This is a genomic window from Arthrobacter sp. 05L421 (assembly GCF_056397785.1).
On record NZ_JBFTOC010000002.1, the window covers coordinates 57672 to 114841 of the forward strand.

A 57170-nucleotide genomic window follows, 5' to 3' on the forward strand; every position below is an offset into this window, starting at 1 on the left:
GCACAGCCGGTCCTGGCCATCAGCTTTGGATTCCTGCTCTCGGTGCTGGCCACTCTGGGAATTGTGGTCACCGGACGTCGCATCATGGACTGGGTGCCACCCGCGGTGCCGCGCTGGGCCGCGGCGGGCGTTGCCGTCCCCCTGTCCGCCCAGCTGTTCTGCGCCCCGGCGATCGTGCTGTTGCAACCCCAGTTTGGGGCGTACACACTGCCCGCAAACGTGGCCGCTGCAGGGCTCGTGGCGCCAGTGACACTGCTTGGCACCGCCGCTGCGGCGCTCCTGCCCGCCGTCCCTGCCGCAGCGGGGCTCCTGGTGTCCGCTGCTGCCTTCTTCGCCGGCGCTGTGGCGGGGATCGCCCGCTTTTTCGCGGCGCTCCCGGGCGCCGCTTTGCCATGGCCGGAAGGGGCTTTCGGCGCAGCCACCATGGGCGCCTTTTCCGCGACCGTGCTGGCAGCGGCGTGGCTGACCCTGCACCCGGCCGCGGTTGTCCAGGCCGTCCTGGCGGCGCACGCGCGGGTGGTTGTCGTCCTCGAAGGATTGTCACGAGCGGCGGCACGGTCGGCGGCCCGGGGGGCCGTCAGGCGCGGCTTGGAGCACCGGTCCGGGCGTGGGACCCTTAGAGTCCGCAAACCAACTTCCGGGAGGAATCACGAGTGGCTGCTGCCCAGACCCAACGGCCCAGGACCTCGGCGTCGAACACCGCCACCTGGCGCGACGTGACACCGGCTGCCGTAGTTTTGGTCGGCGGCCCGGAAGACTATTTGGGTTCGCGTGCCATGGATCGTATCCGCGGGCAGGTCCGCGAGGCGGCGCCCGACGTCGAAATTACCCGGCTCAATGCCGGCAGCTACGCGGCCGGGTCGCTGGCCATGAATGTCAGCCCTTCACTGTTCGGCGAACAGAAGCTCATCGAGGTCGAGGGGCTCGAGGCGATGAACGATGCCTTCCTCGCCGATGCCCTGAAGTATGTCGCGCAGCCGGAACCGGACGCCGTCCTGGTGCTCCGCCACGGCGGGGGAGTCCGGGGCAAGAAGCTGCTGGACGCCATCAAGGCCGCGGGCTGGCCCGTTGTCGACTGCCAGCCGCTCAAGAAGGACGCCGAGAAGATCGCCTTCGTCACGTCCGAGTTCAAGATGGCCTCCCGTCGTATCGACCCCGACGCCGTGCACTCCCTCGTCAATGCGGTCGGTGCGCAGCTCGCGGAACTCGCCGCCGCCTGCAGCCAGCTGATCGCTGACGCCACCACCGGCGTGGATGCCGCCATGGTCGACAAGTACTACGGTGGCCGGGTCGAGGCATCGGCCTTCAAGGTCGCCGACGCCGCGATGGCCGGCAACGGCCCGTTGGCCCTCTCCACACTCCGCCACGCCCTGGCCACCGGCGCGGATCCGGTACCGATCGTGGCGGCCCTGGCGTCCAAGCTGCGCTCCCTCGCCAAAGTGGCCGGCGCGCAGGGGTCGTCCTCGCAGATCGCCAAGCAGTTGGGAATGCAGCCCTGGCTCGTCGAACAAGCCCAGCGGGAAGTGCGACGCTGGACGCCCGAGGGGCTGGTCCGCTCCATCCAGGTCACCGCCGAGGCCGACGCCCAGGTCAAGGGGCTCTCCCGGGATCCCGTCTATGCCGTGGAGCATGCGGTCACGGTGATTGCCACCTCGGTCCGCAGGTCCTGACGCAAGGGGTTCGGGTCCGCCCGCCCGGCGTGTCGGGCCAGGTTCGTCCGCTGCCAGTTGGCGTAAAGATATTTGGATGTGACTCGCGGCTTAACTGGATGTGGCCGGCACCCATGGGGTGCCGGCCACAATCATCAGTTCAAGTGAACTGGAAACCTTAGAGTGCGTTGACCTTCTTGGAGATCGCGGACTTGCGGTTTGCAGCGTTGTTCTTGTGAAGAACACCCTTGCTGACAGCCTTGTCCAGCTTGCGGCCGGCTGCAACCAGTGCTGCAGCGGCAGCATCCTTGTCGGTGGACTCAACGGCGGTGTTGACGGCGCGGATGGCCGTCTTCAGCTCGGACTTGACTGCGTTGTTGCGCAGGCGAGCCTTCTCGTTGGTCAGGATGCGCTTCTTCTGGGACTTGATATTAGCCACGTGTGAACTCTCTTTTTCAATGCGGAAAATGGTCTAGAGGGCTTTCAGATTGGCCATTGACTGAGCGGCGTGGGGATACCTATGGCGACCAACCATCTGTGGCCGTCGACCTGCACGGACACACAGCTGTAAATAATAGCAGAGATGAAGGTGCAGGCACGAGTACGGCCGGCAATCCGCCGCCGCACCGGGCGCGTGGCGGGTCAGCTCCAGCCGCGGCGCTCCCGCAGGGCCGTTGCGATGAGGTTGAAGCGCCCTACGTCCAGGATCGCACCCTCGCGCCGGATGTCCTTCGCGTTGATCTGCAGAACCCGGTCCAGCTTGGCTTCGCTGGGCCGCCACTGGCGGTCCCACGGGCCCGTGCCGATGTCCACGTAGTCATCCGACCGGCGGGAGTCGCCGTCGTGGTCCTTGCTCGTGAGCATCAGGCCCAGCAGATACCGGCCGCTGGTGCCCACCAGCAGCACCGGACGGTCCTTGCCCTGGGAGTAGTCCTCTTCATAGGGCACCCAGGTCCAGACGATTTCGCCGGGTTCGGGCAGGCCGTTGGGTGCGGGGGCGTAGCGGACGGCCGCCCGGCCCTCGAAGTCGCCGGGATACGTCCCGGTCAGCCCGGCAGCCGGTGCACCGCCCGTGGCGCGGGGCCGTGCCTGGCCCGGCCGCCGCTTCCCCGCAGGCTTCCCGGCAGGTTTTGCCGCCGGTCTGCGGGTGGTCCCCGGTGTGGAGCCGCCGAGTTTGTCCAGGTAGCGGAGTGCGTCGCGGACCGCGTTGCCGATCGATCGTAAGTTCCAAGCCATGGGGAAACCATACCGGGAACCCCAGTGGGGGAGAGGGGAGCCGGCAGGGCCGCGCGGAGTAACCGCGGGACTGACAAGGGCCCGCAACGCAATGCAGGGATGCACTGCCACCGGCCCGGACGTGGGAGACTATAGGAACGACAAATGCGCCACGTCGCAGGATGGGAAACCAGCCATCCGCGCCGACCCGTGGACAAGCCAACCTTAATGCCAACAGTAAGGACCCTGCGTGTCTCCCATGGCCCGCACCGCCCCGGTGCCCGCCGCAACAGATCCGGCCATCATCCGGAACTTCTGCATCATTGCGCACATTGACCACGGCAAATCCACACTGGCCGACCGGATGCTTCAATTCACCGGCGTCGTCCAGTCCCGTGACATGAAGGCCCAGTACCTGGACCGCATGGACATTGAGCGCGAACGCGGCATCACCATTAAATCCCAGGCCGTCCGCATGCCCTGGGAACTCGACGGCACCAGCTACGCGCTGAACATGATCGACACCCCCGGGCACGTCGACTTCACGTATGAGGTCTCCCGCTCGCTCGCCGCCTGCGAAGGCGCGATCCTGCTGGTCGACGCGGCGCAGGGCATCGAGGCCCAGACCCTCGCTAACCTCTACCTGGCGATGGAAAACAACCTCACCATCATCCCGGTCCTGAATAAGATCGACCTCCCGGCAGCCCAGCCGGAGAAGTACGCGGCGGAGCTTGCCAACCTGATCGGCGGCGACCCCGACGACGTGCTCCGCGTCTCCGGCAAGACGGGCATGGGCGTCGAGGTCCTGCTGGACAAGATCGTCCGCGACCTGCCGGCCCCCGTGGGCGACCCCAACGCCCCGGCCCGGGCCATGATCTTCGACTCGGTCTACGACACCTACCGGGGTGTGGTCACCTACGTCCGCGTGGTCGACGGCATGCTGCACCCGCGCGAACGCATCCAGATGATGTCCACCCGCGCCACGCATGAGCTCCTCGAGATCGGTGTCAGCTCCCCGGAGCCCACCCCCTCCAAGGGTCTCGGCGTCGGCGAAGTCGGCTACCTCATCACCGGAGTGAAGGACGTCCGCCTGTCCAAGGTGGGCGATACCGTCACCAACCTTGCCAAACCGGCCACCGAATCCCTGCCCGGCTATGCAGACGCCAAGCCGATGGTGTTCTCCGGCCTGTACCCGCTGGACGGCACCGACTATCCGGTGCTCCGCGATGCGCTCGAGAAGCTGATGCTCAACGATGCCGCGCTGGTGTATGAGCCTGAGACGTCCGCCGCACTGGGATTCGGCTTCCGGGTGGGCTTCTTGGGCCTGCTGCACCTGGAAATCACCCGGGAGCGGCTGGAGCGCGAGTACAACCTGGACCTGATTTCCACAGCCCCCAACGTGGAATACGAGGTGACGCTGGAGGACAAGAAAATTGTCCACGTCACGAACCCCAGCGAGTACCCCACCGGCAAAATCGCTGAAGTCCGCGAGCCGATGGTCTCCGCCACCATCCTTGCGCCGAACGAGTTTGTCGGCGCCATCATGGAGCTGTGCCAGAGCCGGCGCGGCGTCATGGGCGGCATGGATTACCTCTCCGAGGACCGGGTGGAAATCCGCTACCGCCTGCCGCTGGCCGAAATCGTCTTCGACTTCTTCGACATCCTCAAGTCCAAGACCCGAGGCTACGGCTCGCTGGACTGGAAGGCCGACGGCGAACAAGTGGCCGACCTCGTCAAGGTGGACATCATGCTCCAGGGCGAGCAGGTTGACGCCTTCTCCGCCATCACGCACCGCGATAAGGCCTACGCCTACGGCGTCATGATGACCGGCAAGCTGCGCGAACTCATTCCGCGCCAGCAGTTCGAGGTGCCCATCCAGGCCGCCATCGGCTCCAGGATCATTGCCCGCGAAAGCATCCGCGCCATCCGCAAAGACGTCCTTGCCAAGTGTTACGGCGGTGACATCACCCGAAAGCGCAAACTGCTCGAAAAGCAGAAGGAAGGCAAGAAGCGCATGAAGATGGTGGGCCGCGTCGAAGTGCCGCAGGAAGCTTTTATCGCCGCGCTCACGACGGACGAGTCCAAGGACAAGGCCAAGAAGTAGCGGTGCTGGTAATGACTGTTGCTGCAGTATCGGCAGGCCTGGCCCGTGCCTAGCGTTCTTCCTCTCGGTGACCCGGCGCCGCCGGACGGGCTCCTGCCCGCCCAGGCGCGCGAGGGCGCCGATCAGCGTGCCTTCGGGCTGTACGTGCACATCCCGTTTTGTGCGGTCCGGTGCGGGTACTGCGACTTCAACACCTACACCGCCACGGAGTTGGGCGGCGGGGCCTCCCAAGACGCCTACGCCGCCACAGCGATCGCGGAGGTGGATTTCGCCGCCGAGGCCCTGAAGCTCAGCGGCCTGCCCGCGCGCCCGCTCGGCACGGTCTTTTTTGGCGGCGGCACGCCCACGCTGCTGCCGGCCGAGGACCTGGCGCGCATCCTCACGGCCGCGATCGGCGCCTGGGGCCTGCAGCCCGGGGCCGAGGTGACCACCGAGGCAAACCCGGATTCCGTCACCCCCGAATCACTCCAGCTGCTCGCCGACGCCGGGTTCACCCGGGTGTCCTTCGGCATGCAGTCGGCCGTTCCGCATGTCCTGAAGGTCCTGGACCGCACCCACACGCCCAGCAGGGTGCCCGAAGTGGTGCAGTGGGCGCGGGACGCGGGGCTCGCGGTCAGCCTCGACCTTATTTACGGGACGCCGGGGGAGTCGCTGGGTGACTGGCGCTGCTCGCTCGAGACGGCACTGTCCTACGCGCCCGACCACATCAGCGCCTACGCCTTGATTGTTGAGGATGGCACCAAGCTCGCGGCGCAGATCCGCCGCGGCGAAGTGCCCGGAATCGACGACGACGACCACGCCGCCAAGTACGAACTCGCCGACGAGCTGATTTCCGCGGCCGGGCTCACCTGGTACGAGGTCAGCAACTGGTCCCGCACCCCCGAGCAGGCCTGCCGGCACAACCTCGCCTACTGGCGGGGGGACGACTGGTGGGGCATCGGACCAGGCGCGCACTCGCACGTGGGCGGCGTCCGGTGGTGGAACGTCAAGCACCCCACCGCCTACGCCAACCGCCTCGGCGCCGGGGTCTCACCCGCCGCCGGACGCGAAACGCTGGACACCGAAACCCGCAACGTGGAACGCGTCATGCTCGAGGCCCGGCTGAACTCCGGACTCGACATCCCGAGCCTGGGCGGCCTGGGGGACACCGGCCGGCACGCCGTCGCGGGCCTGATTGCCGACGGCCTAGTGGATCCCGCGGCCGCTTTCAAGGGCCGGCTCATCCTCACGCTCAAGGGCCGGTTGTTGGCCGACGCAGTGGTCCGCAGGCTCCTGCCGGACTGAGCGGGCCGACTAGGACCCTCCGGGGCCGCCGCACGCAGCACCCGCACATGAAACCCGCACACGAATAGAGCCGGCCGCTTGCCCTGACGGGCAGCGGCCGGCTCTCTTGCTTGCGTCCGGGCTGGGCTATTTGATCCAGCGCAGGTTGAATTCGTAGCGGTGCGGCTGGCCGCGGTTGACGTGGATGCCTGCCGCCACCGAGAAGCACGTCACGGCGATCCAGATCACTGTGGCGAGCACGGCGAAGAGATTGCCCACCACGGGAATGAAGACGAGCAGATTGGCGAGCACCGCGGCGAGGGTCGGCGGCAGCGTGAAATTGAGGGCTTCCTTGGATTCCTGCGCAGTGAACGGGCCGCGGTCCTTGAAAATCAGATAGATCAGCAGCGACGGCACGCAGCCCAGGATGCCGCCGAAGTGCGCCAGCGTGGCCCACTGCCGGTCCTCGCTGGCCGTCAGCGGAAGCGCATTTGCCGGAACGCCATGGTACGGGGGCTGACCATGGCCGGCCTGGTTGCCCGTCTGTTCGCGTGCGTTATCTGCCACGGTGAAGCCCTTCGGATTGCGGTGATGCGTTGCTGCCAGGTTGTGCCTGGAATAGCCGGAACCGTGCTGGGAGCGCGGTCACCGTTCCAAGAATACTTGCTTGGGCGCGGAAATGGAGATCAGGGAGCGTCCGCCGCGGCAAACTAGGGCACGGTGAGGAAGTCAATGACCTCTTCCACGCGGCCCAGCAGGGACGGCTCGAGGTCCGCGTAGCTGCGGACCGCCCCCAATAGTTTCTGCCAGCCGACGCCGACGTCCTCCTTCGTGGAGTGGGGCCACCCGAAAGCCATCAGGATGCCTGTCTTCCAGTCGACTCCGCGGGGGATCACGGGCCACTTCTCAATACCCAGGACCGCAGGCCGGATGGCTTGCCATACATCCACATAAGGGTGGCCCACAATCAGGACGTTGCCGGCGGCGCCCGGTGAGGCCATGACGGCGTCAGCGATCCGTGACTCCTTGGAGTTTGGCACCAGGTGGTCAACGAGAACGCCGAGGCGGCGGCCGGGGCCCGGACCGAACTCCGCCACGGCGCCCGCGAGGTCGTCAATGCCGTGCAGGGGTTCGACGACGATGCCCTCCACGCGGAGGTCATCGCCCCATACCTTTTCCACCAGCTCGGCGTCGTGCTTTCCTTCCACCCAGATGCGGCTGGCCTTGGCCACCTGTGCGCGGTGCCCCGCCACCCGGACCGAGCCCGACGCCGTGCGGCCGGCACCGGAGGCCGGGGCCGCCTTCTTCGGGGCCGGCGGCATCAGTTGGATCGGCTGGCCCTCCAGCAGGAAGCCAAAGCCGAGGCGGAAGGACCGGGACTTGCCCCGCCGGTCCTCGAGCGCCACCACATGCATGCCGCCGGACTTCTCCACGCGGGTCACGGCTCCCACCCAGCCGGACTGGACCTCCTCGAGGACCATCCCGCGTTCCACCGGGACTTCCGGCAACTGGGTCTTGGCGGGGGCGGACAGGTCCTGGGGTCCCCAGTTCTGGTACGACATCTCTACACGCTTACTTTGCACTCGGAATGTACGGCGGTTGGTGGAACTCTCCGGGTCCGGAACCGGACCGCGACGGCGCGGCAACGGCAGCGGCTGCCACGGTCCCGGCACCGGCGTGACGGGAATCGCAACCCCGCGGGCCACGCCTGGAGCGAATCCAATGCTAACAACGCGGCGACTCATATTAGACTGGTTAGCACTTAGGCATGTCGAGTGCTAACCCTTGTCCGGAGACGGCCGTCTCTGTATTACCTCTGGGTACTACTTCTGGACGCGAACCGGACAACGCGGGCGGCACCGGCTGCGGGACCGTCGATTGGAGGTGGAGCGTGAGCGAACCGCGCAAACTCGAAGTGCTGCGCGCCATCGTGGAGGACTACGTCCATTCGCGTGAGCCCGTTGGTTCCAAAGCGCTGGTTGAGCGGCATCATCTTGGTGTGTCCAGCGCCACGATCCGAAATGACATGGCGGCGCTGGAGGACGAGGGCCTGATCACGGCGCCGCACACCAGCGCCGGCCGGATCCCCACCGACAAGGGCTACCGGCTCTTCGTCGACCAGATCTCAGCGGTGAAGCAGTTGTCCCAGGCCGAGCGCCGGGCAATCCAGGCGTTGCTGGAAGGATCCGAGGACCTCGACGACATCCTCGACCGGACCGTGAGGCTCCTCTCCCACCTGACCAACCAGGTCGCCGTCGTGCAGTATCCGCTGCTCAGCCGGGCCCGGGTGCGGCACATCGAGTTTGTGCTGCTGGCTCCCCGGAAGGTGCTGATTGTCCTCATCGCGGACACCGGCAAAGTGGAGCAGCGCGTCATCGATGTCGGGCAGGACATTCCCGACGACGCCCTGGCGGAGCTGCGCACCCGCTTCCTGGCGAGCCTCTCCGGGACCCCGCTGAGCCTGCTGCCCCAGCTGCTGCCCGCCGTCGTCGCCAGTGGCCCGCCCGCGCGCCGTGGTCCGGCGCAGGCGCTGGCCCGCGGCCTGGAGGCCCTGGCCACCACCAGCCGCGAGGAGCGCATGGTCATGGCCGGCACGGCCAATCTGGCACGATCCAATGTGGACTTCCCGCTCAGCATCGGCCCCGTGCTGGAGGCGCTCGAGGAACAGGTGGTCATGCTCCGCCTGCTCAGCGAAATGGCCGAAGACCCGCGCGGTGTGACCGTCAGCATTGGCCGGGAAAACCCCTACGACGGTCTCGCCGAGGCCTCGGTGGTGGCCACCGCCTACGGGCCGGACGCCACGGCCAAGGTCGGCGTCCTCGGACCCACCCGGATGGACTATCCCACCACCATGGCCGCCGTCCGCGCGGTGGCCCGTTACCTTTCGAGGATCCTGGGGCCCTGACGGGCCCGGGACCAACGCGACTTCTTGCCCCACCGGCAGTACAAAAAGGAAGAGATACAAACTTTGACCAGCCACTATGACGTTCTTGGAGTCTCCCGCGACGCAACGGGGGAGGAGATCAAGAAGGCGTACCGGAAACTGGCCCGGACCCTGCACCCGGACGTGAACCCGGGAGAAGACGCCTCGGACCGGTTCAAGGCCGTCACCCACGCCTATGAAGTCCTCTCCGATCCGCAGAAGCGCCGGGTGTATGACACCACCGGCAACGAGAACGGCACCGACAACGGCTTCGGCGGCGGCAGCTACTCGGGCCAGGGCTTCGCCTTCCAAGACATCTTCGAGACCTTCTTCGGGGCGGGCGGTGGCCAGGGCGGCCCGGCCTCCCGGGTCCGCCGCGGCCAGGACGCGCTGATCAGCGTGCGTATCGACCTCCGCGAGGCGGTTTTCGGCGTCAACAAGAAACTCGAGGTCGACACGGCTGTCGTCTGCCCGACGTGCGATGGCTCCTGCTGCCGCGAGGGCACCCACCCGGTGCGCTGCGACATCTGTGGCGGCAGCGGCCAGGTCCAGCGCGCTGTGCGCTCCATCCTGGGCCAGGTCATGACCTCGGCCCCCTGTGGATCCTGTGAGGGCTTCGGTACCGTCATCAAGGACCCCTGCAACGAATGCAACGGCCAGGGCCGGATCCGCAGCCGCCGCTCGCTGACCGTCAAGGTACCGGCGGGCGTTGGTACGGGCACCCGCATCCAGTTGTCCGGCCAGGGCGAGGCGGGCCCCGCCGGCGGTCCGGCCGGGGACCTGTATGTGGAGATCCGGGTCAACAATGACGCCACGTACGTCCGCGACGGCGACGACCTGCACGCGAGCCTCAACATCCCCATGACGGCCGCCGCACTCGGCACCGAAATTAGCCTCGATACCTTCGACGGGCAGCAGGAGATTGACGTCCGGGCCGGCACCCAGTCGGGCGAGATCATCACCCTGCGCGGCCTTGGTGTCACCCACCTCCGCGGCCACGGGCGCGGTGACCTGAAAGTGCACCTTCAGGTCGAAACGCCCGGCAAGCTCGACGCCGCCCAGGAAGACTTGCTCCGCCAGCTTGCCAAGCTGCGCGGCGAACACTTCACGGCCGGAAAGCTCGCGGCCAGCGGCGGCGTCTTCGCCAAACTCCGGGACCGGCTCGGTAACCTGTAGCGGTGAGTAACCCGGTCTTCTTCACCGCCCCCGGCACGCTGGATCAGCAGGTCCCCGGCTCCGCCTTCGTCCTGGAGGGCCCCGAGGCCCGCCACGCCGTCACCGTCAAGCGGATCGCCGTCGGCGAGGCCGTGGACATCGCCGACGGCGCGGGCAAACGGCTGACCGGCAAGGTGATGGCCGCGCTGCCCGGTGAGCTGACCGTCGAGTGCCTCGGCCTTGCCGATGAGCCGCGGCCCGGGACCAGACTGGTCCTGGTCCAAGCCCTCGCCAAGGGCGACCGCGACGAACTCGCGGCCGAAACGGCCACCGAACTGGGCATCGACGCCGTCATTCCCTGGCAGGCGGAGCGGTCTATTGTGCGGTGGAAGGCTGAACGGGCCGCGAAGGCGCACGCCAAATGGCAGTCAGTGGTGACGGCAGCTGCCAAGCAGGCGCGCCGCGCCTGGATCCCGGAGGTCCGGGCGGCAGTCGACGGCGCCGGGCTGCAGGCGGCTGTGGCGGCCGCGGACCTCGCGGTCATCCTGCACGAAGATGCCGTCCGCCCGCTGCGGCACGTCCTGGAATCATGGCTGGAAACCGCACCGCCCGGCGACGCCGGGTCCCGTGAAGTCCTGCTGATCGTGGGCCCTGAAGGCGGCATCAGCCCGCGGGAGGTGACCAGGTTGTGCGACGCAGGGGCGGTCACGGCATTGTTGGGTCACCATGTGCTGCGCTCGTCCACCGCCGGGCCGGCCGCCACCGTGCTGGCCAGCGACGTCCTCGGCCGGTGGTGACCGGCCGCCGGCGTGGCGGCTTCCTGACGTGAAGGCTATGTGAAGCCTCAGACCATTCGATGCGCCAAATTATTGGCCTCGCAGGACGATGCGTCAGTCTATTTAGACGATGCGTCAGACTACTTACCGGACTATTTAACCGTGAAGCCGCGGGTGTCTTGGAACACTTCCTTGGCGCTGTCGGACGCGTCCACCTGGGACACACGGACTTCGTAGTTGCCCGGGGCAAGGTTCACGGACAAGGTGAACAACCCGGACTGGGTGGAGTCGGCCGAGGCCGTGGCGTTGCCGTTGAGGTAGGCCGTCTTGGCGTTGTCGCCGTCGCCGTCTACCTTGAGGATCGCCCAGCGGAGCTTCCCGCCCTGGACGGTGCTCCGGCCGCTGATCTTGACCGAACCGTCGGCCACTGACGTGCCTTCCTGCGGATCGATGATCCACACAGGTGCCACCATCCCGGCGCTGCGGGAGGTCGGCTCGCCCAGCCGGACGTGATTGAAGGCCACGTAGTCGGTGTGACCGTCAACCAGCACAACCACCTGGGCCTGCTGTCCGGCATCGATGAGGCCTGCGCTGGCCGCGGCAGCCGTCGCCGTGTACACGAGCTGCTGGATGGCCCGCTCGGCCATGGCGGCATCCACGTTGCTGTTGAAGGCATCCGCGGAGACATCCACCGTGATGACATTCTTGCCGGAAATCGACGTCGCCAGCTTCTTCGGGTTCTGCCAAGGCGTGAAGAAATCCGGGTCCAGCGGCGTCTGGGACATCATCACTCGAAGGGCGCGGGTGACGGGGTTGTCCTGATCCGGGACGTCACGGAACTCGCGGTAGAGAAACGCGTTGTCATTGCTCCGGCCGATCCAATACACCGGAGCCTTGTTCGACGTCTGGGCAGTTTCGAGCGGAGCGCTGGTGGTGGGGACGCCCGACGCCGGGACGGGTATGAGCTCCGACGGGCTGCTGGAGTTCGTGATGCCGCTTTGCGGTGTTGCCACGCAGCCGGACAGGAGGAGGACGGCGGGCAGCGCCAGCGCCAGCGCGGCGCGGCGGACGCGCCCCACCGTTGACTGCTGAACTTCACGCTTCCTGATGCCGCTGTCCCTTCTTGTGCCCCGCGCTCCGCGGCGATGATCTGTTTATAGCCGTCCTGGACCGCCGGTGGCCGAGCATCCTCCACCTGCCGGAGAGCGGCCCGGCGATCCTGGGACAGCGGGATTCCAGCATGGCACACGGGCGCGGCGCGACAGCCGGGTTTCGGCCCCGGCGCGGGAACTGCAACGGGAACGATATGAGGCCGATACAAAGTTGATACCTAATTCCCGCGAGTCATAGGTTCCTAACGCCAGGGCGGAAGGCCGGCACAGCTCTATCCTGCGATGAGCTCCCGGACTGGCCCCTCATGCAGGGCCAAGTAGACGTCGTCTCGGATTTTATTCGCCTCCTGATCTGTCATGGTCCGGGTCAGGGGACGCAGCGCCAGACGTATCAGTGCATTGGCCTGACCATCGCAGATGCGAAGTCGTTCCTGCACTGTTGCGGGGAGGTCTCCATGCGGGGTTAGGGCCAGGAGTTCGACGCTTTCCAGGTCCGCCGCCTTTTCGCCCAATGCTGTTCGCACCCGGTCGCCGAGCACTTCAGTGTCCATGTCCGCGGGCACCACAATGGAGATGTCCCTGCGGATGGAGGGCATTTGAGAGACCGGTTTCCAGCGGGACAGGTCCAACATCTGCTTCTCGATTCGCTCGTCTGTGGACCTCAGCAGCCGGATGTCGGGGATGCCCTTGCGGAGCATCAGGGCCCGGTCCAAGCCCATCCCAAGAGCAAGCCCGGACCACCTCGTGGGATCCAGGCCAGCGTCGGAGAAGAGATGAGGCGCCATGAGACCGCATTCTGCTAGTTCGAGCCACTCTCCGTCCATGAGGACATCGACCTGCAGGCCTTCTCTGGTGTAGGGATGCACGGCTGGAACTGCTCGCCATCGTGCCTCCGGAAGCACCGCCTGCACCAGGGATCCGATCATCTCCTGCAGGTTGTCGGCATCGAGTTGTCCGCGCGAGCTGACGCGCCACAGGTCGACCTGGTGGGGAGTTCCCACGTGGGTGCGGTCGATGCTGTCGCGTCGATAGACCAGACCGGGGACGGCCCAAAGCTCGTCCACCGAGGCGTTGTCGTCCAGTGCCCGCAGCTGCGAGGGGATGGAAGCCGACGTGTGGCTGCGGAGCATGACCGTGGGGCTGAGGTAGCGGGAGTATTTTTGATCCCGCGTCACGTCTGACGCGCTGAACCCCAGGCGATCGTAGTTGTCGGCCACACTCACCAGGGGGCTGTGGCGGACGATTCGTTGTGGCACTCCCCATTCACGGCAGAGAGCGTCGATGATGCCCTGCAGCAGCGTCTGCATGGCATGGGGCCGGCCGTCCGGATCTGAAAGATCACGGATGGTCAAAGCGTCGAGGAGTTCGGTCGGGCGGAGATAAGTGAGCATGGCAGGTCCTTGTGTTCGGATTCGAGTGGTGGGGTTCCCCCCGACTCAATCCGGCGCCAGGACCTAGGCGCGCGCCACAGAGCCCTCGCGACCGGAGACCGGTCGGGGGCAGATAAATCGACGCGTGGACAGCATGGGACGACTATACCTCCAGCGCGCACCCAGGGCGCGGTGCCTGGGTTCTGGCGGTCTGGCCTAGTTGGCTCGGAGCGTCAGTGTGTCTGGTCCGCTCGTCCAGTGGAGCACTCCGTCGGCAGATGTCATCTCGATAGGGCGCTGCAGGAACCCCACGACCCACTGCTCCTGGGCTCCGACGTCGCCGGCACATCCCATGGCGCCGACGGCAATATCCCCGACGTCGAGCGTATTTCCACTGATCGTCGCGGGACCGCCCACCGGGTTGCAGGGAGTCTTGACCGCCAGTTGGAGCGACCCAGTCACAGTGGTTAGCTGCACGGTCACTGCGCCGGAGGCCAGCCATGGAAGATTTTTGCCATTGGCCGTGCCGGAGATGCTGGCGTATGGGGAACAGGAGGCTGACGGCAGGAACGGCGCGCACGCTTCTACGGGGGTCCGGGACACTGTCTGTGAATTTGGGGGAGCGGCGGGCGGAGTGGAGCCGGCCGTTCCGGGACCGCCAGTGGTCCCGGCTGCGCAGGACGTCATGAGAATTCCGCAAAGCACGACGGAAGACAGGCATTGCCAGAACTGACTGCGCTTCATCGTGCTCCCCCCGACAGCCGACATTTGTCGGAGCCTATCGGTGGGAGCGCGCCTTGTCACGAAGCGGAAATCATTGTCCTCTTCACGGGGCGCCGTCGCTCCGGGGCCGTCGGAGGTTTCGAAGTAGTCCGGTGTAGGAGTCGTGTGCGAGGTCCAGCCCGAGGGCATCGTCAGGGCTGAGCCAGCGTATTTCAGAATGCTCAGCCGTGGCCGCGTTCGCAGGGTCGCCTGACCAGGCGTCCAGGACCCACCCTGAGAGCGCCAACCCGTCAGGTGTGCCCTCGTTGGCCTGCACCGTAAACGAGGGAGCGCTGCCGGGCGGAACTACTGTCACTGCGATTTCTTCGAGGAGTTCACGGGCCAGCGCCTCGCCGGCTGATTCTCCGTCCTCGATGTGGCCGCCGGGAAAGTCCCACATTCCCGGATACCACTTCGCGGACTGGACCCGCCGGCACATCAACACGCCTCGTGGCCCGACGAGTACGCCGACGGCAATGCGGTGGGTCATTGCATCAGTCGAACACGGCCGCATTCAGCGCACAAATCACCCATCAGAAGCGAATGAATGTACCGCGGCGAAATCATCCTTGGTGAACTCGCGCAGCAAGAGACGCTCAGTCTGCAATTCCATGGCTCCATCATGCCGTAGCCGGCGCATCGGCCCCGGGGCCGCCCAGTTGCTTCCCGGTAATGGTGTTGAATTCACAAGAACTAGCGCGGGGGTCAAAACCTGAGAATGTTCAATTCTCCGGCCGGTTCGAAACCCAGCCGTGCGTAAAAGTTCCGTGATTCGGCGGAGGGGGAAAGCACCATCCGTACGGCTTCGATGCTTTGCGAGAACTGGATGGATGCGTCGACGAGCCGGCCGCCGATTCCGGCGTTCCGGAATTGCGGAAGCACATAGGCGTTTCCCAGATAGACCCACCGGGACGATTCCGTTCCGGGTTTGGGCATCCGCTCGAAAATCATCAGGTTGAGCATCCCGACCAGTTCGCCGCCGTCCTCGGCCACAAAGAACTTTCGAGGACTGGCTTCCATCCATTCTCTGAACATGGCGTCGAAGGCTGGATCGTCCTTGAGTGCAGGTTCTTGTTCAGCCGCCCACGTGGCTCTCAGCCTCGCAAGTCCGGGCACATCACCTGGGCAGCCTTCGCGAACGATGAGCATGGAATTACCCTACGTCGGCGGTGCCGCATCCCATCGCGGGGTCCGCGGGGCACGTGGGGGATCAAGAGTCGATTAGGTTGAACATATGTTGATCACCAAGCTGCACGACGCGGAGCCTGACATCGACACAAGACAGGTCAGCCTCATGATCGCGGATCAGTTCCCGGCATGGGCGGGTCTGCCACTGGAGCCCGTGCCATCCAGCGGGACGGACAACGTCATGCTGACGCTCGGTGACGAGCTCGTCGTTCGACTTCCCCGGATCGCCGCCGCAGTTCCCTCGATCTCCAAGGAGTGGAAGTACCCGCGCATACTGGGTCCCCAACTGCCGGTGCCAGTGCCGATTCCGATTGCACAGGGCGCACCGGGCCGGGGCTATGCATGGCCGTGGACGGTGTCGGGCTGGCTGGAGGGGGAGAATCCTTCCCCGGGCCATGCGTACGGAACCGAACTCGCCCTCGATCTCGCCAACTTCATCCGGGCCCTGCATGCGGCCGACATCGGGAACGAAGCAGCCGCCGGGCCGCTGCAGTCCTACCGCGGCGGACAGCTGGCGTCCAGGGACGCGCCGACCCGTTCCGCAATCGCCAGTTGCGCGGGCCTGCTGGACGTCCCGCTCCTGGCAGCGGTGCGGGATACGGCGCGGCACGTGGCAGACGGAGACGGGGAACAGGTCTGGATTCACACGGACCTGCAACCCGGGAACCTTTTGATTGCCGACGGGCGGCTCGCCGCTGTCCTCGACTGGGGAGGCCTTGCCATTGGCGATCCGGCCGTCGACCTCATCGTCGCCTGGAACCTGCTCGAGGGCGAGGGGCGCACCGCATTTCGCGAGGCTGTTGGCGTTGACCAGGCGACGTGGGAACGCGGACGTGCCTGGGCTCTGTCGATAGGTGTGATTGCCTATCCCTACTATGTCCACACCAACCCAGCGCTGGCCCGGGTTTCGAGGTATCAAATCGAGCAGGTGGTTGCCGACATCTCGCGGACGGCGTAAGGCCGGCCACTACTGGAGGGCCGCGGTCAGGCGCGCCAGGTTGTCGAATACTTTTTGGGCTATGGGCCGCCGGTTCCAGTCCTCGAGCTGCAACTCACGGCTTTCCAGGCGGTACCCGTCTTCGATCCCGCGAATTGCGTCCACAAAAGCGCGCCCGTGCACCAGTACCGAGACCTCCATGTTGAGGCTGAAAGAACGGACATCCATGTTGCTGGACCCAATCACCGCAACCTCCTCATCGATAGTGAAGTGCTTCGAGTGCAGCACCTTGGGCGACCGGTAAAGGTAGATCCTGACGCCGGCGCGGAGCAGCGCCTCGTAGTAGGAACGCTGCGCGTGGTACACCATGCTCTGGTCTCCGACCTCGGAAACAAAGAGCTCGACGCTTAGCCCCCGCGCGGCTGCCGTGACAATGGCCATCAGGATGGATTCGTCCGGGACAAAGTATGGGCTGGTGATGCTGACCCGCCGCTCTGCTTTGTGGATGAGCGTCGCGTAGAGCTTCAAATTGTTGTCGTTGTCGAAGCTGGGACCGCTGGGCAGGACTTGCGCGTCAATGGGCGCCGAATTGTGGCTGAGGCCAATGGGGCTTGTATCCAGTGGCAGGATCACATCCGTTTCGCTGTACCAGTCCGTCGCGAAGACCGCATCCAGCTCCCGGACCACGGGTCCCTCGACGCGCATCATCAGCTCGTGCCACTGGAGCCCGCGCTTCAGGTTAGCTTTCGTGTCGTAGCTCGCGTCGATGACGTTCTGGGAACCGGTGAATCCCACGCGGCCATCGACGACGCAGATCTTCCGGTGATTGCGCAGGTCCGGCCTCTGCCATTCGCCACGCCACGGCCGCACCGGCAGCATGGGGCGATATTCCGCCCCTATCTCCTGGAGGAAGTCCAGGGTTTCTTTCCGGCCGGGGAATTTCAGGCCAGCCAGATGATCGGAAAGAACCCGGACATTCACGCCGCGCTGTCTTGCCCGGGCCAACGCTTGAAAATACGGCGCCGTCGTTGCGTCCAGCACCAGGATGTAAAACTCCACGTGCACGTAGCTGGTGGCCGAATCAATATCAGCGATCATGGCATCGAAAGCGCCGTTGTAGTCGCTCAACAGGGTCGCACTGTTGCCCGCGACCATCGGCAGCGCCCCCAGGTTGCTGTTCAACACCACCGCCGAAGGCAGCCACTGCGGCCAGTCAAGGCCGCGGCTGACCAGCGGGCTGCCTTCAGTCCGCGCCAGGACCAGATCGTTGACTTCGCGCTGTTTGTCTCGGCGCGCTTTGGGCAGTTTCGAGTAACCGACAAAGAAATACGCGACGGCACCAAGGATCGGTATGAAAATTATGGCGAGCACCCAGGCAATAGCAGAGGACGGACGCCGGTTCATCGACACGAGGACAGCTGCGACGGTCACGAGGAGTATGTGGGCCGCCAGCAGGAGCAAGGCGTACGTTTCAACGTCTTGGAAGAATCCGCGCACTGTTGCCTAAACGTTCTTCAAAATATCCCGAAATTCCCAGAGGCTTATTTGTCATTCCTGCTCTCAAAGTTCGGCGTTTTCGGGACGGTCCGTCCTTCAGCCTTGCCTGTGCAAGGTATGACTATTGTTGGCGTCGAGCCCGGCATGGGCCTCACCCCCTGCGGGTGAAATCCCTACGAGGCGACGAAGGGCTTGTCGACGAGGATGGCGGCCTGCGGGTGTTTCTCCATGGACCTCGCAGAGCGCACAAGCTGTGCGCGCATCACAAATCCTTGCTCGGTGAACCGGAGGGCCACGTCGTCGGGAGCATGCAGTTCTGCACGCAGTTGGACGTCGTGTCCGTAGGCCTGGTCAATAGTGGGGTGACCGCTGCCGGCGTGGAAGGCGACGAGCGCCGAGCCGCCCGGGCGGAGCCCTCTCCAGAACTCACGGGCGATCGCCGGCAGGGCCGTCGGGGGCGAATGGATGATCGAGTACCAGGCCAGGATGCCGTCTGCGGCGGCGTCGGCCACCGGCAGCGCGGTCAGCTCTCCCACTTCGAACAACAGCTCGGGATGCAGCCGCTGCGCGACCCGGACCATTTCCGGCGACAGGTCGACGCCGCTGGCGTCCAGTCCGGCGCGGCTCAGGTAGCTGGTCATTCGTCCGGCACCGCATCCGACGTCGATCACCTGCCGGTCCGGGGTGGCGCGCATGTGTCCGACGAAGTGGTCCACCATGGCCATGTCCAGAGCGGCCTCGAAGCTGGTATCCGGGATCACCGTTGAATATGCCTCGGCCACCGTGTCATACGCGGATCTGACCGCCATCAGGTTCTCGTTTGCCATCGATCGAGCCTAGCGGCTTTGGCCGGCGAACCCCAGCTGCCCGGACGCCGCCCGCAGCCGGGATCCGGGTCCCGGGGGTCTCCGGATCCCGAGGCGACCCAGGGGGTGCCGAATTCTTACGTCATGCAACGGGTGCGTGACGCGCTGTGTCGCTGCGCGACTGTGCGTTGCAGCCGGGCTTGGGAACCCGGGTTAGTGGTGGTTGATTGGGGTTTCCAGCGTCGAAAGGACCCGCCATGACGGAACACTCTGACCTCAGCCCCACGACACTCCGCCACATTCTCGGACACTTCGCCACCGGCCTGACAGTGATTACGGCGGCAACAAAGCACGGGCCTACCGGGTTTACGTGCCAGTCCTTCTCGTCCCTGTCCCTGGAGCCTGCCCTGATCACCTTTAGTCCGGCGCGGACGTCCAGCACCTGGCCGCTGCTGCGTGAGGCTGGCAGGTTTACCGTGAACATCCTGCCCACGGAACATCAGCATCTGGCTGGGCAGTTCGCGCGGCCAGGAGCGGACAAGTTCGCGGGCGTTGACCATTGGCTCTCGCCCCTGGGCAACCCGGTCCTGGACCAGGCACTGGCCTGGGTGGACTGCGAACTGCACCAGGAGTACGACGGCGGCGACCACACGATCGTCGTCGGCGCCGTCCGCGCCCTGGGCGCACGTCCCGACGCTGAGCCCCTGCTTTTCTACAAGGGAGACTACGTGGGCGTGCGTTCCCGCACCGGCGCGCTGGAGAGTGTGGCATGACCATGCTGCAGTCGCTGTCCCGCTTGTGGGCGGCCCGGCCCTTGTCGTTGGCACAGCCGGCTCGGCCGGGCCGCGGGGACGATTCGGAGCCGGTGAACGCGCAAAAGTCGTTCCCGGCCACAGGTGCCCACTGGCTGGATGGGTGGGTCATCTTCGGAAACCCCTACGTGTGACGCCCGACGCCGGATCTCCGTACGGCGTCGGGTGCGCCGTGCTGGCGTAAGATGGAAGGACCCGTTGACCCCGGCCCCGCGCGGTGCGAACCGCCGTCGGTACGGATCACGGTGACCGACCATATTCATACTGGAGGGGACCAGAGGCCCGCGGGCCAACACCATGACTGAAGCAGCGAACGGCAAGGCCCGGTTCAGCGCCCGAGAACGCACCGCAGGGGAATTTCCCCACTCCCTACCAGGGCTGCGGACGGAGGTGGTCTTGTTCGACGACTCAGAGCAAATGGTCCAGTCGCTGGGCAGCCATGACGAAGCCCTGCGTTTCATCGAAGACCAGTTCCCTGCCGTTGATTTCCATGTCCGCGGCAACGAGCTCGCCATCAGTGGTCCTGCCGCCGACGTGCCGCGCATCATGCGCCTGCTCAACGAGGTGCGAGGGCTGGTGGCCAGGGGCACAGTCATCACCCCGGCGGTCCTGCAGCAGCTCGTCGCCCTGCTCCGCAGCCAGTCACTGCTGAACCCCGTGGAAGTGCTGACCACCAACATCCTTTCCACGCGCGGGAAGACCATCCGGCCCAAGACGCTGAACCAGAAGAACTATGTGGACGCGATCGATGCGAACACGGTGATCTTCGGGATCGGACCGGCCGGTACCGGCAAGACCTACCTGGCGATGGCCAAGGCCGTCCAGGCCCTGCAGCAGAAGGAAGTCAGCCGCATCATCCTGACCCGTCCGGCCGTCGAGGCGGGGGAGCGGCTTGGCTTCCTGCCGGGCACGCTGAGCGACAAGATCGACCCCTACCTGCGGCCCCTGTACGACGCCCTGCACGACATGATGGACCCCGAATCAATTCCGCGCCTCATGGCCGCCGGCACCATCGAAGTCGCACCGCTGGCCTACATGCGCGGCCGGACGCTCAACGACGCCTTCATCATCCTCGATGAGGCCCAGAACACCACGCCGGAACAGATGAAGATGTTCCTGACCCGCCTGGGCTTCGGCTCCAAGATGGTGGTCACCGGGGACATCACCCAGGTGGACCTTCCCTTCGGGACCCGCTCGGGGCTCAGGATCGTCGAGGAGATCCTGCAGGGGATCGAGGACGTCAACTTCTCCATCCTGGATGCCTCCGACGTCGTCCGGCACCGCCTGGTCGGGGATATCGTCAACGCCTACAGCATCTGGGACGAAGTCCAAAGGAACCGGGTCAAGCACTCCGTCGCCCGGGAAACGCGGGGAGAACACGCATGAGCATTGAGGTCAACAACGAATCCGGCGTCGCCGTAGACGAGTCGGAGCTCGTGGCTCTGTCGCGTTTCATCTTCGAACGCCTCTACATCCACCCGCAGGCGGAACTGTCCATCCTGCTGGTGGACGAGCCCGCCATGGAAAAGCTGCACCTCGAACTGATGGACGAGCCCGGCTCCACCGATGTCCTCTCCGTGCCCATGGACGAACTCACTCCGGGCACTCCGGACAAGCCGACGCCGCAGGGCATGCTCGGCGACATCGCCATTTGCCCCCAGGTGGCCCAGGTCCAGGCCCGCAACGCCGGCCACTCCACCCAGGACGAAATGCTGCTGCTCACCACGCACGGCATCCTGCACCTGCTGGGCTATGACCACGCCGAGCCGGAAGAGAAGGAAGAGATGTTCGGGCTGCAGCGTGAACTGCTGACCGCCTTCACCGGCAAGGCGGCCCCGTCCGAGACGGTTCAGTGACCCCACTGATCCTGGCCGGCATGGCGTTGGTGTTCCTTAGCTTTGCCGCGGTGCTCACCGCTGCCGAATCCGCCTTCAACTTCCTGCCCCGGCACGACGCCGAACAGGCGGTCCTGAACAGCAGGGGCACGTCGCTCAAACGCATCCTGGCGCAGCCCGTGGGGCACATGCGCGCCCTCCGGTTCTGGCGGGTCTGGTTCGAGATGGCTGCCGCCGTCGCCGTGACCGTCCTCCTGTACAGCCTGTTGGACAACGTCTGGCTCGCCGGCCTGGCGGCCACCGGCATCATGGCGCTCCTCGGTTTCGTGATCGTCGGGGTGTCCCCGCGGCAGCTCGGCCGGGTCCACTCCGCCGCCCTGGTCCGGTTCAGCGCCCCGCTGGTCCGGTCCCTCTACGCCGTGCTTGGCCCGATCCCGGGCTGGCTGGTGCGGCTTGGCAGCGTCGTGGCCCCGGGCGCGCCGGCGGACAGTGAGGCGTTCTTCAGCGAAGAGGAATTCCGCGAGCTCGTGGACCGGGCCACAGAGTCCGACGTGATCGAGGACAACGAGGCTGAGCTGATCCAGTCGGTCTTCGACTTCGGGGACACCCTGGTCCGCTCGGTCATGGTGCCGCGGACCGACATCCTCACCATCGACTCCGGGTCCAGCCTGCGGCGCGCGATGTCGCTGTTCCTGCGCTCCGGGTACTCGCGGATCCCGATCATCGGCGAAAACACCGACCAGGTCCTGGGCATTGTCTATCTGAAGGACGTCGCCGCCGCGCTCCACAACCTTGGCCCGGACGAGGAGCCGCCGGTGGTGGACGAACTCGCCCGCGAGGTCCGCTACGTGCCGGACTCAAAGCTTGTCAGTGACCTGCTGCGCGAACTCCAGAAGGAATCCACGCACGTTGCGATCGTCATCGACGAATACGGCGGAACGGCAGGGCTGGTCACGCTCGAGGACCTCATCGAGGAGATCGTCGGCGAGATCGTGGACGAATACGACACCGAAAGCGCCGAAGCCGTGGCCCTGGGCGACGGACGCTACCGGGTCAGCGCCCGGATGAGCATCGATGACCTCGGCGAGCTCTTCGATCTCGAGCTCGAAGACGACGAAGTGGACACCGTGGGCGGCCTGCTCGCCAAGGCCCTCGGGCGGGTGCCGATTGTCGGCAGCACCGTCCAGGTCCACGGGCTGTCCCTCCGCGCCGACCGGCTCGAGGGCCGGCGGAACCGCGTCAGCCACATCATTGCGGCCGCCGTAGCAAAAGAACAAACTGACCTTGAAGACCTTCTCGACGAGGCCGCACCAATCCAACAGGGAGTCTCACGTGAGCAAGCAGAATAAGTCCGACGGCGAAGCAGCCTACGGCGGCTACCGCGCCGGGTTCTCGGTGCTGGTGGGGCGGCCCAACGCTGGCAAGTCCACCCTCACTAACGCCCTTGTCGGCCAAAAGGTCGCGATCACCTCGGCCAAGCCGCAGACCACGCGGCACACGATCCGTGGCATCGTGCACCGGGATGATGCCCAGCTGATCCTCGTGGACACCCCGGGCCTGCACCGCCCGCGCACGCTGCTGGGGAAGCGGCTGAACGAACTCGTCGCCGACACCCTCGCCGAGGTCGACGCGATCGGTTTCTGCCTGCCGGCCAACGAGAAGATCGGCCCCGGCGACAAGTTCATCGCCGCCCAGCTCGCCGCCATCGGCAACAAGCCGATCATCGCGGTGGTGACCAAGGCCGACACCGTGGACCGCCAGGGCCTCACCGAGCAGCTGCTCGCCGTCGCCGCCCTGGGCCGCGAGGTCCTCGGCGAGGACGGCTGGAAGGACATCGTCCCGGTCTCCGCCACCGACGGCTTCCAGGTCGAGACCCTGGCCGACGTGCTGATCAGCCACATGCCGGCGTCGCCGCCGCTGTACCCGGACGGGCACCTGACGGACGAGCCGGAAGCGGTAATGATCGCCGAACTCATCCGGGAAGCCGCCCTCGAGGGCGTCCGCGACGAGCTGCCGCACTCCCTGGCCGTCGTCGTCGATGAGATCGTTCCGCGGGAAGGCCGGCCCGAAGACCGGCCGTTCCTGGACGTCCGGGTCAATCTGTACGTTGAGCGGCCCTCCCAGAAGGCCATCATCATCGGCAAGGGCGGCGCGCGGCTCCGCGAGGTCGGCACCACCGCGCGCAAGGCGATTGAGGCCCTGCTCGGCGCCCGGATCTACCTCGACCTCCATGTGAAGGTTGCCAAGGACTGGCAGCGCGACCCGAAGCAGCTGGTCAAACTAGGCTTCTGAGCCGGGGCCAATTTAGGGCCCTGTTTGGGGCGCTACTTGGGCTCGTATTTTGGCCGCTGGCCCCTCCCGCCGCTCCCAAAAGAGGGCCCATCGGCGTTTTCTCAGATTCGGACTCTAAAATGGGCTGATCCCCGTTCTTGTAGGAAGGCTCAACAAGTGGTTCGACCCCGTGACAACCGTGCCGACGGATCCACCCCGCCGGCCCGGGCAGCCGCCGCTGCCCGGCACACGGCCGATCCCGCCGTTGGTCCGGCCCGCCACCTCGGAGCCGTCCATCGGACCCCTACCTGGCTTAAAGTGACCACGGGCGTGATTGCAGTGCTCCTGATGGGCGTAATCGCGTTCGGCGCTTACTGGGCCATCCGGCTTCAGGGCAACCTCACCAAGGCCCCGCTGAGCGCCGGCAGCATCAAGTCCGAGAACGCCCTGAACGATTCGACGGACCGGATGCAGATCCTGATCCTGGGCTCGGACACGCGCGACGGCAAGAACTCGGAGTACGGCACCAGCGATGACGCGACCGGCTACGGGCACTCGGATGTGATGATGCTGATGGATATCTCGGCTGACAACAAACGGGTCAATGTCATCAGCTTCCCCCGGGACCTCCTGGTCGACATCCCCAAGTGTAAGGATCCGAAGACCAACAAGGAATACCCGGCCCAGACCGGCGTCATGATCAACTCGGCGATGTCCGAGGCCGGCATCGGCTGCGCCGTGGACACCGTCAACAAGCTCACCGGCCTGGAGATCGACCACTTCATGATGGCCGACTTCAACGCCGTCAAGGAACTCTCCAACGCCGTCGGCGGTGTGCAGGTGTGCGTCAGCGACGCCGTCTACGACCCCGACTCGAAGCTCCGGCTTCCCAAGGGCACCTCCACCGTTCAGGGCGAGCAGGCATTGTCGTTCGTGCGCACCCGGCACGCCTTCGGCGACGGCGGCGACCTCGGCCGCATCAAGGCCCAACAGGGCTTCCTTTCCTCCCTGACAAGGAAAATCAAGGACGACGGCACCCTCACCAACCCGGCCAGGATGCTCGGCATCGCGGACGCGATCACCAAAAACCTGACCATCGACGACGGCCTGGCCTCGGTGCCGACGCTGCTGACCGTGGCCAACCGGCTCAAGGACATCGACGTCAAGAAGGTGGCCTTTGTGGCCGCGCCGACCGTCCCGGCCGAATCCGACATCAACCGGCTGCAGCTCGCCGAACCCGCGGCGTCCCAGCTGTTCGACGCCATGCGCAGGGACGTCGATCTGACGGATCCGTCAGCGAAGCCTGGCGCCTCGCCGAGTGCCAGCGCGACACCGACGCCCAGCGCCACGGCGCCGGCCTACGACAAGGCGCTGCAGCCCGTGACCGTGGCCAACGGCTCAGGCGCACCGGCCCGGACCCAGGCGATCATGCAGGCCATCAAGGGCGCCGGCTTCACCCAGGTGGGCCAGCTGACGGCGCAGCCCGTCGCGAAGACGGCTGTCTATTACGGTGCGGATTACGCCGACGTGGCCACTGACGTCGCGGCTCTCCTCGGGGTGGCGCCGGGTCAAGTGTTGCCGGCTGCCGGCGTTGCCGGCGTCCAGGTCTATCTGGGCAGCGACTTCGCCAACGGGACCCCGACGGCAGCCCCCGCGCCGCCGCTGCCCGCGGACATCGTCAACCAGACCGCCGGCGACACCGTCTGCCAGCAGGCGAACCCGGCGCTGATTACCCGCTGATTGTTTGCAGCAGCGCAGGATCTCAGCCGAGACTGACGCCTGGGGCGACGGACTGGCACCAACGGCGAAGGGCCGGCCCGGGGAAACCCCGTGGCCGGCCCTTTCAGCCTTAACAGCTTTTGGCTACCAGATGCTGACGCGCTCTTGGGGCGCCATCCACATGCCGTCCTGATCCGTGACGGCGAACGCGTCATGGAAGGCATCGAGGTTCTTGGCGATCGCATTCGTGCGGAACTCGTTGGGGGAGTGCGGGTCTGTCGCCAGCCGGCGGATGGCTTCTTCCTTCCGGATGACCTGCCGCCACCCCGCAGCCCAGGATGCGAAGAACCGCTGGACCCCGGTCAGCCCGTCGAACACAGGGGGCTCTTGCCCGTCGAGGCTGATCAGGTAGGCCTTGTAGGCGATCGCGAGGCCACCGAGATCCCCGATGTTCTCGCCGAGGGTGAGCTTGCCGTTGACGTTGTGGCCGGGGGCGGCTGTGGGGGAGAGGGCGTCGAACTGCGCCACCAGCTTCGAGGTCAGGACCTCGAAGGCGGTGCGGTCGTCCTCGGTCCACCAGTTGCGCAGCAGGCCGTTGCCGTCGTACTGCGAGCCCTGGTCATCGAAACCGTGGCCGATTTCGTGGCCGATTACGGCGCCGATGCCGCCGTAATTGACGGCGTCGTCGGCGTCGGCGGTGAAGAACGGCGGCTGCAGGATGGCGGCGGGGAACACGATCTCATTGAGTAGCGGGTGGTAGTAGGCATTGACCGTCTGCGGGGTCATGAGCCACTTCTCGCGGTCCACCGGCTTGCCGACTTCATCGAGGTGACGGTCGACGTCGGCGCTGTGGGCGCGCTCCACGTTCCCGAGCAGATCGGTGGGATCGACCTGGACCGCGGAGTAGTCGATCCACTTGTCCGGGTAGCCGATCTTGGCGCGGAAGGTGTCGAGTTTCTTCAGGGCCTCGAGCTTCGTCGCCTCGCCCATCCAGTCCAGTCCCGTGATGGAGTCCCGGTACGCCGCGATGAGGTTGGCCACAAGGGTCTGCATGCGCGCCTTGTTGCCTTCCGGGAAGTGTTCGGCCACATAGATCTGGCCGACCGCCTCACCGAGGCCACCCTCGACCACAGCGACGCCACGCTTCCAGCGGTCCTTGATCCGCGGCGTGCCGCTCAGCGTGGTGCCATAGAACGCAAAGTCTGTGTCCACGAACACCGAGGACAGGTACGGGGCGGCCGCGCTGACGACGCGCATGGCGAGCCACTCCTGCCAGGTGCCCAGCGGTTCGTTGGCCAGCAGTGAGGCCGCGCCGGAGAAGAAATCGGGAGTGCTCATGACGAGCTCGGCGCGCTTCTCGGGTTCGATGCCGGCGGCGTCGAACCAGTCGGCCAGCAGCGGGAACAGCTCGGCGGCCTCCGCGGCGGACTTCAGGTTGTACGTCTTTTGCGGATTCCGCAAAGTCACGTTGTCCCAGTGGTGCGAGGCCAGCGAAGTTTCCAGCGCCACCACGCGGCCGGCTGCGCCCTCCGCGTCCGCCACTTCCGCCAGGTCCAGCATGGCCTGGACGTGCTCCCGGTATGACTGGACCATCGGGGCGAACTTCTCTTCCCGGTAATACGATTCATCCGGCAGGCCGAGGCCCCCTTGGCCGGTGTAGAGCAGTACCCGGTCCGGGTTTCCGGCGTCGGGGGCGGGGTAGATATAGAAAAGCCCCGAGACGTCGGCGCGGAACAGGCGTCCGGCCAGAGCCACGAGTGCGGGCACCGACCTCGTGGCAAACACCTCCGCCAGCCGCGCCCGGAGCGGGTCCAGACCCTTGGCTTCCACCGCGGATTCGTCCATAAAGCTGTTGTACAGGTCCCCGATCTTCCGCTCGATGCCTGTAGCCTCTGCGCCACGCGCGGCGGCCCGCTCGATAATCTCCTTCACGGCGAGCTCCGAAGCGTCGCGCAGCGCAGTAAACGTGCCCTCCAGCGGCCGGTCGTCCGGAATGACTGTGCTGTTGAGCCAGCCGCCATTCACGTGCTGGTACAGGTCATCCTGCGGACGGACGCTGGCGTCGATGGTGGACAGATCGATCCCCGAAAGTGGCACGGATGCTCCTTTGAGAAGCAGCCCGGCGCCGGAGCGTTGGTCGGCGCGCAGTCTGCATGGTGGACGTTACGGTGGTCTGGCTCCTTCATCTTACGCACCCGTGTTACTGTGAAATTGTGCGCGCAGAACTGCTCCTTCTTAGCTGCCGCGGCGAGGCCTCAGACGCGATCTAGCGCAAGGCCCACCCTCGCTGCGGAGTTTGTGTTGCCCGGCCACCCTTTCATCAAGAATCACAGAAAAGGCCCCGATTGTAATGCGAAACGCACAGAAGCCCTCAGGAATGCCGGTCCACCGCTACATCCCGTTCCAGGACCAGATCACCGTTGAACTGCCTGACCGCACCTGGCCCGACAAGGTCATCACCAAGGCCCCGCGCTGGTGCGCAGTGGACCTGCGCGACGGGAACCAGGCCCTGATCGATCCCATGAGCCCGGCCCGCAAGCTGAAGATGTTCGAGCTGCTGGTCCGGATGGGCTACAAGGAGATCGAGGTCGGCTTCCCCTCGGCGTCGCAGACGGACTTCGACTTCGTCCGGCAGCTGATCGAGGGCAACCACATCCCCGACGACGTGACGATCCAGGTGCTGACCCAGGCCCGTGAGCACCTGATCGAGCGGACCTATGAGTCCCTGGTCGGCGCGAAACAGGCGATCGTCCATCTCTACAACTCCACATCCGTCCTGCAGCGCCGCGTGGTCTTCAACCAGGACGAAGACGGCATCCTGGACATCGCCCTGCAGGGCGCCCGGCTGTGCAAAAAGTACGAGGAAACCCTCGTCGATACGCACATCACCTACGAATACTCGCCCGAGTCCTTCACCGGAACCGAGCTGGAGTACGCCATCCGCGTCTGCAACGCGATCGCCGACGTCTTCGAGGCCTCGGCCGACCGGCAGGTCATCATCAACCTGCCCGCCACGGTGGAAATGGCCACCCCCAATGTCTACGCCGACTCGATCGAATGGATGAGCCGGAACCTGCACCCGCGCGAAGGCATCATCCTCTCCCTGCACCCGCACAACGACCGCGGCACCGGCGTCGCCGCCGCCGAGCTAGGCTACCTGGCCGGCGCGGACCGGATCGAGGGCTGCCTCTTCGGCAACGGCGAGCGGACCGGAAACGTGGACCTGGTGACCCTGGGCCTGAACATGTTCGTCCAGGGCATCGATCCGATGATCGATTTCTCCGACATCGACGAAATCCGGCGCACGGTGGAGTACTGCAACCAGCTGCCAGTGGCCGAGCGGTCCCCGTACGGCGGAGACCTTGTCTTCACCGCGTTCTCCGGCTCGCACCAGGACGCGATCAAGAAGGGCCTGGAGGCCCTCGAAAAGGATGCCGCCGCGGCGGGCAAGGATGTGGCCGACTACACCTGGCAGGTCCCGTACCTGCCGGTTGACCCGAAGGATCTTGGCCGCAGCTACGAGGCGGTCATCCGGGTCAACTCGCAGTCCGGCAAGGGCGGTGTCGCGTACCTGCTCAAGAACGAGCACAGCCTTGACCTGCCGCGCCGCGCCCAGATCGAGTTTTCCGGCGTCATCCAGAAGCGGACCGACACGGTGGGCGGGGAAGTCAGCGGACCCCAGCTGTGGCAGGTCTTCCAGGACGAATACCTGCCTTCGGGTTCGGCCGACACGCAGTGGGGCCGCTACGCCCTCGGTTCGATCAGCACCGAGACGGACGAGGACGGCGCAATGACCTTGACCGCTGCCCTGAAGGTCGACGGAAACCAGGTCCGCCGGACCGGGACCGGCAACGGCCCCATCGCGGCCCTGCTGAGCATCCTGCGCGAGGACGGCGTGGACGTCCGGGTCCTGGACTACAGCGAACACGCACTCTCCGAGGGCGGCAGCGCCTTGGCCGCCGCGTACGTTGAATGCGCCGTGGGGGAGCGCGTGCTCTGGGGCGTCGGGATCGACGCCAACACCAGCACCTCTGCCCTCAAGGCCGTCATCTCGGCCGTGAACCGCGCCATCCGGGACGCCCGCGCCTGATCCGGCCGCGGGCAGGACCCCCCGGCGGCACGGCATGGACAGCCACGGCATACACGGTTATCCCGACGCACACAGCGCCGCCGGAACACTCCGGCGGCGCCGTGTTTTCCCTCAGCAGTGTTCTACCTCAGCGGGGTTCAACCTCAGCGGTGCCGCCTATGCCGTGATTCCGCAAAGACAATGCGAAGATTAACTGTGGTCCAACAATCCTTCGCAGCGCGCGCCTACCGTGACGAGGCCGTGGTCCTGCGCACCCATAAGTTGGGTGAGGCCGACCGGATCATCACCCTGCTGACAAAGCACCACGGCCAGGTCCGTGCGGTGGCGAAGGGCGTCCGGCGCACCAGCAGCCGCTTCGGCGCCAGGCTGGAACCGTTCATGGTGGCCGATCTCCAGCTGATTTCCGGGCGCACCCTCGACGTCGTCACGCAGGCCGTCGCCAAGGGCGTCTATGGCGGAAACATCGCGGCGGACTATGGCCGCTACACGGTTGCGGCCGCCATGACCGAGACCGCCGAGAAGCTCACGGACGTCGACGGAGAAGCCGGAACGGCCCAGTACAACCTGCTGGTTGGTGCCCTCGCGTCCCTGAGCCGGGGCGACCACGCGTCCGAACTCATCCTGGATTCCTACCTGCTCCGCGCCCTCGCGACCGGCGGCTGGGCGCCCAGCTTTACCGACTGCGCCCGGTGCGGTGCGCCCGGGCCGCACACAGCCTTTTCCGCGCCGCTGGGCGGCATGGTCTGTGCCGAGTGCCGGCCGCCGGGATCCCCGGCACCGGCCGCGGAAACCGTGCTCCTGCTTGGTGCCCTGCTCACCGGGAACTGGACGACGGCGGATGCGTCCGCGTCCGTTCACCGCCGGGAAGCGGCCGGTCTGGTGGCCAGCTACCTGCAGTGGCACCTGGAGCGAGTCCTGAAATCCCTCAAACATGTGGAGCGAACGTAAAAGTGGCATTGGGAAGAAGCTTGGGAAGAACCCTGGAGAAGAGCCAAGGGAAGCAGGCCAACGTCCGGCGGCGGACCGCCCCGGTGGTGGCTCCCTATCCGCACCCGTCCGGCGCTGTGCCGCCCGCGATTCCTGCTGAGTTCATTCCGAGGCATGTCGCGATCGTCATGGACGGCAACGGACGCTGGGCGAACCAGCGCGGCCTGCCGAGGGTCGACGGCCACAAAGCGGGGGAGCCCGCCCTGCTGGATGTCATGGCCGGTGCGATCGAGCTGGGGATCGAGTACGTCAGCGTGTACGCCTTCTCCACCGAGAACTGGCGGCGCTCCCCCGAGGAGGTGCGCTTCCTGATGGGCTTCAACAAGGACGTGCTGCGCCGGCAACGGAACCAGCTCGATGACTGGGGAATCCGCATCCGCTGGTCCGGGCGGCGACCAAAACTGTGGGGCTCGGTGATCCGCGAACTCGAAGAGGCCGAGGACTACACCCGCGGCAACAGCACTTGCACCTTGAACATGTGCGTCAACTACGGCGGACGGGCCGAGATCGCCGACGCCGTCGCCGCGATCGCTGAGGAAGTGGCGCAGGGCCGGCTCAAGCCGGGTGCCATCACCGAACGGACCATCCAGAAGTTCCTCGACGAACCGGATCTGCCCGACGTCGATCTGTTCCTGCGCAGTTCCGGCGAGCAGCGGCTGTCCAATTTCATGCTGTGGCAGTCGGCCTATGCCGAGTTCGTGTTCATGGATACCCTGTGGCCTGACGTGGACCGCCGGACGCTGTGGGACGCCGTCGAGATCTATGCCCAGCGGGACCGCCGCTACGGCGGAGCGGTCGACGCCGCTCCCGTGGCAGGCAACCAGGGCACCTGACCGGCGTCAGTCGATCACGTAGGCCCTGAGCCACCGGGACAGCCGGGAGTAGGCGTCGGCGCGGACCCGGGGTGCGGAGAGGAAGACGTCATGCAGGGCGCCGTCTATTCGCTCCAGCGTGACGGTCCGGCCCAGGCTGAGGGCGCGAAGGGCGATCGTGTTCACGTCCAGGACCGCGTCGGTGCGGCGCATGGATTCCTTCCAGAACATCCCGTTGGCGCTGGCGCCCGAAATCAGCACGAGGATGGGCACATCGATGTTCAGGCCGCGCGCCACCTTGGACTGTCCGCTCAGCACGGCGCTGAGCCAGCCGGCGCGGACCGGAAAGGCGTGCGGCGGTCGGTAGGCATCGTCCAGGGCCCATTCGCCCTCCGCGGCGCTGCTGATGCTGCGCCAGTAGAAGGCACGCTCGGGCAGCCGGATCACCGACTCTGGCCAGAACCTGGCGAACGGCTCCACCATTGTCCGCGCGGCCCGGCGCAGGGCGGGGCTGCCGTGGACCTCCAGCCAAGGGCTGTCCAACACGAGCTGCGACGCCACCCCCTGATGGCGGTCGGCCCACAGCGCCGCGATCAGGCCACCGGTGGAGTGGCCCATGAGGATCAGTTGCGGCGCCATGCCGGGCGGCCGGAGCGAGCCGATGATGCCGATCGCTGCGGTGATTTCGGCGTCGTAGTTGTCCAGGTCCGCGACGTAGCCGCCATGGGTGCCCGGCCGCAGGCTGCGGCCGTGGTTGTGCATGTCGAGCGCGAAGAACTCAAATCCCTGCCCGGCCCAGAATTGGGCGAGTTCCTCGTTGAAGAAGTAGTCACTCCAGCCGTGCAGGAACAGCACGGCCCGGGCCGGCAGCGCGGACGGTGCCGGTTCGAGCGGGGTATGGCGGACCAGGGTGGCAGTGCGCAGCACGCCGTCAGGGCCGGCGGCCTCGAAGGCGCACGCCTGGAAGTCATCGCCCAGTATGTCGGTCCGCCACTGCATCGCCATTTCCTCCTGCGCCGCCTGCGCTGCCGACTATGCCGCGGACGCCGCGGCGCGGCCCGCGGAACGTCCGGAGAAGAGGCACCCGCCTAGGAATGTCCCCTCGAGGGCCCGGTAGCCGTGAATTCCGCCGCCGCCAAACCCTGCGGCTTCACCGGCGGCGAACAGCCCGGGCACGGGCTCCCCGGTGACATCCAGGACCCGCGACTGCAGGTCCGTGTGCAGGCCGCCGAGGCTCTTGCGCGTCAGGACGGAGAGCCGGACGGCAAGCAGCGGACCGTGGCGCGGATCCAGCAGCCGGTGGGGTGGCGCCACCCGCATGATCTTGTCGGTGGCGAAACGCCGCGCGGCCCGGATGGCGGCCAGCTGCGGATCCTTGCCCATCCCACTGGAAAACTGCCGGTCCCGGTCGCGGACCAGCCGGTCCAAGGCTGCGGCGTCAATGAGGTGTCCCCCCGTCAAATCGTTCATTCGGGCGGCCAGCTCCGCAGGGTTCTCCGCCATCAGGAAGTCGACCCCGTGGTCCAGGAACCGCTGCAGAGGCGTGTCGCTGCCGGGCTTCAATCTGGCAGCCAACAGGCGGACATCCTTCCCCGTGAGATCCGGGTTCTGCTCCGATCCGGACAGCGCGAACTCCTTCAGGGCGATGGCCCTGTTGAGGACGAACCATGAATGGGCATGTCCTGTGGCCAGGATGTGGCGGAGGGCGCCGAGGGAGTCGAAGCCAGGAAACAGGGGAGGGGGGAGCATCCGCCCCGTCGCGTCCAGCCACAGGGCGGATGGCCCGGGCAGGATCCGGATGCCGTGCCGCGGCCAGACCGGGGCATGGTTGTGGATGCCCTCCGGGTAATGCCACATCCGGTCGCCGTTGATGAGGCGACCGCCGGCCCGTTCCACGGCCGGCAAAAAGTCCCCGTCCACGGAGGCAGGCACGCCGCTCAACATCCGCTCCGGCGCCACGCCGCCGGGCCACTGCCTGCGGACCGAGTCGTGGTTGCCGCCGATCCCGCCGCTCGTCACCACCACGGCCGCGGCCGTGGCCTCGAAACTGCCGGCCGGGTGCCGGGACGAACGTTCGCCCCGCCCCGCGCTGCTGGCCTCGAGCAGATCGCCGCACACGCCGCTCACCCGTCCCGAGGTCTTCACCAGCTCCGTGGCGCGGTGGCGGAAATGGAAGGACACGCGGCCGGCGGCTTCGCCTTCGCGCAGTTTGGCCAGGAAGGGAGCCACCAGGGCAGGTCCCGTGCCCCACGCGACATGGAAGCGCGGGACGGTGTTGCCGTGGCCATTCGGGCCGTAGCCGCCGCGTTCTGCCCACTGCACCAGGGGAAACAGCCGGACGCCCAGCGAGGCGAGCCACGCACGCTTTTCCCCGGCGGCGAAGTTCACGTACGCCGCCGCCCACTCCTTCGCCAGCGCGTCCTCCGGCCGGTCGAATCCCGCGGACGCATGCCAGTCCGCGAGGGCCAGCTCTTCGCTGTCCCTCACCCGGAGCCTGCGCTGTTCCGGCGAGTTGACCAAGAACAGGCCGCCGAATGACCAGTGCGCCTGGCCGCCGACAGAGGCGTCGGGTTCCTGATCTAGCACCGCCACCCGCCTGCCTGCGGCATAGGCCTGGGCCGCCGCGACGAGCCCGGCCAGGCCCGCCCCGACCACCACCACATCGGCCTCGATCCCGCGCCCCGACGTCCCGCGGCCGGCCGTCCCGGCACCATCTTTGCTGGTCATGGCTTCATGCTAACTCGCCCCGGGGCCCTACGGCCGATGCGTCCAGGGCGCGGGGCGGCGCAGTCACAACGGCAGTCACAACCGGCAGTCACAACCGCGCCGGCGCGCGTGCTGGTTTGGTCTGCGGGGCCCGAACCTGAAAACTAGAGGCATGCGCGTATATCCCACATTCTTCCGGCTGGCCTTCTCATGGATGGACGCCGAACGCGCCCACAAGATCGGCTTCAAGGCCATCCGGCTCGCCCACAGCTGCGGCGCCGGACGGCTGCTGCAGAAGTTCACCGCCCCGGCGGCGTCCCTGCAGACCCAGGCTTTCGGCCTGACGTTCCCCTCACCGTTCGGGCTCGCGGCCGGCTTCGACAAGGAAGGCCACGGCATTGAGGCGCTGACCGAGCTTGGCTTCGGCCATGTGGAAGTCGGCACCATCACCGGTCAGGCCCAGCCCGGGAACCCGGCGCCGCGGCTGTTCCGCCTTGTGGAGGACAGGGCCGTCATCAACCGGATGGGGTTCAATAACGACGGCGCCGCGGCGGTAGCCCCGCGGCTGAAGTCCGCCCGCGCGGCCCTGCAGCACCACCGGCCCGGTGTTCGGCCCGTGATCGGGGTCAACATCGGCAAGAGCAAGGTGGTTGGACTGGAGGATGCGGTGTCCGATTACCTCATCAGTGCGCGCAGCCTGGCTCCCGCAGCCGACTATCTCGTCGTGAACGTCAGTTCGCCCAACACGCCCGGCCTCCGGCTGCTGCAGGACGTGGAGACGCTGCGCCCGTTGCTCACTGCAGTGGGCGAGGAGGCGGACAAGGCCGCAGGACGCCACGTTCCGCTCTTGGTCAAGATCGCGCCTGACCTCAGCGATGAGGACATCGACGACGTCGCTCGGCTGGCTCTGGATCTTAAGCTGGACGGCATTATTGCCACCAACACCACGATCGCCCGCACCGGGCTCGTCTCCAGCCCGGACAAGGTTGAAGCGTGCGGGGCCGGAGGTCTTTCCGGAGCGCCCCTGAAGCAAAGGTCCCTGGAGGTCCTGGCCCGGCTCAAGTCCGTGACCGGCGGAGCGCTGACCCTCGTCTCGGTGGGCGGCGTTGAAACCGCGCAGGATGTGCAGGCACGGCTGGACGCCGGCGCCACCCTGGTCCAGGGCTACACGGCGTTCCTCTACGAGGGCCCCTTCTGGGCGGCCCGTATCAACCGGTTGCTGGCCATGCACCCGAGCCGGCGCTAGGCATCACGGGGCCAGCGGCTCCGGACCGATCGCTGCAAACGAGAAGCCCCCGGCAGATGACTGCCGGGGGCTTCTCGGTTGCAAAAGAGTGGGAGGGTCAGACGGGGAACTGGCCGCGGGCGACCTGGGGCTTGGGCAGGCGCAGGCGGCGGAACTGCAGGGAGCGCATAGAGCCGTACCAGACGGTGCCGCGCTCCACCTCGCCGAACTTTTCGCCGAGACGCTTCTTGAGCTTGCGGGAGAGGATGAAGACATCCACGAAGACCGCGAGGAACATGACCCAGAATCCGCCCAGGACGTAGATCATCTGTGCGCTGGAGGCAGGCACCAGCAACGAGATGATGACGAACAGCAGGGCCCCGAACATGAGGTACTCGCCGAGGCTAAAGCGGGCATCGACGTAGTCACGGGCGAAACGCTTCTGCGGACCCTTGTCGCGCAAGGGCAGGAACTTCTCGTCACCGCTGTCCATGGCCTGCCGCATCTTGAGCCGCTGGTCTGCGACGGCTGCGCGGTCGGCGGCCTTGGAAGCCTTGCGGTCCTCGGGCACGAGGGGCCGCTTGCGGGCCGCCACCTGAGCGCTGCGCTTGGGCGTGGGTGCGCCCTTGCCGGTCACGGTGCCCCGGGCTGCTGCCTCGGCTGCCTGCTGGTCAACTACGTCCTGCGCCGATGGCGCTTCTTTTCTACGTCCAAACACCCCTAAAGAATACCCCGCAGACACGGGTCCGAGACCCAGCCCACACGGTGCGCGCCCGGCGATGGCAGCGTTCAAGGTTTAGCGTGATCCAGCGCACGGGTAGTGTTTTGGCCATGACTTCATCAACCGCGGGGAACCCGCTGACCACCATGGACCACGACGGCACCATTGATGCCGAAGCCCTCCGCCAGGCTGTTGCCGAATCGTTCGACGAGACGATCGGCCAGTTGACGGACCTTGTTGCCATTCCGGGCATCGCCTGGCCAAGCTTTGATCCTGCCCCGTTGAACCGCAGCGCCGACGCCGTCGCCGCCCTCGTGCGGGCCAGCGGTTTCGACGACGTCCAGATCCTCCGCTGCGACAAGGAAGACGGGACGCCCGGCGGGCCCGCCGTCGTCGCACGCCGCCCGGCCGCCGAGGGCAAGCCGACGGTTCTGCTGTACGCCCACCACGATGTCCAGCCCACCGGTGATCTGGCGCTGTGGGACACCGACCCCTTCACCGCCGTCGAACGCGACGGGCGGCTCTTCGGCCGCGGTGCCGCGGATGACAAGGCCGGCATCCTCGCCCACATCGCCGCCTACTCGGCCGTGACGCGCGTGCTCGGGGACGAACTGGGCCTCGGCGTGACGTTCTTCTTCGAGGGCGAAGAGGAGGCCGGCTCGCCAACATTCCGACAGTTCCTGGAGACGCACCGCGAGCTGCTGCGTGCCGACGTGATCGTCGTGGCCGACTCCAGTAACTGGAAGGTGGGCATCCCGGCCCTGACCACCAGCCTCCGCGGCCTGGTGGACGGCACCATTGAGGTCAAGGTTCTGGACCACGCTGTGCATTCGGGTATGTTCGGCGGCCCTGTGCTCGACGCGCCGACCCTCCTGTCCCGCCTGATCGCGACCCTCCACGACGACGAGGGCAGCGTCGCGATCAAGGGCCTCGTGAGCCGCGATGATGTGGTGGTCGACCTCACCGAGGAGGAGTACCGCGCCGACGCGTCCGTGCTCGACGGCGTGAAGCTCGCCGGGACCGGGAGCATTGCCTCGCGAATGTGGACCAAGCCGGCCCTGTCCATCATCGGATTTGACGCCCCGGCCGTGGACGTGGCCTCCAATACGCTGCTGCCGCGGGCGCGGGCCAAGTTCAGCCTGCGCCTGGCACCCGGGCAGGACCCCGCAGCCGCCATGGAGGCTGTCCGCAAGCACGTCGAGGACCACGCGCCGTTCGGCGCCCAGGTGGTGTTCACCCCGGGGGAGAGCGGCAGCTCTTTCCTGACGGACACCAGCTCGAAGGCCGCCTCCGTGGCCATGTGGGCCCTGGGTGAGGCTTGGGGCGTGCCCGCCGTTGAAATGGGGATCGGCGGGTCCATTCCGTTCATCGCGGACCTGACCGAGCTCTACCCGGACGTGCAGATCCTGGTGACCGGCGTCGAGGACCCCGATTCCCGCGCCCACAGCGCCAACGAATCGCTGCACCTGGGTGACTTCCGGAACGCGATTGTCGCCGAGGCCCTGCTGCTCGCGCGCCTCAACAACGACGGCGCGCTCTAGGGGCCCGGCGCCGCAGACCCCGGGGGAACATCCAGCCGCCTCCCACGGTTACGCCAGAAGTTAGAGCTAGAAGGCTGCGCGAAGTAGCATGTAGCTATAGCCCATACCGTTTAAGTAGGGGCGGGCACCGTGCGAGCGGGGCCGCCACCACCGTTGCAAGAAGGTAGGCCATGAGCACTACAACCAATGAAAACAGCGCCGACACCACTGCCGCCCAGGCCGGCGAGCTGGCCACGCACGAGGTCAAGCTGACCGACGTCGCGGCCGGAAAGGTCCGCAGCCTCCTGGAACAGGAGGGACGCACCGATCTGCGCCTCCGCGTTGCCGTGCAGCCCGGCGGTTGCTCGGGCCTGATCTACCAGCTCTACTTTGACGAGCGGCTGCTCGACGGAGACGCTGTGCGCGACTACGACGGCGTGGAAGTCGTCGTCGACAAGATGAGCGTTCCTTACCTCAGCGGTGCCAGCATCGATTTCGAGGACACCATCGCCAAGCAGGGCTTCACGATCGACAATCCCAATGCCGGCGGGTCCTGCGCCTGCGGAGATTCTTTCCACTAATTCCTTCCACTGAGGCCGGGCATTTTGCCCGGCCTTAGTGCGGCAGGATCCTCAACGAGCGGCACCGGCAAAAAGCTCCCGACGCACGGTGCGGACATGTGGGCGAAAACTCGCGGGGAGCGGTAAGCTCTACACCGAGTAGTAAAACTTTTCGTTTGCCCTGCCCGTAATTCGCGGGGCAACAGCAACAAGTAGGAAGGGCCGTCTGTGAGTTCGCAGAACCGAACCGGCAGCCGACGCAAACAGATCACTACGATCACTGGCTTGGCACTAGCCGGCGCGTTGGCTTTGACTGGATGTTCACCAGAGGTACAGAAGGGCTGGTTGCCCACCGAGCGTGGCACCACCAATCACGTTGACCTCATCATGGACCTCTGGGTCAACTCATGGATAGCGGCGCTGGTCGTCGGCATCATCACCTGGGGCCTGATGATCTGGTGCGTCGTTGCCTACCGCCGCCGCAAGGGCACCGTGGGCTTCCCTCGCCAGAACAGCTTCAACCTTCCGCTTGAAGTGTTCTACCTGACGATCCCGTTGTTCATGGTCCTGGTGTTCTTCTACTTCACCGACCGCGACACGGCGTCGATCGATGACCGCTCAAAGCCGGCCGACGTCGTCGTCGACGTCCGCGGCAAGCAGTGGGCATGGGACTTCAACTACAAGAAGGGCGCCGTCGTCACCGAGGACGTCCACGAAGCAGGCGTCCAGGCGCACCTGACCGGCAACGACGTGGACAAGGAAAAGCTGCCCACCCTGTACCTGCCGGTCAACAAGTCGGTTGACCTCGAGCTCAACTCACGCGACGTCATCCACTCCTTCTGGGTGCCTGCCTTCCTGCAGAAGCGGGACATGATTCCCGGCAAGACCAACTACATCCGGTTGACTCCCACCCGGGAGGGCACCTACGACGGCAAGTGCGCCGAACTTTGTGGTGAGTACCACTCCGAAATGCTGTTCCGCGTGAAGGTTGTCTCCGAGTCGGAGTTCCAGGCGCACATGAACCAGCTGCGCCAGGACGGGAACACCGGCCTGCTCGGTGAAGAGTACGACCGCAACCCGGCCCCGACCGAAACCAAGTAAGGCGAGCGACGTGGCAACTTACACTCAATCCGCCGGGATCCTCGAGGCTCCCGTAGTACCGAAGTCCAAGGGACGCATCGTCGTCAACTGGATCACCTCGACCGACCACAAAACGATCGGGTACATGTACCTGATCGCGTCGTTCATCTTCTTCTGCTTCGGCGGCATCATGGCGCTGCTGATCCGTGCCGAGCTCTTCGAGCCCGGCATGCAGATCCTGCAGACCAAAGAGCAGTACAACCAGCTCTTCACCATGCACGGCACAGTAATGCTCCTGATGTTCGCGACGCCGCTGTTCGCCGGCTTCACCAACGTCATCATGCCGCTGCAGATCGGTGCCCCCGACGTCGCGTTCCCGCGACTGAACGCACTGGCCTTCTGGTTCTTCCTGTTCGGCTCCACGATTGCCGTATCCGGCTTCATCACCCCGCAGGGTGCCGCGTCGTTCGGCTGGTTCGCTTACGCGCCGCTGTCCAACACGACGTTCAGCCCCGGCGTGGGCGGTGACCTCTGGGTCTTCGGCCTTGCGCTCTCCGGCTTCGGCACCATTCTTGGTGCGGTCAACTTCATCACCACCATCATCTGCATGCGCGCCCCGGGCATGACCATGTGGCGGATGCCGATCTTCACCTGGAACGCCCTCGTGACATCCATTCTGGTCCTGATGGCCTTCCCGCCGCTGGCTTCCGCGCTGTTTGCCCTTGGAGCCGACCGCCGCTTTGGTGCGCACATCTTCGATCCCGAGAACGGCGGCGCCGTCCTCTGGCAGCACCTCTTCTGGTTCTTCGGCCACCCCGAGGTCTACATCATCGCGCTGCCGTTCTTCGGCATCGTCTCTGAGATTTTCCCGGTCTTCTCCCGCAAGCCGATCTTCGGTTACAAGGGCCTGGTCTATGCGACCATCTCCATCGCGGCTCTGTCCGTGACCGTGTGGGCACACCACATGTACGTCACCGGCTCGGTCCTGTTGCCGTTCTTCTCCTTCATGACGATGCTCATCGCCGTTCCGACCGGCGTGAAGTTCTTCAACTGGATCGGCACCATGTGGCGCGGTTCCATCACCTTTGAAACCCCCATGCTGTGGAGCATCGGCTTCCTGGCGACGTTCCTCTTCGGTGGCCTCACCGGCATCATCCTGGCCTCGCCGCCGCTGGACTTCCACGTCTCGGACTCCTACTTCGTGGTGGCGCACTTCCACTACGTGGTCTTCGGTACTGTCGTGTTCGCCATGTTCGCCGGCTTCTACTTCTGGTGGCCCAAGTGGACCGGCAAGATGCTCAACGAGCGCCTCGGTAAGATCCACTTCTGGATGCTGTTCCTCGGCTTCCACGGCACCTTCCTGATCCAGCACTGGCTGGGTGTCGAGGGCATGCCGCGCCGCTACGCCGACTACATGCCGCAGGATGGGTTCACGTGGATGAACCAGTTCTCCACCATCGCCTCCTTCGTCCTCGGCGCCTCGCTGATTCCGTTCTTCTGGAACGTCTACATCACCTGGCGCAGCAACGAGCGTGTGGAAGTTGATGACCCGTGGGGCTTCGGCGCCTCGCTCGAGTGGGCCACGTCCTGCCCGCCGCCGCGCCACAACTTCACGTCCCTGCCCCGCATCCGCTCCGAGCGTCCCGCCCTGGACCTGCACCACCCGGAGCTCTCCCAGTCCTACACCGCGGATTCGCCTGCTCCGGCAGCATCGGCCCTCGGTAACGCCGACCAGAAGGACACCGCCAAGTGAAACTCGAATCAAGAATTTTTGGCTTCGGCGCCTTCTTCTTCGTGCCCGTGGCACTAATCTACGGTTACCTGAATAACTGGACCGAATGGGTCGGCATCCTCGGTATTCTGCTCGTGGGCGGGCTCGCCGGCATGATCGGCGCTTACCTGGGCTTCACCGGACGGCGCGTTGGCATGCGCCCCGAGGACCGCAACGACGCCGAAATCCACGAAGGCGCCGGCGAACAGGGACACTTCAGCCCCTGGAGCTGGTGGCCGCTGATGCTGGGCATGTCCTGCGCCGCCGGGTTCCTCGGCCTCGCCGTCGGCTGGTGGATCGTCTTCATCGCCGGCGGAATGGCAGTAGTCGCCCTGGTCGGCTGGGTCTACGAATACAGCCGTGGTGACCACGCGCACTAGCGTCCACCCGGACTAAGAGTTCAGATTGCACGACGGCGTGCCCCACCAAATTGAACTGCTCCCCGAAAGTTGGACTGAAAATTCAGTTCCGGCTTACGGGGAGCAGTTTCATGTTTTAAGGGCAGTTCGTTGTCTGAGGAGCAGCGCGAAGCCGCGGTGGCGCTGTTTGCGACCGGTTGGGGCTCCAGGGCCGAAGCGACCAGGCTTGGGGTGGGTAGGTTAGCTGTCCTCCCGTTGCACGACAGATGGCGCGTTCGCGGAGATACTGCTCTAGTCACCAAACCAGGCAAGCGGCTGTAATCGTTCGAGCTCAAGCTCAGCGCTGTGCAGCGATATATCTCCGGCGAGAACAGGGTCGCTCTGGCGAAGGAGCTCGATCTGTCGTCGCCACACCTGCGTGCAGAGGTGGCCTTCCTGGGAAAAGTAGGGGCCTTGGGGGACGGGGAACAGCGCTAAGGTTAGCGCTGTCATCGCTCTCAAGGCTGAGCATCGGCTGGAAGTTCTCCTGGACGTAGCAGGGTTACCTCGGTCCACGTTCTTCTACCACCAGTCCCGCCTCCAAGGCCCCGATCCTCGCGCGTCCCTGAAGGCCGCCGTCTCAGAGATTTTCGGGAAGAACCACGGCCGGTACGGGCACCGGAGAATCCATATCGAACTGCTCAAGCAAGGGTGGACGGTCGCCAAGAAGACCGTGCTGAAGCTGATGCGTTCCCTCCAGCTGGTCTGCAAGGTCCGGAGCAGGAAGCGGTACAACTCCTACCACGGCGGCCAGGGAGTTGTTGCCCCGAACCTTACATCCGGTGGTACAACACCGAGGGAATCTCCACAAAACTCGAGGGTCTCAGCCCTGCGCAATACCGTGCTCGGACCCTCGCCGCATAGGCCCCGGCAGACAACACAACATTCGAACGCCGTATGGAAGCTAAGCCCGTCGGCGCCGGCATTAGGACGATTTGGCACCGTTCAGGGATCTGAATTTGCCGCCGAGTTCCTGAGCCAGTCCCTTCAGGTCTTTATCACTTGGAGGCTCACCAAGTGCTTCGGACATGTCTACGACCATCCAGTTCTTGCCCTCCACAATGGACAGAGGCTGAGCTGAATCACTGTACAGCTGGTGCTCGGCATCTCGGGCGTCTTCCGTCTTGAACCACTCGACTTGGACGCGGCTCGCACACACGGCGTATTCAGCCGTGAAGCCTGCAAGGTCCGGATTGATGATGGGATCCGTCTTGGGCTCATCATCGCAGCCGATCACGCCGGCAACTGCCCGACGGGCGTCATCGACAGAATCGAATTCCTTGAGCTGCGGAGCGGCTGAGGATTGCGTGGTTGCGGACTGCTGCGGCGCAGCTGCCTGCTGCGCGCTAGCCGCGCAGCCTGTGAGCCCGATAATCACACCGATTGCTGCGACGGCTACCGTGCCCCTGCGTCTGCCTCTGTCCATCATTGATACCCCATCCCCCCGGAGGTTAGTTCAGCCATCCTTGCACGCGACCGTCGTTGCGTACAGGAAAAGAATGGACCTGAAAGAGCTGCACGCAGAAAGTCCCCATCCCAAGTGGGAAGGGGACTTCTTCGAGGAACCAACCGATCGTTGGCCGCTAAAGTAGAACTCGCTTACTTACGAGTCCAACTTTCGGGGACCACTTCAAATTGGTGGGGCCCGCCGTCGTTTGTGCCGATGGGCTGGGTGGTGCTGAGCGCCTGCGTGCTGCTGGAATGTGTGCGGCGCGGTCGTTGGTGGCAGGCTTGGGGCCGGGCGTGAGGACGGCCGGGAGCGCCTCAGGCGGCCGCTGCCGACTCGAGGAGGATCCGGAGGCCCTCCAGCGCAGTCTCGGCATCCGCGAGGCTGTAGGAGGCCGGGAGGGCCTCCGCTGCGACGGCCAACTCCACTTCGCAGCCGCATTCGAAGTCCTCGGTCATGACCTCCAGCAGCGAGCGGGCGTCGACTCCGGGCCTGCCGTCCTTGCTGATAGTTACCGGGAGACCGGTGGCCGTGACGGCCCGGACAAATACTGCCGCCGGCCGGGCGTGGAGGCCGATTGCGGCCGTGACGGTTGCCTTGCGAACTGGCAACGGGACTCCCTCGTGCTGGTGTTGGTTCTCTTCGGTGGTGCCACCGGACGGGCTGTTCCATACGACAGGCGTTCCATCGGACTGGCGTGCCGTATGGATGGCGGTGTATCGGACTGGCGTTCCTTCAGGCTGGCCGGGTTCCGTTGCTCGGTTCCGGCCTATGAGTTCAAGGGTAGCCGCGGGGGAGGGACCCGCACGACTTGGGTCGGCGCCGTGGTCTAGACCTGCCTGGGTACGGGCTTACCCTTGAGATATGAGTGTCTTTCCCGCGCCGCGGCCCAACCGGAGGCTGACCCGTGGCGTCCTCTAATGCGTCCAAGATGATCGGCGAGATCGATCGCCAGAGCGGGGTGCCGATCTACGTGCAGCTGCGGGAAATCCTGCGGGCCCACATCAGTGCCGCCTGCCCGCCGGGGTCGGCGCTGCCCTCCGAGCGTGGCCTCGCCCAGCGCTTCGGCCTGGCCCGGATGACTGTCCGTCAGGCCATCGATGCCCTTGTGGGCGAGGAAGTCATTGAGCGTGTCGTGGGGCTGGGCACGTTTGTGCGCAAACCCAAACTGGATCTCCAGGTCAAGCTCACCTCCTACAGCGAAGAAATGCAGCGCCGCGGCATGGTCCCCGCCGCCAAGGTCCTCAGCTTCGAGCAAATCAGCGCCAGCGCTTTCCTGGCCCGTGAGCTGCAGTTGGAGGAGGGTACGCCCCTGGTCCGGTTCCGGCGCCTCCTGCTGGCCGACAACGAGCCCATGAGCGTGGACGAGAACTTCATTCCGGCCCACCGGGTCCCCGGCCTGCTGGACGGGGAGCCGCCCACATCCCTCTACAACGTGCTGAGCGAACGCTACGGGCTGGTGATGGAATGGGGCGAGGACATGATCGAGGCGACGGCCGCATCGCCGTCCACGGCCCGGCTCCTGAACGTCGAGGTCGGAACGCCGCTGCTGAAGATCCAGCGCCACGCGTTCGTGGCCCGCGCCATGGTGGACTACTCAGTGTCCTACTACCGGGCTGACCGCTACAAGCTCTGGGTGCCCCTGCAGCGCCCCGGCGTCCGGCCCACCCGCAACTACGCCTCTGGATACCGGCCCTAGCCCCAACAACGCAGTGGGCGGCTGGGCTGCAAGGATCTTGGCGGCAGAAGCTGCGACAACAGAAAACACAGAAAGGCCCGGTCCCCAAGGGGACCGGGCCTTCCGTTGTCTTGCTTGCAGCCTAGTGGCTCAGCGTCTTCTGAGACTCTGCCGCTTCGACAGCCTCATGGGCGCCGTGGTGGCCGTGAGCGGCCTCCAGTTCTGCCGGAGTGGCCGGGGCAACCCGGTCCTCGAAGAACCAGCGGGACAGTTTGGCGCGGCGCTTTTCCTTGCGGTCCACGACGCCGTGCTCGTTCGGCACCGCGGGCAGCGGGACCGGTGACTCGAAGCCGACCAGCTTGTAGCGCTTGTATTCGTCCAGCGGGGCGTGGACCTCGATGAACTCGCCGTGCGGCAGGCGCACGATGCGGCCGGTTTCGCGGCCGTGCAGGGCGATCTCGCGGTCCTTGCGCTGCAGCGCCAGGGCGACGCGCTTCGTGACGATGAACGCGATGACCGGGCCGATGAAGAACAGCGCGCGCAGCCAGTAGGTCACATCGTTCAGGGCCACGTGGAAGTGCGTGGCGATGAGGTCGGAGCCTGCGGCGGCCCACATAACGCAGTACCAGACGAAACCGGCCATGCCGATCGCCGTACGGGTAGGAGCGTTGCGGGGACGGTCCAGGACGTGGTGCTCGCGGTTGTCCTTGGTGATCCAGCGTTCAATCCACGGGTAGGTGAACATAACGGTGAAAAGGATGCCCGCGGGGACCAGTGCAGGCAGCAGCACGTTGAACGTGAACATGTGGCCGAACCACACCTGCTCGACCTTCCAGTCACCGATCGTGCCCGGCATCAGGCGCAGGGCGCCGTCAACGAAGCCGATGTACCAGTCAGGCTGCGTGCCTGCCGAAACCGGTGAGGGGTCGTACGGGCCGTAGTTCCAGATCGGGTTGATGGTGAAGAACGCCGCCATGAGGGCAACGACACCGAAGACGATGAAGAAGAAGCCGCCGGCCTTCGCGGCGTAGACCGGTCCCAGGGGGTAGCCAACGACGTTGCCGTCATTCCGGCCGGGGCCGGGGTACTGGGTGTGCTTGTGCACAACCACCATGAAGAGGTGCATCACGATCATCAGCAGGATGAGCGCGGGAACCAGGAGGATGTGGAGCATGTACAGGCGGCTGATGATCATGGTGCCCGGGAACTCGCCACCGAAAAGGAAGAACGAGATGTAGGTGCCGATGACGGGGATGGACTTGATGACGCCGTCGATGATGCGCAGGCCGTTACCGGAGAGCAGGTCATCGGGGAGCGAGTAGCCGGTGAAGCCCGCAGCCATGGACAGGATGAGCAGGACGCTGCCCACCACCCAGTTCAGTTCGCGGGGCTTGCGGAACGCGCCGGTGAAGAACACGCGGAGCATGTGCACCGACACGGAGGCGACGAACAGCAGCGCCGACCAGTGGTGCACCTGGCGCATGAACATGCCGCCGCGGACATCAAAGGAGATGTTCAGGGACGAGCTGTACGCCACGGACATTTCAACGTTCTTCAGCGGCGTGTAGGAGCCCGCGTAGTGCGTCTCCGCCATGGACGGATCGAAGAAGAACGTCAGGAACGTGCCCGAGAGCAGCAGGATGACGAAGGAATACAGCGCCACTTCGCCGAACATGAACGACCAGTGGTCCGGGAAGACCTTCCGGCCGAACTCGCGGAGGATGCCGGAGCCGCCAACGCGCTGGTCGACGAAGTCCGTGATGCGGCCGCCCGAAGTCTTGGCGACGAAGACGGGGGCATCAGGAGTTAGGGATGAGGACATGCTGCTCACGCTCCCAGTAGCTCGGTCCGACGGGTTCATGGAAGTCGCTCGTGGCGACCAGGTAGCCCTCGGCGTCGACTGCGATAGGCAGCTGGGGAAGAGGGCGGCTGGCGGGGCCGAAGATAACCTTGCACTGTTGAGTCAGGTCGAAGGTTGACTGGTGGCACGGGCACAGCAGGTGGTGGGTCTGCTGCTCGTACAGGGCAACAGGGCAACCAACGTGGGTGCAGATCTTGGAGTACGCGACGATGCCGTTGTACGCCCAATCGACGCGTTCCGGGGAAGGGTGGAGCTCGCTCGGGTCCAGTCGCATGAGCAGGACAACAGACTTGGCCTTCTCGTTCAGCTTGCCTTCGGTCAGTTCGTTCAGCCCTTCCGGGATGACGTGGAAAGCGGAGCCGATGGTGACGTCCGCGGCCTTGATGGGAGTGCCATCGGGGTCGCGGGCAAGGCGCTTCAGCTTGCCGTCCGGACCCGGTGCCCACATCGTGTGGGCCAGCGCGAAGTCCGGCCGGGGGCCGAGGTCACCGAAGATGGCCAATGCCGGCAGGGGCGCGAGTGCGACCGCGCCGAGCAGGGTGTTACGGATCAGCGGCCGGCGCTTGATGCCGGTTTCTTCCACAATGTCATCAACGATGCGGACGGCAGCCTGGCGGTCTTCCTCGGTGCGGATCGCGTGGCGCTCTTCCGAGACCTCGTGGTCCGGCATCAGGGCCTTGGCCCAGTGGACAATGCCGGTGCCGATGCCCAGCATCGCGAACGCGGTGCCGATGCCCAGCAAGGCATTCTGGAGACGGATCGTGGCGATTGAGGAATCATTCCCCAGATCGATCGCGAAGTACGACACCAGGAATATCAGGGTGCCAACGACCGAGGTGCCGAACAGAAGGGCTACCTGCCGTTCTGCTTTCTTTGCGGCCCTCGGGTCCGTGTCAGCCAGGCGCAAACGGTGCGGGGGAATTCCAGGATCCTGGAACTTCTCCACCTCATTCTGACCAGCCGTAGCTACGGTGCCCGAGTGGTTCGGACTGCCGTCACTATGGTTGCCCATAATTCGCCTCATCCTTCTCTCGTCTCGGCCTATGCCGAGTTAGGTTTCAATTCAAACTGCTGACGGGTCAGCAGAAAATTCTTACAGGTGCAAGGTCCGCTTAGGAAGTGCGGGATGTGAGCCAGATCGTGAATGCGATGATGACGCCCAGGCCAGCAATCCAGACAAAGAGACCTTCGGAAACCGGTCCCAAAGCTCCAAGATCTGCGCCGCCGGGTGAACCGTTGGCTTCAATCTGCTTCAGGTAGGTGATGATGTCGCGCTTTCCCTCGGGGGAGATGTTCGCGTCACTGAATACGGGCATGTTCTGGGGGCCGGTGACCATGGCCTCGTAGATGTGCTGACCGGAGACGCCCGCGAGGGCCGGAGCGAACTTGCCCCGGGTGAGCGCACCGCCGGCAGCGGCAGCATTGTGGCACATGGCGCAGTTGGTGCGGAAGAGTTCGCCACCCTTGGCGGCGTCGCCCTTCTCATCGAGCACACCCGCTTCGGGGATGGCCGGGCCAGGACCCAGCGAGGCAACGTAAGCAGCCAGCTGCTTGGTCTGTTCCTCGTTGAACTGGGCGGGCTTCTGCTGGGCCTGCGGGCCGTTCATCTGCATGGGCATGCGGCCGGTGCCAACCTGGAAGTCAACAGCGGCGGCGCCGACGCCCACAAGCGACGGTCCCGACTGGGAGCCGCTGGCACCCATGCCGTGGCAGGTGGCGCAGTTGGCGGCGAAAAGCTTGCCGCCTTCCTCTACGTCGCTTGCGCTGTAGGTGGTGGTGTCCGCCTTGGCCTGGTTGACGGTGGTGGCAACGGCGTACAGCCCACCCGTGACCAAGAGGCCCATCAGCAGCAGCGCAATTGCTGCCAGAGGGTGACGTCGCTTCTGCGAGAGTGCCTTCACGTGGTGGTTCCTTTATTCGATCCTGCGATGGCTCCGGGAGCCGCTTCTTGAAATTCTGCCTCTTGTAGAAAAAGAGTCAAGTCTGACTACTTAAGGACGTAGATGACCAGGAAGAGGCCAATCCAGACGACGTCCACGAAGTGCCAGTAGTACGAGGTGACAATCGCCGAAGTCGCCTCAAAGTGTCCGAACTTCTTCGCGGCGAAGGAGCGGCCCATGATGAGCAGGAAGGCAATCAGACCGCCGATGACGTGCAGGCCGTGGAAGCCCGTCGTTATGTAGAAGGCTGAACCGTAGGCGTTGGAGGACAGCGAGACATGCTCGGAAACGAGCATGGCGTACTCCGTCGCCTGGCCGGCGACGAAGAAGGAACCCATGAGGAACGTCAGGATGAACCATCCGTTCATCCCCCACTGGGTGAAGCTGAAGCGTCCACCGGTCCGGCGCGGCTGTAGCCGCTCGGCAGCGAAGACGCCCATCTGGCAAGTAAAGGAACTTGCCACGAGGACGATGGTGTTAACGAGCGCAAAGGGGAAGTTGAGCTTGGCTGTCTCTTCGGCCCACAACAGTCCGGATGTCGAACGGAGTGTGAAGTACATGGCAAAGAGACCGGCGAAGAACATCAACTCACTGGACAGCCACACAACGGTTCCAACAGAAACCATGTTTGGGCGGTTCAGCGTCGGGTGCGCCGGGGTACTGGGGGCATGGGTCGCAGATGTCACATAGACATTATGTCTATAAAAGTCCGTCCTGCCCAACGCAAACCGCGTTTTGGGGGGACTTTTTCTACAAAGACGCGAATTCGCGCGGAAAAGTTCCCGGAGGGGTTCACATTGGTCTTTGCGGGGCCGACCTCGATAGCATCGGGAGGTGACTTCACAGGCATCTGCACAGGCGGCAGGCAACACCTGGCCGCGGCTCATCAACGCGCTCATCAGCGGCGTGGACCTCACCGCCGGGAGCACCGAGTGGGCCATGAACTCCATCATGTCCGGTGAAGCGACGCCTGCCCAGGTGGCGGGATTCCTGGTGGCCCTGCGCTCCAAGGGCGAGACCGTGGATGAGCTGTCTGGCCTTGTGGAGGCGATGATCTCCAACGCCAACCCCATTGACATTGCCGGTGAGAAGTTGGACATCGTCGGAACGGGTGGCGATCAGCAGAACACTGTCAACATCTCCACGATGGCCGCCCTTATCGCCGCCGGTGCGGGGGCCAGAGTGGTCAAGCATGGAAACCGTGCGTCGTCATCCTCGTCCGGATCCGCCGATGTCCTGGAGGCCCTCGGCGTCAGGCTCGATCTTCCCATTCCCCGCGTGGCGCTCAACGCCGAAGAGGCGGGAATCACGTTTTGCTTTGCCCAGGTGTTCCACCCCTCGATGCGGCATGCCGCCGTCGCCCGTCGCGAACTCGGCGTTCCGACTGCGTTCAACTTCCTGGGCCCCATGATCAACCCCGCCCATGTCCAGGCCTCGGCCGTGGGCGTCGCCAACGAGCAGATGGCCCCCTTGGTGGCCGGCGTGCTGGCCAAGCGGGGCAGCCGCGGCCTGGTCTTCCGCGGGAATGATGGCCTGGACGAGCTCACCACCACCGGCCCGTCGCGCGTGTGGGAGATCCGTAATGGTGAGGTCACGGAAGAGATGTTTGATCCGCGCAACCTCGGCATCCGGACGGCCACGCTGGAGGAGCTGCGCGGCGGTGACGCCGTAACCAATGCCGCCGTCGTCCGCGCTGTCTTGGCCGGCGCGCCGGGTCCGGCCCGTGATGCGGCGCTGCTCAACGCGGCGGCCGGGCTGGTTGCGTTCGACCTCGACGCCGTGGGTCCACTGGCGGAACGCATGGCCGCCGCGTACAAGCGCGCCGAGCAGTCCATTGAATCCGGCGCCGCGGCCGCGGCGCTGGACAGGTGGGTCGCTTTGTCGCAGACCGCCGCTTAAGCGCGGCTACCCAGCGCGCCCGGCGGGACAGTAGCGCCCCGGCTTCACTCAGGGCCGGGCACGCCGTCCCCTGCCCCCTCCGCTGACTGGAGCTTCCGGCGTCTGCGCCGGCGCCAGACGATCACCAGGCCAAGTATGACGACGGGGACCAGCACCCAGCCGCCGATGTCGAGAGCGTCACCGAGGGCCTGGGCCAGTGTCCCGGCCAGATAGGCGAGAACGCTGAGGCTCGCGACCCAGGCAATGGACCCTGTGATGGTCCACAGCAGGAACTTGGGCCACGGCATCTTGGCAGCCCCCGCGGCAATGGCGCCCCAGAGCCGGACGACAACAACCCAGCGGCCGAAGAACAAGGCTTTGCCGCCGTGCCGTTCAAAGAACGACTCCATTTGGATGATGCGTTTCTCGTCGGCGTGGAAGCGCTGTGCCAGCCGCAGCATCAATGGACGGCCTCCCACACGCCCAAGTACGTAGCCAATAGTGCTCCCGAGCATGGCGCCCAGGCTGCCCACCGCGATAACGGCAGCAAGGTTTAGATCTCCATGGCGCGCCGAGGCGTAGGCCCCAAGCAGTACGGCCACGGCGGGGAGCGGCACACCGGCGCACTGGGCCAGCACAATCACGAAGACGCCGAAGTAGTACCCCCATTCGTCCGCAATCCCCGCTTCTGCCGCGACCAAGCCTGCCCAGCCGAGCGCCACGAAGCGGAGGGCAGATAATCCGGTCATCGCACACACCTCACTCCGCTGCTCCGCCGTGGTTCACAATGACGGTCCCCGCGCTGCCCGTGTTTGTTCTGCGGTCGCGACCCCCGACGACGCCGGGATGGCCCTTGTATACGCTTGCGGCGCGGGCCGAGTCAAGAGCACACTGCGGTCACGGCCCGGGCCGGCGGCGAACGTTGATCAGGTCCGCGATGACTGCTCCGATCAGTGCAAATCCGACCAGTGCAAAGGTGAACGGCAATGTGGCACCGTTGATGACGCTGAAGAGTGCGATCGGCTGCGGCACCCCGTCCATCGGGAGTGGCCGCATCGTGTTGGCGCCAGGGAAGACGGCGATGCCTCGGTCCGGCGTGGGCTCGTTGTCATGTCCATCACGCATTTCCCCTACGTTGACTGCATCGACACTTAGCGCCTATGCCATTTTTCGGTAGGGGTGGGCCAGGGGTCGCGTGATCGCCCTTGACCGCTGCGCGGATTACGAGCGGTAAGACGGCCTAATCACAGGCCACTCACGCCTGGTGCCACTCGTTGCTACTGCTCGAAACCGAGGGCAAAGGCCGCGTCGAGGTCGTGCTGTGAGTACGCGCGGAAGGCGATCTGGGTGGTGGTGTGGGCCACGCCCCGGACTTTCGAGAGCTTGTCCGCGATGACTTCAGCCAGGTCTTCGTGCTTGGCGACCCGGGCGATGGCGATTAGGTCCCACTCGCCCGTGACGGAATAGACCTCGCTGATGCCGGCGATGGCGGAGATTTCCTCGGCGGTCTCCGGGATGCGTGAAGCGTCTGTCTTGATCAGGACGAATGCGGTGACCACGTGTGAGCCTTTCCGGATCGGTTGCGCCGTTTGCGGGCCTGTCGGCGGCCCTTGTCGGGGCGCTGCCATCTTCTGCCAGCCTAGTGCATTAGCTCTGGCGACGGCGTGAACGCAACCGCCGCACGCCCGCTGCCATAAGGCGGTAACCCAGGAGGAAAACGCCCAGACTCAGCAGCGCCACGATAATGAACGGCAGCACCACCGTCTGCCCGGTGACGGCTCGCAGGATCATGCCGACGCCGACCGTTCCGAGCCAGACGGCGACGCCGGCGGGCCACACCCGCAGGGGGTCATGCCACAGCCGGAGGGTGAGCCACGCCAGTGCCGCGCCCGCAAGGAACGGCCACGCCGTCGCAAAGACGCCGGTGATGATGTCCCCGCGCTGGTGCGCGTCGCGCCCTATCGCCGCGAAGAGCAGGATCAGGAGCGCATCCGCGGAGGCGGCCAGGGCTGCTGTCTGCCCGGGCCGCAGGCCCGTACTGGGAACGTCCTGGGCGGCGGGAGGGGGGAGTCTGGGGGTTGGAGAAGGCATACATCCAAGCCTAGCCCCGTCCGGGTGGGCCGGGCGGCAGGAGCCGTGGTGCCCGAAATCACCGGGGGCTAGGCTCGGTCCCATGCCTCTGATCGCCGCCGGAGCCAGCCGGGGCTCAAGGACCGCTACGGGGTCTCGTGGCAGGTTGTGCCGTCAGTGCTGGAACAACTGATCGGTGGCCCCGACTCCGCCGGCGCCCAGCGCGCCATGCAGGCAATGTTCGGCATGCGCAAGCTGGACATCGCCGCCCTTCGGCCTGCGTTGCGGGCCCGGGCCGACCCGTCCGTGGCACCTCGGACGGCGTGGCCCGCGGGCTGGGGGACTGTCCGCACATATGATCGTCGCATGAGTAGCGACGCCGTTCCGGAGGCTGTTGTCCCGGTGCAGCTGGATCCTCAGCTGGACGGCCAGCTGAGCATTAACGACATCCTGCTCGAGCTCGGCCAAGCTCCCGTGGTGCATCCTTCCCCAGACGCGGCCAGTGAGCTGCACTTCTTCTAGGCCTGCCACTTAAAGGACTGCCTCGTCTTAGGCCGCCTCGCGCTCCCGCTCCACCGTTCATTGACCAGCCCGTTGACAGGCTCGTTGACAATGAGGCCGTGCGTAGGCTGGTGCCGAAACGGGTCCCAGCGTTCACTTGCGCCAAGCCGCCTGCGGGCAAGAGACTCCTTGATGAAGGCACCATCACAGGCGACGAGTTCCAGATGCTGAAGGCCAAGGCGCTCCGGTAGAAAGCCCCTGGCTGGAGCCGCGTCCGGGACGGCATAGGGGCTCCACCTCGGTAAATTCAGGCCTTATGGTCCTAACGGCGGATATCGCGGCGGACTACCTTGGCGCCTAAGGAATGCCAGCAGGGCTTCCTTAGAACGAAAGGATGGCTCCCGTGGAGCAATTCTGGAGCGTCATTTGGCTGTTCTTTTGGGGATTCGCGTTCGTCGCCTACCTTTTCGCGCTGTTTGCCGTTATCAGCGACATTTTCCGGGACCACGAGCTCAGCGGCTGGCTCAAGGCTGTGTGGATCATATTCCTCGTCTTCGTGCCGTTCCTGACGGTTCTTGTGTACCTGATCGCGCGGGGCCGCAGCATGGCCGAGCGGCAGGCCAAGAGTGCAGAGCAGGCCCAAGCCGCCACTAATGAGTACATCCGCTCCGTGGCCGCAGCATCCCCCACCCAGGAAATAGCGAAGGCCAAGGAACTCCTCGACGCCGGCACGCTGACTCAGAGCGAGTTCGACGCTGTCAAGGCCAAGGCGCTGAGCCAGGCCTGATTGGCGGGACGTGCCTGCGAGTGCGTCATGAAGTGCATTGGCGGGCTCGCTGAGTCAGCGGACCTCTCAACTAGAGGGCACACTTAATGTCATGGCTGATTCTGACGCGGTGACAACTCAAGGATCGACCGTTGAGGATTGGACGCGGGCTTTGGCAGAGTCCATTGGTTCGCCGGGTGGCGGAGCCGGGGCTGGAGTAATGCTTGCCATCGCTGCGTCCCTGACGTCTATGGTGGCCGGATATACAGAAGCGGAGGAGCACCAGCGCGGTGAACTCAGCAATGTTCACGGGCGGGCGCGGGCTCTGCGAGAAGTCGCCCTTCAGCTGGCCGATGACGATGCGACAGCTTCTAAGGCTTTCGGGGCCGCGTTTCGGCTGGAGCCGGGACCGGAGCGCGAGGAGGCAATCCACCGGGCATCCGTAGTCGCTGCCAAGGCATCCGCCGTGCTCGGCGAGCGGGCCATCGATGCCATCGGCGATCTGGGATGGCTCGCATCCAACGGTAACCCGGCACTCATTGCTGATGTCGTCGTCGCGTTCGGTGCCCTAAGGGCAGCGGTGACGGGGGCGCGCACCAATGTCAGTTTCGATCTCGCCGCGCTTGCCACGGAGGAAACCACCCTCGACAACATCCGGGAACAGCATCCGTCACTTTGGGCGACGGTTGAGCATTTCAACGCCGCCCTTGAACGGATCGACGAACTGACCGCCGGGATCGATCACCGCGCCGCCCCAACCGACGTCGTCTGATGCGGCGCAACGGCCGGCCCATCCCGTAGGGCCAAGAAACTCGACTGTCCGGGCATCTGGGATAAGGCTGGTCAGAACTCGCGGGTCTGACTCGGGGTTACTACCCCATTGACGGGTCGGTCATGGCTCTCTGCCGGGACCGAGTCAAGCAACTCGTCGTCGTAGACAACGGCGAACACCGGAGGGGCCTCCCTTAGAGACGCGAGAGCCCGGTCAAAGTACCCGCGCCCCCACCCCATCCTCATTCCCGACAAGTCGACCGCGGCAGCGGGAATAAGCAGCAGTTCAACACTCTGGAACACACTGGGGCCGACAACTTCGCCAACCATTTCAGAGATGCCGTACAGGCCGACCTGTTCGGGCCCTCCTCGTGCCTGCACCCAGTCCAAGAGCCCGTCCCGTCTGCTCACTGGAACCAGAACCTCTACGCCGTTGGCGGCGGCCCAACTCAAGAACGGCCGCGTGTTCGGTTCATCTGTACCCGACAGGTAGCAACCAACCAAGGTGGGGGCACGGCGACGGACCAGAGCGATCAAATTCGCCGTCAAGCCGGCCGTGGCCGCTTCCCGTTCACTCACCGATCGAGCCCGGCGGCCGAGACGAACCTCGGCGCGCAAGACACTCTTCGCATCCCTCAATAAAGCGTCCGACACCATGCCGCGACACTAGCCCTAGTTCCCGCTGCCCGCACCTTCTTCAGAGTGTCACTCACAAATTCGCCGCCGGCCAGGGGGTTCAGTTCGGCCGCCGTTAGCGTGCCAAGCCGTGTTCATAGGCGAAGATGACGGCGTGTACACGGTCGCGCAGCCCGAGTTTCATGAGGATGCGGCCCACATGGGTTTTGACCGTTGATTCCGCCACGGTCAGCCGTTCCCCGATCTCGGTGTTGGTCAGTCCCCGCCCGATGGCCACGAGTATTTCCCGCTCCCTCGGTGTCAGGGACGCCACCGCTTCGTCGCCCGCGGCGGGGGGCCCGGAGGGAAGTCGTTGGCTGAAGAGCTCCAGCATCCGGCGGCTGACCCTGGAGGAAATGGCGGCGTCTCCTCCGGCGACGGCCCTGATGGAGGCGAGCAACTCAGATGGCCCGACATCCTTGAGTAGAAAACCACTGGCACCGGCCCGGAGTGCCGCGAAGGCATACTCGTCGAGGTCGAACGTCGTCAAGACAATGACCCGTGACTGCGGGCACTCCTCGACAATGCGCCGGGTCGCGGTGATGCCGTCCGTGTCGGGCATCCGCACATCCATCAGGACCACGTCCGGCGCCAGGGTTCGACACATGTCGATGCCAATCCTGCCGTCAGAGCCTTCCCCCACGACTTCCACCCCGTCCTGGGCATCAAGCACCATGCGGAAACCCATCCGGACAAGTGTCTGGTCATCAACCAGCAGTACCCGGATCGGACGGCTGAACGGGGCACCTACCGAAGCCACGGAGATCCCTCCTGCGGTGGGAACCGGGCGGTCACGGACCATCCACCGCTGGCCAGAGGACCCGCGCGCAGCGTGCCGCCGTACAGCGCGACACGCTCACGCATTCCCGCGACGCCACGCCCGGCATGGTCGGAGTGGGCGACCTCCGGGTGCCCGTCGTCTGTCACCGTGACCACGATCGTCTGCGGGCTGAACTCCGTCCGAACCGTGACCGCTGTTGCAGCTCTTGCGTACTTAAGCGCATTAGTAAGCCCTTCCTGGACGACACGGTAGATAGCTAGCTGGATTCCGGGATCGGCCGGAGCAACACCAGCCGGCTGCCAAGCCACCGGAAGGCCCGCGGAACCGAACAGCTCCACCAACTCCGGAATGTCCCCCACCCCGGGCGAAGGTACTGCCGCGCCGGCCAACATCCCGGTATTGCCTTCGGTATCGCCTTCGTTCAGAACTCCCAGCATCCGGCGCATATCCGTCACCGCCACGCGTCCCGTCTCGGCGACTTGACGCATGGCTTGGACGGCGCGCGCAGGATCAGTGGCGGCGATCTCGGCCGAACCATGGGCCAGGGAAATCATCACTGCCAATCCATGCGAGACGATGTCGTGCATCTCCCGGGCGATCGCGTTGCGTTCCGCGGCGGCCGCGATGCTGGACAGGTGCTCCCGTTCACGCGTCAGCCGGTCCGCACGGTCCACGAGGGCGCTCACGTAGTGCCGGCGCGTGCGGACGTTCAGGCCGCTCAGTGTCGCGATCACCAGGACGGCAATCGCCTGGACGGCTTGGCCAAGGTCCACCATCGACCAGGGCAGCAGGACCGCGGCAATAAGGAGGATCGCACCGGTCCCCAGAAGGGAAAGGATGGCGTGCCGCGCTGACCGGTAAACGCCGACGGCGTACAGAGCCATGGCTGTCGCGACCGTTGCGAAGCTCGCCGGGACCGAGAACGTGATGAGCATGATGCCGGCTGTGGCAGCCAAAGACGACATCGGAGCTCGCCGGCGGAAGACCAGTGCAGTGCCGGAAACCACCACAGCGAGACACTGGAGAACGAACCACGGCCCTTCGGTCTCGCCGTCCCGGAAGGCGATGGCTGCCGCCAGGGCCGGTGCCGTGTAGGCGGCAGCGACCAAGAGGTCCGTGACGCGCGGGCGGGAGCACCATCCGCGTGGCCCGCGCGGTTCGCCCGACGAAATCGGTGACTTCACAGCCGGTACCGGCAACGCTGCCGGGCCCGCCGGGACCCCGCGCCGGTCATGCTCCGGCCTCTACCTGTCGTGAAGTGCATAAGGGTCCTTCGGCCGTGGGTTGGGAGATCAGTGGAGCGCAAGGACCAGGTAGAGGGCGGCTAGGACGAACGTGGCGGGGGTCATGATGAGGCGTTCGGGTTTGCTGCGGGAGATCCCGTTCATGAAGACTCCCAGCACGAAGTATGCCGTCATCACCCACATGGTGACCGCAGTAAAGGATTCGCTGACCAACAGCGGGACCAAACCAGCCTTGGCCAGAGCTGCATAAGCGAAGAGAGCATACACGGCTATGGACAGGGCGCTCCCGATTCG

General features: G+C 65.6%; 57 protein-coding genes and 2 pseudogenes (2 of these 59 cut by a window edge). 30 read left to right on the plus strand and 29 right to left on the minus strand.

The features are described 5' to 3' along the window. Together AC1DKQ_RS03170 and holA are read left to right on the plus strand one after the other, a co-directional pair. On the plus strand, positions 1-720 hold the end of the coding sequence (locus tag AC1DKQ_RS03170) for a ComEC/Rec2 family competence protein (RefSeq protein WP_476884669.1). 1446 nt of this gene lie to the left of the window's left edge; only the last 720 of its 2166 coding nucleotides appear in the window; its start codon lies beyond the left edge, outside the window; it ends in the stop codon at positions 718-720. Then, positions 654-1670: a DNA polymerase III subunit delta gene (gene holA / locus AC1DKQ_RS03175; protein ID WP_476884668.1), complete on the plus strand. Its 1017-nt coding sequence runs from the start codon at positions 654-656 to the stop codon at positions 1668-1670. The genes AC1DKQ_RS03170 and holA overlap by 67 nt, the downstream gene beginning before the upstream one ends. Positions 1671-1827: 157 nt before the next feature. Here the strand turns inward: holA and rpsT are convergent, their stop codons facing one another. Together rpsT and AC1DKQ_RS03185 are read right to left on the minus strand one after the other, a co-directional pair. Next, complete coding sequence (gene rpsT, locus AC1DKQ_RS03180; RefSeq protein WP_090581023.1) at positions 1828-2088, minus strand: 30S ribosomal protein S20; 261 nt, start codon at positions 2086-2088, stop codon at positions 1828-1830. Positions 2089-2291: 203 nt separating this feature from the next. Next, positions 2292-2885, minus strand: coding sequence for a type II toxin-antitoxin system PemK/MazF family toxin (locus AC1DKQ_RS03185; protein WP_476884667.1), 594 nt, complete (start codon positions 2883-2885; stop codon positions 2292-2294). A gap of 229 nt (positions 2886-3114) precedes the next feature. On the opposite strand from AC1DKQ_RS03185, the gene lepA reads away from it, so the two are divergent. Together lepA and hemW are read left to right on the plus strand one after the other, a co-directional pair. Continuing rightward, positions 3115-4968 (plus strand): translation elongation factor 4, encoded by a 1854-nt coding sequence (lepA, locus tag AC1DKQ_RS03190; protein ID WP_229993353.1) that lies wholly within the window; start codon positions 3115-3117, stop codon positions 4966-4968. A gap of 45 nt (positions 4969-5013) precedes the next feature. Further along, a complete protein-coding gene (gene hemW, locus AC1DKQ_RS03195) occupies positions 5014-6252 on the plus strand; it encodes a radical SAM family heme chaperone HemW (RefSeq protein WP_476884666.1) in 1239 nt (412 codons plus the stop codon). 126 nt (positions 6253-6378) lie between these two features. Here the strand turns inward: hemW and AC1DKQ_RS03200 are convergent, their stop codons facing one another. Continuing rightward, positions 6379-6798 carry a DUF4870 domain-containing protein gene (locus tag AC1DKQ_RS03200; protein WP_476884665.1) on the minus strand — a complete coding sequence of 140 codons (420 nt, stop codon included), beginning with the start codon at positions 6796-6798 and terminating at the stop codon, positions 6379-6381. Positions 6799-6941: 143 nt separating this feature from the next. Further along, positions 6942-7793 (minus strand): DUF3097 domain-containing protein, encoded by an 852-nt coding sequence (locus AC1DKQ_RS03205; RefSeq protein WP_476884664.1) that lies wholly within the window; start codon positions 7791-7793, stop codon positions 6942-6944. Between the two features lie 329 nt (positions 7794-8122). Here AC1DKQ_RS03205 and hrcA point away from each other — a divergent pair, with 329 nt between their 5' ends. The 3 genes from hrcA (at position 8123) to AC1DKQ_RS03220 (ending at position 11106) form a co-directional block, all read left to right on the plus strand. Beyond that, positions 8123-9136, plus strand: a complete 1014-nt coding sequence (hrcA, locus tag AC1DKQ_RS03210) for a heat-inducible transcriptional repressor HrcA (protein WP_476884663.1) — start codon at positions 8123-8125, stop codon at positions 9134-9136. 63 nt (positions 9137-9199) lie between these two features. Beyond that, positions 9200-10330, plus strand: a complete 1131-nt coding sequence (gene dnaJ / locus AC1DKQ_RS03215) for a molecular chaperone DnaJ (RefSeq protein ID WP_476884662.1) — start codon at positions 9200-9202, stop codon at positions 10328-10330. A 2-nt stretch (positions 10331-10332) separates the two neighbouring features. Continuing rightward, positions 10333-11106 carry a 16S rRNA (uracil(1498)-N(3))-methyltransferase gene (locus AC1DKQ_RS03220; RefSeq protein ID WP_476884661.1) on the plus strand — a complete coding sequence of 258 codons (774 nt, stop codon included), beginning with the start codon at positions 10333-10335 and terminating at the stop codon, positions 11104-11106. Positions 11107-11237: 131 nt separating this feature from the next. Here the strand turns inward: AC1DKQ_RS03220 and AC1DKQ_RS03225 are convergent, their stop codons facing one another. The 5 genes from AC1DKQ_RS03225 to AC1DKQ_RS03245 all read right to left on the minus strand — a co-directional run bounded on the left by AC1DKQ_RS03225 (position 11238) and on the right by AC1DKQ_RS03245 (position 15478). After that, positions 11238-12164, minus strand: a complete 927-nt coding sequence (locus tag AC1DKQ_RS03225; protein ID WP_476884660.1) for a GerMN domain-containing protein — start codon at positions 12162-12164, stop codon at positions 11238-11240. Positions 12165-12469: 305 nt separating this feature from the next. After that, positions 12470-13588 (minus strand): PheS-related mystery ligase SrmL, encoded by a 1119-nt coding sequence (gene srmL / locus AC1DKQ_RS03230; RefSeq protein ID WP_476884659.1) that lies wholly within the window; start codon positions 13586-13588, stop codon positions 12470-12472. A gap of 195 nt (positions 13589-13783) precedes the next feature. Next, positions 13784-14029, minus strand: coding sequence for an META domain-containing protein (locus tag AC1DKQ_RS03235; RefSeq protein ID WP_476884658.1), 246 nt, complete (start codon positions 14027-14029; stop codon positions 13784-13786). 364 nt (positions 14030-14393) lie between these two features. Beyond that, positions 14394-14819 carry an NUDIX domain-containing protein gene (locus tag AC1DKQ_RS03240; protein ID WP_476884657.1) on the minus strand — a complete coding sequence of 142 codons (426 nt, stop codon included), beginning with the start codon at positions 14817-14819 and terminating at the stop codon, positions 14394-14396. A gap of 215 nt (positions 14820-15034) precedes the next feature. After that, entirely contained in the window at positions 15035-15478 is a 444-nt protein-coding gene (locus tag AC1DKQ_RS03245) for an N-acetyltransferase family protein (RefSeq protein WP_476884656.1), read from the minus strand. A gap of 85 nt (positions 15479-15563) precedes the next feature. Between AC1DKQ_RS03245 and AC1DKQ_RS03250 the strand changes: the two genes are divergently transcribed. Continuing rightward, positions 15564-16475, plus strand: a complete 912-nt coding sequence (locus tag AC1DKQ_RS03250; protein ID WP_476918201.1) for an aminoglycoside phosphotransferase family protein — start codon at positions 15564-15566, stop codon at positions 16473-16475. Between the two features lie 9 nt (positions 16476-16484). Here AC1DKQ_RS03250 and cls read toward each other — a convergent pair whose 3' ends face one another. Beyond that, entirely contained in the window at positions 16485-17951 is a 1467-nt protein-coding gene (gene cls, locus AC1DKQ_RS03255; RefSeq protein WP_476884654.1) for a cardiolipin synthase, read from the minus strand. A 173-nt stretch (positions 17952-18124) separates the two neighbouring features. Next, positions 18125-18778: a class I SAM-dependent methyltransferase gene (locus AC1DKQ_RS03260; protein WP_476884653.1), complete on the minus strand. Its 654-nt coding sequence runs from the start codon at positions 18776-18778 to the stop codon at positions 18125-18127. Between the two features lie 236 nt (positions 18779-19014). On the opposite strand from AC1DKQ_RS03260, the gene AC1DKQ_RS03265 reads away from it, so the two are divergent. The 6 genes from AC1DKQ_RS03265 (at position 19015) to AC1DKQ_RS03290 (ending at position 25415) form a co-directional block, all read left to right on the plus strand. Next, positions 19015-19530 carry a flavin reductase family protein gene (locus AC1DKQ_RS03265; protein ID WP_476884652.1) on the plus strand — a complete coding sequence of 172 codons (516 nt, stop codon included), beginning with the start codon at positions 19015-19017 and terminating at the stop codon, positions 19528-19530. A 336-nt stretch (positions 19531-19866) separates the two neighbouring features. Then, positions 19867-20955 carry a PhoH family protein gene (locus AC1DKQ_RS03270; RefSeq protein WP_476918202.1) on the plus strand — a complete coding sequence of 363 codons (1089 nt, stop codon included), beginning with the start codon at positions 19867-19869 and terminating at the stop codon, positions 20953-20955. Then, a complete protein-coding gene (gene ybeY, locus AC1DKQ_RS03275) occupies positions 20952-21425 on the plus strand; it encodes an rRNA maturation RNase YbeY (RefSeq protein ID WP_476884651.1) in 474 nt (157 codons plus the stop codon). The genes AC1DKQ_RS03270 and ybeY overlap by 4 nt, the downstream gene beginning before the upstream one ends. Continuing rightward, on the plus strand, positions 21422-22753 hold the full coding sequence (locus AC1DKQ_RS03280; protein WP_476918203.1) for a hemolysin family protein: 1332 nt from the start codon (positions 21422-21424) through the stop codon (positions 22751-22753). Before ybeY ends, AC1DKQ_RS03280 begins: the two co-directional genes overlap by 4 nt. Then, the gene (gene era / locus AC1DKQ_RS03285; protein WP_476884649.1) at positions 22737-23696 is read left to right on the plus strand and encodes a GTPase Era; all 960 of its coding nucleotides are present in this window, start codon (positions 22737-22739) and stop codon (positions 23694-23696) included. Before AC1DKQ_RS03280 ends, era begins: the two co-directional genes overlap by 17 nt. 156 nt (positions 23697-23852) lie before the next feature. Continuing rightward, positions 23853-25415: an LCP family protein gene (locus AC1DKQ_RS03290; protein WP_476918204.1), complete on the plus strand. Its 1563-nt coding sequence runs from the start codon at positions 23853-23855 to the stop codon at positions 25413-25415. 123 nt (positions 25416-25538) lie between these two features. Here the strand turns inward: AC1DKQ_RS03290 and AC1DKQ_RS03295 are convergent, their stop codons facing one another. Further along, positions 25539-27491, minus strand: coding sequence for a M13 family metallopeptidase (locus AC1DKQ_RS03295; protein WP_476918205.1), 1953 nt, complete (start codon positions 27489-27491; stop codon positions 25539-25541). Positions 27492-27744: 253 nt separating this feature from the next. Between AC1DKQ_RS03295 and leuA the strand changes: the two genes are divergently transcribed. The 3 genes from leuA to AC1DKQ_RS03310 all read left to right on the plus strand — a co-directional run bounded on the left by leuA (position 27745) and on the right by AC1DKQ_RS03310 (position 31304). Then, the gene (leuA, locus tag AC1DKQ_RS03300; protein ID WP_377986529.1) at positions 27745-29484 is read left to right on the plus strand and encodes a 2-isopropylmalate synthase; all 1740 of its coding nucleotides are present in this window, start codon (positions 27745-27747) and stop codon (positions 29482-29484) included. 195 nt (positions 29485-29679) lie between these two features. Continuing rightward, a complete protein-coding gene (recO, locus tag AC1DKQ_RS03305) occupies positions 29680-30432 on the plus strand; it encodes a DNA repair protein RecO (RefSeq protein WP_476884646.1) in 753 nt (250 codons plus the stop codon). Positions 30433-30452: 20 nt separating this feature from the next. After that, positions 30453-31304 carry an isoprenyl transferase gene (locus AC1DKQ_RS03310; RefSeq protein ID WP_476884645.1) on the plus strand — a complete coding sequence of 284 codons (852 nt, stop codon included), beginning with the start codon at positions 30453-30455 and terminating at the stop codon, positions 31302-31304. A 6-nt stretch (positions 31305-31310) separates the two neighbouring features. Here the strand turns inward: AC1DKQ_RS03310 and AC1DKQ_RS03315 are convergent, their stop codons facing one another. After that, the gene (locus AC1DKQ_RS03315) at positions 31311-32282 is read right to left on the minus strand and encodes an alpha/beta hydrolase (protein WP_476884644.1); all 972 of its coding nucleotides are present in this window, start codon (positions 32280-32282) and stop codon (positions 31311-31313) included. A gap of 33 nt (positions 32283-32315) precedes the next feature. Beyond that, entirely contained in the window at positions 32316-34010 is a 1695-nt protein-coding gene (locus AC1DKQ_RS03320) for an FAD-binding dehydrogenase (protein ID WP_476918206.1), read from the minus strand. 151 nt (positions 34011-34161) lie between these two features. On the opposite strand from AC1DKQ_RS03320, the gene AC1DKQ_RS03325 reads away from it, so the two are divergent. After that, complete coding sequence (locus tag AC1DKQ_RS03325; RefSeq protein ID WP_476884642.1) at positions 34162-35235, plus strand: quinone-dependent dihydroorotate dehydrogenase; 1074 nt, start codon at positions 34162-34164, stop codon at positions 35233-35235. 97 nt (positions 35236-35332) lie between these two features. On the opposite strand, the gene AC1DKQ_RS03330 is transcribed toward AC1DKQ_RS03325, so the two are convergent. Next, positions 35333-35932 (minus strand): DUF3043 domain-containing protein, encoded by a 600-nt coding sequence (locus AC1DKQ_RS03330; RefSeq protein WP_476884641.1) that lies wholly within the window; start codon positions 35930-35932, stop codon positions 35333-35335. Positions 35933-36045: 113 nt separating this feature from the next. Between AC1DKQ_RS03330 and AC1DKQ_RS03335 the strand changes: the two genes are divergently transcribed. From AC1DKQ_RS03335 to AC1DKQ_RS03365, 7 genes and pseudogenes are all read left to right on the plus strand, one after another. Continuing rightward, positions 36046-37476, plus strand: a complete 1431-nt coding sequence (locus AC1DKQ_RS03335) for a M20/M25/M40 family metallo-hydrolase (protein WP_476884640.1) — start codon at positions 36046-36048, stop codon at positions 37474-37476. A 170-nt stretch (positions 37477-37646) separates the two neighbouring features. After that, complete coding sequence (locus AC1DKQ_RS03340; protein ID WP_090580934.1) at positions 37647-38036, plus strand: HesB/IscA family protein; 390 nt, start codon at positions 37647-37649, stop codon at positions 38034-38036. Between the two features lie 207 nt (positions 38037-38243). Continuing rightward, positions 38244-39116: an aa3-type cytochrome oxidase subunit II gene (gene ctaC, locus AC1DKQ_RS03345; RefSeq protein ID WP_476884639.1), complete on the plus strand. Its 873-nt coding sequence runs from the start codon at positions 38244-38246 to the stop codon at positions 39114-39116. A 10-nt stretch (positions 39117-39126) separates the two neighbouring features. Then, positions 39127-40848, plus strand: a complete 1722-nt coding sequence (ctaD, locus tag AC1DKQ_RS03350) for an aa3-type cytochrome oxidase subunit I (RefSeq protein ID WP_476884638.1) — start codon at positions 39127-39129, stop codon at positions 40846-40848. Continuing rightward, positions 40845-41246, plus strand: coding sequence for a cytochrome c oxidase subunit 4 (locus AC1DKQ_RS03355; RefSeq protein WP_476884637.1), 402 nt, complete (start codon positions 40845-40847; stop codon positions 41244-41246). Before ctaD ends, AC1DKQ_RS03355 begins: the two co-directional genes overlap by 4 nt. A gap of 583 nt (positions 41247-41829) precedes the next feature. Further along, positions 41830-41979 (plus strand): annotated as a pseudogene (locus AC1DKQ_RS03360) (IS3 family transposase); the annotation flags it as partial. Continuing rightward, positions 41916-42128 carry an IS3 family transposase gene (locus tag AC1DKQ_RS03365; RefSeq protein WP_476884636.1) on the plus strand — a complete coding sequence of 71 codons (213 nt, stop codon included), beginning with the start codon at positions 41916-41918 and terminating at the stop codon, positions 42126-42128. The pseudogene AC1DKQ_RS03360 and the gene AC1DKQ_RS03365, both read left to right, overlap by 64 nt. A gap of 61 nt (positions 42129-42189) precedes the next feature. Here AC1DKQ_RS03365 and AC1DKQ_RS03370 read toward each other — a convergent pair whose 3' ends face one another. Both AC1DKQ_RS03370 and AC1DKQ_RS03375 read right to left on the minus strand, forming a co-directional pair. Beyond that, positions 42190-42642, minus strand: coding sequence for a hypothetical protein (locus tag AC1DKQ_RS03370; protein ID WP_476884635.1), 453 nt, complete (start codon positions 42640-42642; stop codon positions 42190-42192). A gap of 386 nt (positions 42643-43028) precedes the next feature. Next, complete coding sequence (locus tag AC1DKQ_RS03375) at positions 43029-43322, minus strand: HPr family phosphocarrier protein (RefSeq protein ID WP_476918207.1); 294 nt, start codon at positions 43320-43322, stop codon at positions 43029-43031. A 320-nt stretch (positions 43323-43642) separates the two neighbouring features. Here AC1DKQ_RS03375 and AC1DKQ_RS03380 point away from each other — a divergent pair, with 320 nt between their 5' ends. After that, positions 43643-44410 (plus strand): GntR family transcriptional regulator, encoded by a 768-nt coding sequence (locus tag AC1DKQ_RS03380; protein WP_476918363.1) that lies wholly within the window; start codon positions 43643-43645, stop codon positions 44408-44410. Positions 44411-44531: 121 nt separating this feature from the next. Here AC1DKQ_RS03380 and qcrB read toward each other — a convergent pair whose 3' ends face one another. The 4 genes from qcrB to ctaE form a co-directional block, all read right to left on the minus strand. Then, positions 44532-46211 carry a cytochrome bc1 complex cytochrome b subunit gene (qcrB, locus tag AC1DKQ_RS03385; RefSeq protein WP_476884633.1) on the minus strand — a complete coding sequence of 560 codons (1680 nt, stop codon included), beginning with the start codon at positions 46209-46211 and terminating at the stop codon, positions 44532-44534. Further along, a complete protein-coding gene (qcrA, locus tag AC1DKQ_RS03390) occupies positions 46189-47262 on the minus strand; it encodes a cytochrome bc1 complex Rieske iron-sulfur subunit (RefSeq protein WP_476884632.1) in 1074 nt (357 codons plus the stop codon). Before qcrA ends, qcrB begins: the two co-directional genes overlap by 23 nt. A gap of 100 nt (positions 47263-47362) precedes the next feature. Next, entirely contained in the window at positions 47363-48151 is a 789-nt protein-coding gene (gene qcrC / locus AC1DKQ_RS03395; RefSeq protein WP_476884631.1) for a cytochrome bc1 complex diheme cytochrome c subunit, read from the minus strand. Between the two features lie 86 nt (positions 48152-48237). Further along, complete coding sequence (gene ctaE / locus AC1DKQ_RS03400) at positions 48238-48876, minus strand: aa3-type cytochrome oxidase subunit III (RefSeq protein WP_476884630.1); 639 nt, start codon at positions 48874-48876, stop codon at positions 48238-48240. Positions 48877-49024: 148 nt separating this feature from the next. Between ctaE and trpD the strand changes: the two genes are divergently transcribed. Beyond that, positions 49025-50089 (plus strand): anthranilate phosphoribosyltransferase, encoded by a 1065-nt coding sequence (trpD, locus tag AC1DKQ_RS03405; protein WP_476884629.1) that lies wholly within the window; start codon positions 49025-49027, stop codon positions 50087-50089. A gap of 44 nt (positions 50090-50133) precedes the next feature. Here the strand turns inward: trpD and AC1DKQ_RS03410 are convergent, their stop codons facing one another. The 4 genes from AC1DKQ_RS03410 to AC1DKQ_RS03425 all read right to left on the minus strand — a co-directional run bounded on the left by AC1DKQ_RS03410 (position 50134) and on the right by AC1DKQ_RS03425 (position 52159). Continuing rightward, complete coding sequence (locus AC1DKQ_RS03410; protein WP_476884628.1) at positions 50134-50817, minus strand: DedA family protein; 684 nt, start codon at positions 50815-50817, stop codon at positions 50134-50136. A gap of 148 nt (positions 50818-50965) precedes the next feature. Beyond that, a complete protein-coding gene (locus AC1DKQ_RS03415; protein WP_476884627.1) occupies positions 50966-51193 on the minus strand; it encodes a hypothetical protein in 228 nt (75 codons plus the stop codon). 152 nt (positions 51194-51345) lie between these two features. Continuing rightward, positions 51346-51627, minus strand: coding sequence for an Lrp/AsnC family transcriptional regulator (locus tag AC1DKQ_RS03420; protein ID WP_090580900.1), 282 nt, complete (start codon positions 51625-51627; stop codon positions 51346-51348). A gap of 88 nt (positions 51628-51715) precedes the next feature. Beyond that, a complete protein-coding gene (locus tag AC1DKQ_RS03425) occupies positions 51716-52159 on the minus strand; it encodes a DUF3054 domain-containing protein (protein ID WP_476918208.1) in 444 nt (147 codons plus the stop codon). Positions 52160-52273: 114 nt separating this feature from the next. On the opposite strand from AC1DKQ_RS03425, the pseudogene AC1DKQ_RS03430 reads away from it, so the two are divergent. The 3 genes and pseudogenes from AC1DKQ_RS03430 to AC1DKQ_RS03440 form a co-directional block, all read left to right on the plus strand. Further along, a pseudogene (locus AC1DKQ_RS03430) lies at positions 52274-52420 on the plus strand (VOC family protein); the annotation flags it as partial. Between the two features lie 613 nt (positions 52421-53033). Continuing rightward, positions 53034-53426 carry an SHOCT domain-containing protein gene (locus AC1DKQ_RS03435; protein WP_476918209.1) on the plus strand — a complete coding sequence of 131 codons (393 nt, stop codon included), beginning with the start codon at positions 53034-53036 and terminating at the stop codon, positions 53424-53426. Between the two features lie 91 nt (positions 53427-53517). Next, positions 53518-54177, plus strand: a complete 660-nt coding sequence (locus tag AC1DKQ_RS03440; RefSeq protein WP_476918210.1) for a cyclodeaminase/cyclohydrolase family protein — start codon at positions 53518-53520, stop codon at positions 54175-54177. A 71-nt stretch (positions 54178-54248) separates the two neighbouring features. On the opposite strand, the gene AC1DKQ_RS03445 is transcribed toward AC1DKQ_RS03440, so the two are convergent. The 4 genes from AC1DKQ_RS03445 to AC1DKQ_RS03460 all read right to left on the minus strand — a co-directional run. Continuing rightward, positions 54249-54833 carry a 5-formyltetrahydrofolate cyclo-ligase gene (locus AC1DKQ_RS03445; protein WP_476918211.1) on the minus strand — a complete coding sequence of 195 codons (585 nt, stop codon included), beginning with the start codon at positions 54831-54833 and terminating at the stop codon, positions 54249-54251. Between the two features lie 94 nt (positions 54834-54927). Beyond that, the gene (locus tag AC1DKQ_RS03450; RefSeq protein WP_476918212.1) at positions 54928-55611 is read right to left on the minus strand and encodes a response regulator; all 684 of its coding nucleotides are present in this window, start codon (positions 55609-55611) and stop codon (positions 54928-54930) included. Beyond that, positions 55599-56816, minus strand: a complete 1218-nt coding sequence (locus AC1DKQ_RS03455) for a sensor histidine kinase (protein ID WP_476918213.1) — start codon at positions 56814-56816, stop codon at positions 55599-55601. The genes AC1DKQ_RS03450 and AC1DKQ_RS03455 overlap by 13 nt, the downstream gene beginning before the upstream one ends. A gap of 108 nt (positions 56817-56924) precedes the next feature. Beyond that, positions 56925-57170, minus strand: the 3' portion of a protein-coding gene (locus tag AC1DKQ_RS03460) for a hypothetical protein (RefSeq protein WP_476884620.1). 141 nt of this gene lie beyond the right edge of the window; the window shows 246 of its 387 coding nt (coding positions 142-387); its start codon lies off the right edge, out of view — the gene reads right to left on this strand; it ends in the stop codon at positions 56925-56927.

Bases quoted from the DNA above. Each gene is read 5' to 3' on its own strand.
- srmL (WP_476884659.1), bottom strand. From the start codon at position 13,588: ATGCTCACTTATCTCCGCCCGACCGAACTCCTCGACGCTTTGACCATC.
- AC1DKQ_RS03265 (WP_476884652.1), top strand. From the start codon at position 19,015: ATGACGGAACACTCTGACCTCAGCCCCACGACACTCCGCCACATTCTC.
- AC1DKQ_RS03445 (WP_476918211.1), bottom strand. From the start codon at position 54,833: ATGGTGTCGGACGCTTTATTGAGGGATGCGAAGAGTGTCTTGCGCGCC.
- AC1DKQ_RS03325 (WP_476884642.1), top strand. From the start codon at position 34,162: ATGCGCGTATATCCCACATTCTTCCGGCTGGCCTTCTCATGGATGGAC.
- AC1DKQ_RS03270 (WP_476918202.1), top strand. From the start codon at position 19,867: ATGACTGAAGCAGCGAACGGCAAGGCCCGGTTCAGCGCCCGAGAACGC.
- AC1DKQ_RS03415 (WP_476884627.1), bottom strand. From the start codon at position 51,193: ATGCGTGATGGACATGACAACGAGCCCACGCCGGACCGAGGCATCGCC.
- AC1DKQ_RS03435 (WP_476918209.1), top strand. From the start codon at position 53,034: ATGGCTCCCGTGGAGCAATTCTGGAGCGTCATTTGGCTGTTCTTTTGG.
- AC1DKQ_RS03245 (WP_476884656.1), bottom strand. From the start codon at position 15,478: ATGCTCATCGTTCGCGAAGGCTGCCCAGGTGATGTGCCCGGACTTGCG.
- AC1DKQ_RS03335 (WP_476884640.1), top strand. From the start codon at position 36,046: ATGACTTCATCAACCGCGGGGAACCCGCTGACCACCATGGACCACGAC.
- qcrB (WP_476884633.1), bottom strand. From the start codon at position 46,211: ATGTCCTCATCCCTAACTCCTGATGCCCCCGTCTTCGTCGCCAAGACT.
- AC1DKQ_RS03205 (WP_476884664.1), bottom strand. From the start codon at position 7,793: ATGTCGTACCAGAACTGGGGACCCCAGGACCTGTCCGCCCCCGCCAAG.
- AC1DKQ_RS03410 (WP_476884628.1), bottom strand. From the start codon at position 50,817: ATGACCGGATTATCTGCCCTCCGCTTCGTGGCGCTCGGCTGGGCAGGC.
- AC1DKQ_RS03240 (WP_476884657.1), bottom strand. From the start codon at position 14,819: ATGACCCACCGCATTGCCGTCGGCGTACTCGTCGGGCCACGAGGCGTG.
- ybeY (WP_476884651.1), top strand. From the start codon at position 20,952: ATGAGCATTGAGGTCAACAACGAATCCGGCGTCGCCGTAGACGAGTCG.
- AC1DKQ_RS03320 (WP_476918206.1), bottom strand. From the start codon at position 34,010: ATGACCAGCAAAGATGGTGCCGGGACGGCCGGCCGCGGGACGTCGGGG.
- AC1DKQ_RS03260 (WP_476884653.1), bottom strand. From the start codon at position 18,778: ATGGCAAACGAGAACCTGATGGCGGTCAGATCCGCGTATGACACGGTG.
- AC1DKQ_RS03440 (WP_476918210.1), top strand. From the start codon at position 53,518: ATGGCTGATTCTGACGCGGTGACAACTCAAGGATCGACCGTTGAGGAT.
- AC1DKQ_RS03380 (WP_476918363.1), top strand. From the start codon at position 43,643: ATGATCGGCGAGATCGATCGCCAGAGCGGGGTGCCGATCTACGTGCAG.
- AC1DKQ_RS03315 (WP_476884644.1), bottom strand. From the start codon at position 32,282: ATGCAGTGGCGGACCGACATACTGGGCGATGACTTCCAGGCGTGCGCC.
- AC1DKQ_RS03425 (WP_476918208.1), bottom strand. From the start codon at position 52,159: ATGCCTTCTCCAACCCCCAGACTCCCCCCTCCCGCCGCCCAGGACGTT.
- AC1DKQ_RS03185 (WP_476884667.1), bottom strand. From the start codon at position 2,885: ATGGCTTGGAACTTACGATCGATCGGCAACGCGGTCCGCGACGCACTC.
- AC1DKQ_RS03250 (WP_476918201.1), top strand. From the start codon at position 15,564: ATGTTGATCACCAAGCTGCACGACGCGGAGCCTGACATCGACACAAGA.
- qcrA (WP_476884632.1), bottom strand. From the start codon at position 47,262: ATGGGCAACCATAGTGACGGCAGTCCGAACCACTCGGGCACCGTAGCT.
- AC1DKQ_RS03340 (WP_090580934.1), top strand. From the start codon at position 37,647: ATGAGCACTACAACCAATGAAAACAGCGCCGACACCACTGCCGCCCAG.
- leuA (WP_377986529.1), top strand. From the start codon at position 27,745: ATGCGAAACGCACAGAAGCCCTCAGGAATGCCGGTCCACCGCTACATC.